Annotated in this window: 40 protein-coding genes and 1 pseudogene (1 of these 41 cut by a window edge); 20 read left to right on the forward strand and 21 right to left on the reverse strand. The window is 64.4% G+C overall.

From position 1 onward, the window contains the following. The 4 genes in view from NKI06_RS04510 to NKI06_RS04525 are tightly spaced (at most 15 nt apart) and all read left to right on the forward strand, a layout consistent with a single transcriptional unit that may run on beyond the window. Positions 1-172, forward strand: the 3' end of a protein-coding gene (locus tag NKI06_RS04510; RefSeq protein ID WP_023700086.1) for a tripartite tricarboxylate transporter TctB family protein. 365 nt of this gene lie to the left of the window's left edge; only the last 172 of its 537 coding nucleotides appear in the window; its start codon lies off the left edge, out of view; it ends in the stop codon at positions 170-172. Positions 173-176: 4 nt separating this feature from the next. Continuing rightward, entirely contained in the window at positions 177-1,700 is a 1,524-nt protein-coding gene (locus NKI06_RS04515; RefSeq protein ID WP_352675292.1) for a tripartite tricarboxylate transporter permease, read from the forward strand. Positions 1,701-1,715: 15 nt separating this feature from the next. Further along, on the forward strand, positions 1,716-2,894 hold the full coding sequence (locus NKI06_RS04520) for a CaiB/BaiF CoA transferase family protein (RefSeq protein ID WP_352984225.1): 1,179 nt from the start codon (positions 1,716-1,718) through the stop codon (positions 2,892-2,894). Continuing rightward, entirely contained in the window at positions 2,891-3,757 is an 867-nt protein-coding gene (locus NKI06_RS04525) for a citryl-CoA lyase (RefSeq protein WP_031196006.1), read from the forward strand. The genes NKI06_RS04520 and NKI06_RS04525 overlap by 4 nt, the downstream gene beginning before the upstream one ends. Positions 3,758-3,763: 6 nt before the next feature. Here the strand turns inward: NKI06_RS04525 and NKI06_RS04530 are convergent, their stop codons facing one another. Together NKI06_RS04530 and NKI06_RS04535 are read right to left on the reverse strand one after the other, a co-directional pair. Then, positions 3,764-4,240 carry an NUDIX hydrolase gene (locus tag NKI06_RS04530; RefSeq protein ID WP_023669717.1) on the reverse strand — a complete coding sequence of 159 codons (477 nt, stop codon included), beginning with the start codon at positions 4,238-4,240 and terminating at the stop codon, positions 3,764-3,766. Positions 4,241-4,360: 120 nt separating this feature from the next. Next, positions 4,361-4,663 (reverse strand): hypothetical protein, encoded by a 303-nt coding sequence (locus NKI06_RS04535; protein WP_023683090.1) that lies wholly within the window; start codon positions 4,661-4,663, stop codon positions 4,361-4,363. Between the two features lie 217 nt (positions 4,664-4,880). On the opposite strand from NKI06_RS04535, the gene NKI06_RS04540 reads away from it, so the two are divergent. Further along, entirely contained in the window at positions 4,881-5,471 is a 591-nt protein-coding gene (locus NKI06_RS04540) for an invasion associated locus B family protein (protein WP_023669715.1), read from the forward strand. Positions 5,472-5,486: 15 nt separating this feature from the next. Here the strand turns inward: NKI06_RS04540 and NKI06_RS04545 are convergent, their stop codons facing one another. The 7 genes from NKI06_RS04545 to NKI06_RS04575 all read right to left on the reverse strand — a co-directional run bounded on the left by NKI06_RS04545 (position 5,487) and on the right by NKI06_RS04575 (position 13,930). Next, the gene (locus NKI06_RS04545) at positions 5,487-6,179 is read right to left on the reverse strand and encodes a response regulator transcription factor (RefSeq protein ID WP_352984228.1); all 693 of its coding nucleotides are present in this window, start codon (positions 6,177-6,179) and stop codon (positions 5,487-5,489) included. Continuing rightward, positions 6,176-8,908, reverse strand: coding sequence for a DUF4118 domain-containing protein (locus NKI06_RS04550; RefSeq protein WP_352984229.1), 2,733 nt, complete (start codon positions 8,906-8,908; stop codon positions 6,176-6,178). Before NKI06_RS04550 ends, NKI06_RS04545 begins: the two co-directional genes overlap by 4 nt. 67 nt (positions 8,909-8,975) lie before the next feature. After that, complete coding sequence (gene kdpC, locus NKI06_RS04555) at positions 8,976-9,542, reverse strand: potassium-transporting ATPase subunit KdpC (RefSeq protein WP_023744101.1); 567 nt, start codon at positions 9,540-9,542, stop codon at positions 8,976-8,978. Between the two features lie 12 nt (positions 9,543-9,554). Then, positions 9,555-11,648, reverse strand: a complete 2,094-nt coding sequence (gene kdpB / locus NKI06_RS04560) for a potassium-transporting ATPase subunit KdpB (RefSeq protein WP_352984230.1) — start codon at positions 11,646-11,648, stop codon at positions 9,555-9,557. Positions 11,649-11,880: 232 nt separating this feature from the next. After that, entirely contained in the window at positions 11,881-13,584 is a 1,704-nt protein-coding gene (kdpA, locus tag NKI06_RS04565; RefSeq protein ID WP_352984233.1) for a potassium-transporting ATPase subunit KdpA, read from the reverse strand. Between the two features lie 18 nt (positions 13,585-13,602). After that, positions 13,603-13,692: a K(+)-transporting ATPase subunit F gene (locus tag NKI06_RS04570; protein WP_023669708.1), complete on the reverse strand. Its 90-nt coding sequence runs from the start codon at positions 13,690-13,692 to the stop codon at positions 13,603-13,605. Between the two features lie 16 nt (positions 13,693-13,708). After that, the gene (locus tag NKI06_RS04575; RefSeq protein ID WP_023820587.1) at positions 13,709-13,930 is read right to left on the reverse strand and encodes a hypothetical protein; all 222 of its coding nucleotides are present in this window, start codon (positions 13,928-13,930) and stop codon (positions 13,709-13,711) included. A 164-nt stretch (positions 13,931-14,094) separates the two neighbouring features. On the opposite strand from NKI06_RS04575, the gene NKI06_RS04580 reads away from it, so the two are divergent. Then, positions 14,095-15,885 (forward strand): NAD(P)-binding domain-containing protein, encoded by a 1,791-nt coding sequence (locus NKI06_RS04580; protein WP_352984274.1) that lies wholly within the window; start codon positions 14,095-14,097, stop codon positions 15,883-15,885. 154 nt (positions 15,886-16,039) lie between these two features. Here the strand turns inward: NKI06_RS04580 and NKI06_RS04585 are convergent, their stop codons facing one another. Both NKI06_RS04585 and NKI06_RS04590 read right to left on the reverse strand, forming a co-directional pair. Next, a complete protein-coding gene (locus NKI06_RS04585; protein ID WP_352984235.1) occupies positions 16,040-17,266 on the reverse strand; it encodes an amidohydrolase/deacetylase family metallohydrolase in 1,227 nt (408 codons plus the stop codon). 103 nt (positions 17,267-17,369) lie between these two features. Beyond that, positions 17,370-17,735: a RidA family protein gene (locus tag NKI06_RS04590; RefSeq protein WP_352984237.1), complete on the reverse strand. Its 366-nt coding sequence runs from the start codon at positions 17,733-17,735 to the stop codon at positions 17,370-17,372. A gap of 175 nt (positions 17,736-17,910) precedes the next feature. On the opposite strand from NKI06_RS04590, the gene NKI06_RS04595 reads away from it, so the two are divergent. Beyond that, on the forward strand, positions 17,911-18,396 hold the full coding sequence (locus NKI06_RS04595) for a hypothetical protein (RefSeq protein WP_352984238.1): 486 nt from the start codon (positions 17,911-17,913) through the stop codon (positions 18,394-18,396). Between the two features lie 132 nt (positions 18,397-18,528). Here the strand turns inward: NKI06_RS04595 and NKI06_RS04600 are convergent, their stop codons facing one another. Then, a complete protein-coding gene (locus NKI06_RS04600; RefSeq protein ID WP_352984240.1) occupies positions 18,529-18,759 on the reverse strand; it encodes a hypothetical protein in 231 nt (76 codons plus the stop codon). Positions 18,760-18,905: 146 nt separating this feature from the next. Here NKI06_RS04600 and NKI06_RS04605 point away from each other — a divergent pair, with 146 nt between their 5' ends. The 3 genes and pseudogenes from NKI06_RS04605 (at position 18,906) to NKI06_RS04615 (ending at position 22,279) form a co-directional block, all read left to right on the forward strand. Continuing rightward, on the forward strand, positions 18,906-19,547 hold the full coding sequence (locus tag NKI06_RS04605) for a glutathione S-transferase family protein (protein ID WP_023710834.1): 642 nt from the start codon (positions 18,906-18,908) through the stop codon (positions 19,545-19,547). 136 nt (positions 19,548-19,683) lie between these two features. Then, a complete protein-coding gene (locus tag NKI06_RS04610; RefSeq protein ID WP_023728513.1) occupies positions 19,684-21,186 on the forward strand; it encodes a helicase HerA domain-containing protein in 1,503 nt (500 codons plus the stop codon). 143 nt (positions 21,187-21,329) lie between these two features. After that, a pseudogene (locus tag NKI06_RS04615) lies at positions 21,330-22,279 on the forward strand (hypothetical protein). 70 nt (positions 22,280-22,349) lie between these two features. Here the strand turns inward: NKI06_RS04615 and NKI06_RS04620 are convergent. Then, complete coding sequence (locus NKI06_RS04620; protein WP_352984242.1) at positions 22,350-22,793, reverse strand: SRPBCC family protein; 444 nt, start codon at positions 22,791-22,793, stop codon at positions 22,350-22,352. 414 nt (positions 22,794-23,207) lie between these two features. Between NKI06_RS04620 and eglC the strand changes: the two genes are divergently transcribed. From eglC to NKI06_RS04635, 3 genes are read left to right on the forward strand one after another with little or no spacing between them, the layout of a single operon-like run. Beyond that, complete coding sequence (gene eglC, locus NKI06_RS04625; protein WP_352984244.1) at positions 23,208-24,632, forward strand: endo-1,3-1,4-beta-glycanase EglC; 1,425 nt, start codon at positions 23,208-23,210, stop codon at positions 24,630-24,632. Continuing rightward, positions 24,633-26,393: a type I secretion system permease/ATPase gene (locus tag NKI06_RS04630; protein WP_352984246.1), complete on the forward strand. Its 1,761-nt coding sequence runs from the start codon at positions 24,633-24,635 to the stop codon at positions 26,391-26,393. It abuts the gene before it with no gap. A gap of 3 nt (positions 26,394-26,396) precedes the next feature. Then, positions 26,397-27,716 carry an HlyD family type I secretion periplasmic adaptor subunit gene (locus NKI06_RS04635; protein WP_352984247.1) on the forward strand — a complete coding sequence of 440 codons (1,320 nt, stop codon included), beginning with the start codon at positions 26,397-26,399 and terminating at the stop codon, positions 27,714-27,716. Here the strand turns inward: NKI06_RS04635 and NKI06_RS04640 are convergent. The 3 genes from NKI06_RS04640 to NKI06_RS04650 form a co-directional block, all read right to left on the reverse strand. Then, complete coding sequence (locus tag NKI06_RS04640) at positions 27,703-28,017, reverse strand: type II toxin-antitoxin system RelE/ParE family toxin (protein ID WP_352984249.1); 315 nt, start codon at positions 28,015-28,017, stop codon at positions 27,703-27,705. The two genes, NKI06_RS04635 and NKI06_RS04640, sit on opposite strands and share 14 nt — an antisense overlap. Continuing rightward, positions 28,014-28,295, reverse strand: coding sequence for a type II toxin-antitoxin system ParD family antitoxin (locus NKI06_RS04645; protein ID WP_023669694.1), 282 nt, complete (start codon positions 28,293-28,295; stop codon positions 28,014-28,016). The genes NKI06_RS04640 and NKI06_RS04645 overlap by 4 nt, the downstream gene beginning before the upstream one ends. A 68-nt stretch (positions 28,296-28,363) precedes the next feature. Next, positions 28,364-29,359 carry a GlxA family transcriptional regulator gene (locus NKI06_RS04650; protein ID WP_023728507.1) on the reverse strand — a complete coding sequence of 332 codons (996 nt, stop codon included), beginning with the start codon at positions 29,357-29,359 and terminating at the stop codon, positions 28,364-28,366. Between the two features lie 51 nt (positions 29,360-29,410). Between NKI06_RS04650 and NKI06_RS04655 the strand changes: the two genes are divergently transcribed. The 5 genes from NKI06_RS04655 to NKI06_RS04675 all read left to right on the forward strand — a co-directional run bounded on the left by NKI06_RS04655 (position 29,411) and on the right by NKI06_RS04675 (position 33,634). After that, positions 29,411-29,773 (forward strand): hypothetical protein, encoded by a 363-nt coding sequence (locus NKI06_RS04655; RefSeq protein ID WP_352984250.1) that lies wholly within the window; start codon positions 29,411-29,413, stop codon positions 29,771-29,773. Between the two features lie 356 nt (positions 29,774-30,129). Further along, positions 30,130-31,278 carry an amidohydrolase gene (locus tag NKI06_RS04660; RefSeq protein ID WP_352984251.1) on the forward strand — a complete coding sequence of 383 codons (1,149 nt, stop codon included), beginning with the start codon at positions 30,130-30,132 and terminating at the stop codon, positions 31,276-31,278. 88 nt (positions 31,279-31,366) lie between these two features. Next, positions 31,367-31,726, forward strand: coding sequence for a protein kinase family protein (locus NKI06_RS04665; protein WP_352984252.1), 360 nt, complete (start codon positions 31,367-31,369; stop codon positions 31,724-31,726). 103 nt (positions 31,727-31,829) lie between these two features. Then, on the forward strand, positions 31,830-32,705 hold the full coding sequence (locus NKI06_RS04670; RefSeq protein WP_352984254.1) for an alpha-1,2-fucosyltransferase: 876 nt from the start codon (positions 31,830-31,832) through the stop codon (positions 32,703-32,705). Then, positions 32,702-33,634 (forward strand): glycosyltransferase family protein, encoded by a 933-nt coding sequence (locus NKI06_RS04675; RefSeq protein WP_352984255.1) that lies wholly within the window; start codon positions 32,702-32,704, stop codon positions 33,632-33,634. The genes NKI06_RS04670 and NKI06_RS04675 overlap by 4 nt, the downstream gene beginning before the upstream one ends. Here NKI06_RS04675 and NKI06_RS04680 read toward each other — a convergent pair. After that, positions 33,600-34,811 carry a cytochrome P450 gene (locus NKI06_RS04680; protein ID WP_023698637.1) on the reverse strand — a complete coding sequence of 404 codons (1,212 nt, stop codon included), beginning with the start codon at positions 34,809-34,811 and terminating at the stop codon, positions 33,600-33,602. The genes NKI06_RS04675 and NKI06_RS04680 overlap by 35 nt on opposite strands. Before the next feature lie 13 nt (positions 34,812-34,824). Further along, positions 34,825-35,493: a GNAT family N-acetyltransferase gene (locus NKI06_RS04685; RefSeq protein ID WP_352984258.1), complete on the reverse strand. Its 669-nt coding sequence runs from the start codon at positions 35,491-35,493 to the stop codon at positions 34,825-34,827. A 198-nt stretch (positions 35,494-35,691) separates the two neighbouring features. Here NKI06_RS04685 and NKI06_RS04690 point away from each other — a divergent pair, with 198 nt between their 5' ends. Next, a complete protein-coding gene (locus tag NKI06_RS04690) occupies positions 35,692-36,684 on the forward strand; it encodes a hypothetical protein (RefSeq protein ID WP_352984260.1) in 993 nt (330 codons plus the stop codon). Positions 36,685-36,844: 160 nt separating this feature from the next. Then, on the forward strand, positions 36,845-37,285 hold the full coding sequence (locus tag NKI06_RS04695) for a lipid-binding SYLF domain-containing protein (RefSeq protein ID WP_352984262.1): 441 nt from the start codon (positions 36,845-36,847) through the stop codon (positions 37,283-37,285). A gap of 95 nt (positions 37,286-37,380) precedes the next feature. On the opposite strand, the gene NKI06_RS04700 is transcribed toward NKI06_RS04695, so the two are convergent. The 3 genes from NKI06_RS04700 to NKI06_RS04710 all read right to left on the reverse strand — a co-directional run bounded on the left by NKI06_RS04700 (position 37,381) and on the right by NKI06_RS04710 (position 41,142). Continuing rightward, entirely contained in the window at positions 37,381-38,361 is a 981-nt protein-coding gene (locus NKI06_RS04700; protein WP_352984264.1) for an ABC transporter permease, read from the reverse strand. 262 nt (positions 38,362-38,623) lie between these two features. Next, positions 38,624-39,595 (reverse strand): ABC transporter permease, encoded by a 972-nt coding sequence (locus NKI06_RS04705; protein WP_352984266.1) that lies wholly within the window; start codon positions 39,593-39,595, stop codon positions 38,624-38,626. Then, on the reverse strand, positions 39,592-41,142 hold the full coding sequence (locus NKI06_RS04710; RefSeq protein ID WP_352984268.1) for a sugar ABC transporter ATP-binding protein: 1,551 nt from the start codon (positions 41,140-41,142) through the stop codon (positions 39,592-39,594). Before NKI06_RS04710 ends, NKI06_RS04705 begins: the two co-directional genes overlap by 4 nt. Between the last annotated feature and the right edge of the window lie 314 nt (positions 41,143-41,456).

The following is a 41,456-nucleotide window of genomic DNA, read 5'->3' on the forward strand; positions in this document are numbered from 1 at the left end:
TTACGGCTTCGGCAGCAAGCACACGCTGCGCGATGCGCTGACCGGCCTTATCCTGGCGCTTGCCGCCTATTTCGGCTTTGCCAGGGCGCTCGGCGTCAACATCGGCGCCGGCTTCATCGAAAACCAGCTGAACACGGTGATCGACGCGATCATCGCCACGGTAAGGGGCTGACGCCATGGAGACGCTCGGCCATCTCGCCCACGGATTTTCCGTCGCTTTCTCGCCGATGAACCTGCTGTGGTGCCTGGTCGGCACCACGCTCGGCACCGCGATCGGCGTGCTGCCCGGTCTCGGACCGGCGCTGACCATCGCGCTGCTGCTGCCGATCACCTACCAGGTGGCGCCGGAGGCGTCCTTCATCCTGTTTGCCGGCATCTATTACGGCGCCATGTATGGCGGCTCGACGACCTCGATCCTGCTCAACACGCCGGGCGAAAGCGCCACCATCGTCACCGCGCTGGAAGGCAACAGGATGGCCCGCTCGGGCCGCGGCGGCGCGGCACTGGCGACCTCGGCGATCGGCTCCTTCGTCGCCGGCACCATCGGCACGATGGGCGTCGCCTTCCTGGCGCCGGTGGTAGTGAAGTTCGCGCTGGCCTTCGGTCCGGCCGAATATTTCTCGCTGATGGTGCTTGCCTTCATCACGGTGTCGGCGGTGCTCGGCTCGTCCTCCGTGCGCGGCCTCACCAGCCTGTTCATCGGCTTCGTCATCGGCATGATCGGCGTCGACCTGCAGACGGGACAGCCGCGCTTCACCTTCGGCATGAACGAACTGCTCGATGGCGTCGATGTCATCATTGCCGCGGTCGGCCTGTTTGCCGTCGGCGAGACGCTCTACATGGCCTCGCGCCGCTATGCCGGCAAGGACGAGATCGTGCCGCTCAAGGGCTCGCTCTACATGACCGCGGCCGAATGGGGGCGCTCGTGGAAGCCATGGCTGCGCGGCGCTTTCATCGGCTTCCCGATCGGCGCCATGCCTGCCGGCGGCGCCGAAATCCCGACCTTCCTGTCCTACGCCATCGAAAAGAAGCTGTCGAAGCACAAGGAGGAGTTCGGCACGGTCGGCGCCATCGAGGGCGTTGCCGGACCGGAAGCCGCCAACAATGCGTCTGCCGCCGGCGTGCTGGTGCCGATGCTCACCCTTGGCCTGCCGACCTCGGCGACCGCCGCAATCATGCTGTCGGCCTTCCAGAGCTACGGCATCAATCCGGGACCGCTGCTGTTGACGACGCAGGCCGATCTGGTCTGGGGCCTGATCGCCAGCCTGTTCATCGCCAACGTCATTCTGGTCATCCTTAACCTGCCGCTGATCGGGCTGTGGGTGCGGCTGTTGAAAATCCCTGCGCCGCAGCTCTATGCCGGCATCCTGGTGTTCGCGACCGTCGGCACCTACGGCATCTCGCAATCGCCGATCGACCTCGTCATCCTCTATCTCCTAGGGGCCGCCGGCTTCCTGATGCGGCGCTTCGATTTCCCGACAGCGCCGGTCATCATCGGCATGATCCTGGGGCCGCTCGCCGAAACGCAGTTCCGCCGGGCGATGACGATCTCGAACGGCGACTGGTCGGTGTTCTACACCCACAAGCTGTCGCTGGTGCTGCTGATCCTTGCCTTCATCGGGCTCGCCGGTCCGCATATCTGGGCCTTCATCGAGCATCGGCGCCGGCGCGGGCCGGAGCATGTGCCGGGCGATGCCTGAGCAACCTGGAGCATCATGACCGATCTGCTTGCCGGCATCCGTATCCTCGACCTGACCAATGTGCTGGCGGGCCCTTATTGTGCCTACCAGCTGGCGCTGCTCGGCGCCGATGTCATCAAGGTCGAGACGCCGCAAGGCGGCGATCTGGCGCGCCAGCTCGGCGCCTCGCCGGCGCTCAACAATGCGGGCATGGGCGCGTCGTTCCTGGCGCAGAATGCCGGCAAGCGATCGGTGGTGCTGGATCTCAAGAGCGAAGCCGACCGCGAACGCTTCCTCGATCTCGTCGCCTCGGCCGACGCGCTGGTCGAGAATTTTCGACCGGGCGTGATGGGGCGGCTGGGTCTCGGCTATGAGGTGCTGAAAGCGGTCCGCCCCGGTCTCGTCTATTGCGCCATATCCGGTTTCGGCCAGAGCGGGCCGATGCGCGACAATCCGGCCTACGACCAGATCATCCAGGGGCTGTCCGGCATCATGAGCATCACCGGCACGCCGGAGACAGCACCCTTGCGGGTCGGCTATCCCGTCGCCGACACGCTGGGCGGGCTGGTCGGGGCCTTCGCCATCGCCGCGGCGCTGGTCAAGCAGAAGACCTCGGGCGAGGGCGCGTTTCTCGATGTCTCGATGCTGGAATGCACGCTGTCGGCGCTGGGCTGGCCGGTGTCCAACTATTTGACCGCCGGTGTCGAGCCGCAGCCGATGGGCAATGAGAACATGACGGCTGCGCCCTCCGGCGCGTTTCGCACCGGCGACGGCCTGCTCAACATCGCCGCCAACAAGCAGGAGCAGTTCGTCACGCTTTGCCGGCTGATCGGCCAGCCGGAACTGGCCGACGATCCGCGCTTTGCCGAGCGCGAGACGCGCAAGCAGAACCGCGCCTCCTTGAAAGGGCTGATCGAGACAGCGCTTGCGAGCGCCTCGGCCGCAGCCTGGGAGGAAAAATTCAACCGCGCCGGCGTGCCGGCGGGCCGGGTGCTGACGATCCCCCAAGTGCTTGGCGAGCGCCAGGTGGTCGAGCGCGACATGACCACGCGTTTCCAGGGTCTGCCCGGCATGGCGCAGCCGCTGACCGTGGTGCGCGGCGGCTTCATGGTCGATGGCGCGGCACCCTTGCCGGTCCTGCCGCCGCCTGTGCTGGGCGAGCATATGGACGAGGTTTTTTCCACCCTGCCGCCGCGCGCCAGGAGAAGCGCGTGAGCGAGAGAAAAACCGGCCGCGAACGCGGCGAGGAATGGTGGCAGACCGGCATCATCGAGATGAGCCCCGGCATCATTCGGCTGCGCGGCTATGAAATCCAGGAGCTGATCGGCCGCGTCAGCTTTCCGGCCACGATCTGGCTGATGCTGCGCGGCGAATTGCCGAGCGAGGAGCAGGCGGCGCTGCTCGGCATTGCGCTGGGGGCGGCCGTCGACCACGGGCCGCAGGCGCCGTCGATCGCCATTGCCCGCATGGCCATCACCTGCGGCGTCGGCATCAACAGCGCCATGGCGTCCGCCGTCAACGTGCTGGGTGACGTGCATGGCGGCGCCGGCGAACAGGCGCTGTCCTTCTATGGCGACATTGCCGTGGCACTTGACCAGGGTGTTGCGCTGGACCAAGCCGTAGCCGCACGGCTCGACCGCTTCTTCGCCGAGGAGAAAGGCTATGTGCCGGGATTTGGCCATCGCTTCCACCCGGTCGATCCGCGCGCGCCGCGCCTGATCGCAGTGACGCGCGAGTTTGCCGCGCGCGGCGTCGTCAGCGGACGCTTTGCCGACATCGCCGAGGCCGTCGAATCAGAGGTGGCACGGCGCAAGGGGAAGAAAATACCGCTCAACATCGACGGCGCCACCGCCGTCATCTATGGCGAGCTCGGCTTTCCGCCGCCGTTGACGCGCGGCCTGTTCGTGCTCTCGCGCTCGGTCGGCATCCTGGCGCATGCATGGGAACAGTCGCAGCAAAGCGAGCGCAACAAAGGGCCGCTGCCGCGCGAATGGCTGTGGGCCTATACGGGCACGCCGCTGCGGCCATTTCCCGCTGAGGGGGATGAGGGTCCCGCTGAAGGGGACGAGGGCAAGTGAGGTTGGTCAGGCCGGGTCCGGCACTGCCGGCTGAGGCGGCGCCAGGTTGGCCATCAGCGTCGAGAGATCCGGCTCATCGATGAGCAACGCCGCGTCCTGCGGCTTGAGCCATGCCCGCTGGCGGCTCTTGGCCTCCTGCCAGTTGGCCAGTTCCTCGGACACCTCCAACAGATAGACGACGACGTCGACGCGCACAAAATTGTGCTCCAGCCGTTTCCAGTAGGAATAGCTGCCGGCAGGCGCCTTGCGGGTCTTGCCGAGCACGCCGGCTTCTTCGCGCGCCTCGATGGTGGCGGCCTTGCGCCCGCTCTTTCCTTTCATCGGCCAGCCCTTGGGCACGATAAAGCGCTTCGTCGCTCGCGACGTCACCAGCATCACTTCGAAATTGCCTGAAACGTCCAGACGAAAGGGAATGGCGGCGACCTGGCGAATGCGTTCGCCTCGCCTTGCCTTGCGTACCGCCTTTTTCTTCGTCGTCGCCATGTGCTGAAATCCGGTGGGCGGGCGCACAGCCGCACGCCGCCTGCAAACCCCTGATATGCCCGCGAGGCAATGAGCATCTTTAGTAAATAAGTCGACTAAGTAAATCGCAGGCGACCGATATCAACGGCAAACACGCACAATCTGGTTGTTGACGATCTGAATCGGACAAGCTTGCCGGACGACGGGCACTTCGGGGCGCGGCTGCGGCACGATCCGACGGTCCTGCTCGCGATATTGCTGCTGCTGTTGCTGGAACTGCTGCCGCTGCAGGCTGTTGCGCAATTGCTGCAGCTGGTTCTGCTGGATCAGCCGGTTGGCGCTGGGATTGACGGACTGAGCCGCAGCAGATTGCATGATGCCGGCGAGCGTTGCTGCTGCCAGCATTGCCGACATCAGAACTGTCGATAGGCGAAGCGTCGACATCAGTTCATTCCCGTACAGATATAACCTCCTCTCTATATAGGGCGTTCGTCTCGATCTGCCATGGGCCGGTCTGCCATGGGCCGATCTGCCACGGGTTGGCGAAATCCCATGAGGAAGCGCCGGCCGCACTTGACAGAAAAGATCGATTGACCGCTCTATCGGGCGCGGATCTCGGGCTCAATCGCTGCTGACTCGAGGCACAATCGGGAGCATATCGATGAAAAGCAGGCAAGTATATTTCGCGGCGCTACTGGGCAGCATCTGTATTCTTGGCCCGGTGGCAGTCGCGGCGCAAACCAAGACCGACAAGGCGGCGCCTGCCGCCGCAGCGCCCGCCCCTGCTGCCGGCCCGACATTGCCTGGCGGCGCCTCGGCGCTGTCCGAGACACATGGCGACTGGACGGTCAATTGCCAGGTAACCGGCACGGCCAAGGTTTGCAGCCTGTCGCATCAGCAGTTCAACAAGCAGTCCAACCAGCGCCTGCTGGCGATCGAGCTGTCGAGCAAGAGCGGCGAGGATGCCGCCGGAACGCTGGCGCTGCCGTTCGGCCTGGCGCTCGCCAAAGGAGTCAGCCTGACCATCGACGACCAGAAGCTGGAAGGCAGCTTGCCGTTCAACACCTGCCAGGCCGTCGGCTGCCTGGTGCCGGTGGCGTTCGATGCCAGCGTCACGCCGCTGCTCAAGGCAGCCACCACGCTGAAGATCGACGCCTTCGCGGCCGACACCGGTCAAGCGGTGAGTTTCACCATCCCGCTCAACGGCTTCGGCGGCGCACTGGCACGGACCGCGGAACTCTCGGCGGACTGAGCGGAAAACGTCCGGTCACTCAACCTCGCGCAGCCGGTACCCCACCCCGGTTTCGGTGGTGATGTAGCGCGGCTGGTCGGGCGACTTTTCGATCTTCTGCCGGAGCTGGCGGACATAGACCCTCAGATACTGCACGTCGGTCGAATCGCCCCACACCTGCTTCAGAATGAAATGGTGGGTCAGCACCTTGCCGGCATGCTGCACCATAATGCGCAATATGTCGTACTCCTTGGGGGAGAGCTTTATCTCCTTGCCTTCGACCTTGACGATGCGCTTGACCAGGTCGACGCTGAGATCGCCGGTGTGGAACACCGGCTTTTCGCCCTGCTGCTGGAATTTGTGGCGCAGCGCGACGCGGATGCGGGCGACCAGCTCGTTCATGCCGAACGGCTTGGTGATGTAGTCGTCAGCGCCGAGTTCGAGCGCCGCGACGATGCCGGCTTCGTCGGTGCGGCTGGACAGGATGACCACGGGCACGTCGAGGCCGTCGCCGCGCCATTTCCGCAGGAGATCGAGGCCACCCATGCCGGGCAGGCCGAGGTCGAGCAGGATCAGATCCGGCTTTTGTGCATCGACGAGTTCGATCGCAGCCTTGGCGTTGGGCGCTTCGCTGACCGCATAGCCCTGGCTGCCGAGGCCGACGCGCAGCAGTTTGCGGATCGGCGGCTCGTCGTCGACGACCAGTATGCTGACGTTGGAATTTGTCATGCCGGATCACCAGAGTTTTGCCCGTCCACACCTGATACGTCCGTATCGGACGATTGTACCAACCTCGGCATGCGGATTGTGAAGACTGCGCCCGGGCGATCGCTGCGGTTCGCCGCCATGATCGTGCCGCCCATCGCCTCGATGAAGCCCCGGCAGATCGACAGGCCGAGCCCGGTGCCGGCCTGGATCTGATCGCGCTTGCGCACCCGGTAAAAGCTGTCGAAGACGCGCTCCAGGTCGGCGGGCGGAATGCCCGGTCCCTCATCCATGATCTGCAGCGCGACGGAGCCATTGTCGGCCCAGCCCTGCAGCCGGATTGTCGATCCCTGTGGCGCGTATTTCGCGGCATTGTCGAGCAGATTGAACAGCATTTGTTCGAACAGCACGGGATCAAGCTTCAGCATCGGCAGGTCGGCCGGAATATCAACCTCGGTCTTGTGCCCGGCAGTGATCTTGCGTGCCCGCTGCAAGGCCGAGCCCACGACATCGCCGACATAGTGCAGGGCGAAATTCGGTTCCATGGCGCCCGATTCAATCTTGGTCATGTCGAGCAGATTGGCGATGAAGCGGTTCAGCCGTTCGGACTCGTCGAGCACGGTGGTCAGCAGCTCGGCCCGATCGTTCTCGGGCAGTGCCGGCGCAAATTCCCTGAGCGTGCCGGCCGCGCCCATGATGGCCGCCAGCGGCGTCTTCAGATCATGCGAGATCGACGTCAGCAGTGCCGAGCGCAAGCGGTCGGCCTCGGCCGCCAGCCTGGCGCGGTCGACATCGGCGACCAGCTGGATGCGCTCGATGGCAACCGCCGCCTGGTCGGCCAGCGCGTCGAGCAGGCGCTGTTGCTCGGGCGTCAGCAGCGGGCCTTGCTTGTCATTGTCGAGGCCGACGACGCCGACGGCCGTGCGTGCGGTGCGCAAGGGGAGGTAGAGGCGTTTTGCCCCGGGCAGGGTATCGGCGCCACGGCCGGCAGCCCGGTTGTGTTCCCAAGCCCAGCGTGCAGCCGCGATGTCGGCCTCGGCCAGCGTGTCATCGGGGGGATAACCGGCCTTGACGGTGATCGTGCCTTCTTCCGGCAAAAGCAGCACCACGCGCAGCTTCAGCATCGAGGCGATCTGGAAGGCTGTGGCCCACAAAACGTCGTCGAGCGTGCCGGCGCCGGCGAGCTTCTTTGAAAAGAGGTAGATGTCCTCGGTGGCCCGGGCGCGTGAACGGGCGGCGGCTGCCTGACGCTGCACACGCGCCGTCAGATTGCTGGCGATGACGGCAACGACGAGGAAGACGGCGAAGGCAACGATGCTCTCCGGATCGCGGATCGTCATCGTGTAGCGCGGCTCGAGAAAGAAGAAGTTGAAGGCAATGGCGCTGAGGAAACAGGCGTACAGCGCCGGCCACAGGCCAAAGGTCACTGCCGATGTCAGCACCGCCAGCAGCAGCACGCTGGCAAGGTTGCGAACGTCGAGGAACTGATCGAGGACGGCGCTGACGGCAAGCGCGCCGGCGACATAGACGGTCGAGAAAAGATAAGGCCAGATTTGAAATGGCGTCTGCTCGGCCGCCGCCTTGACCCTCGACGTGGCCTCGTTGTCGCGCTCCGTTCCTGAAATGACATGGACGCTGATATCGCCGGCATTGCGGATCAGATCGTAGGTGAGCGAACCCTCGATCAGTTCGCGCCAGCGCGAGCGGGTCGGCCTGCCGACGACGATATGGGTGAAGTTGTTGGCCGTGGCGTGGCGGACGATGTCCTGGGCGACGTTCTGGCCCGGAATGGTCGTCACCTCGGCGCCGAGCTGCTCGGCCAGGCGCAAGAGCGTGGCCAGCTGGTCCTTGTCTTCCTCCGACATGGCGGCCGAACGCGGCGTGTCGACATGCAGCGCCGTCCACGGTGCGCGCAGCCGGTCGGCCAGCCGGCGCGCATAGCGGACACGAGACGCTCCGCCCGGACGCGCATCGACGCAGACGAGCACCCTTTCGCCCGCCGCCCAGGGGCCGGGAATCGCGTGCGACTGCATGTGGTTGAGCAACTGCTCGTCGACGCGCTGGGCGGTGCGGCGCAGCGCCAATTCCCGAAGCGCGGTCAGATTGCCCGGCGAGAAATAGTTTTCGACTGCGCGCTGGGCAGTGTTGGGGAAATAGACCTTTCCCTCTTTCAGCCGCTTGATCAGGTCGTCGGGCGTGAGGTCGATGATCTCGATGTCGTCGGCCTGGTCGATGATGGAGTCCGGGACCGTTTCGCGCACCCTGACGCGGGTGATCTGCGCCACGACGTCATTCAGGCTCTCGACATGCTGGATGTTGAGCGTGGTGTAGACGTCGATGCCGCGCGCAAGGATTTCCTGGACGTCGAGATAGCGCTTGGGGTGGCGGCTGCCTGGCGCATTGGTGTGGGCGAGTTCGTCGACGAGCACCAGCGCCGGCCGGCGGGCGAGAATGGCATCGATGTCCATCTCGTCCAGCACGCGGCCTCTGTAGTCGACCTTCTGGCGCGGGATCACCTCGTAGCCTTCGACCAGCGCCAGTGTTTCCTTGCGGCCGTGGGTCTCCACGACGCCGACCACTACGTCGACGCCGTCAGCCAGCCTGGCGCGGCCGGCCATCAGCATTTCATAGGTCTTGCCGACGCCGGGGGCAGCGCCGAGAAATATCCGCAGACGGCCGCGCTCTTCCCGTTCCGCATGCTCGAGCAGCGCGTCCGGAGAGGGTCTGGTATCGTTGCTTCTGGCGTCCGGCATCAGGCTCGATCATGAACGGCGCCGAGGATCGTGTCGATCCCCGGCCCCTGGCTTCAGAGATTGTCTCTCACTGCTTGGTATCGTCCAGTGCCAGGTTGAGCGCCAGCACATTGACGACCGGCTCGCCGAGGAAGCCGAGTTCGCGGCCTTCGACATGGCTGTCGACAAGCGCCTTGACCTTGGCTTCGTCGAAGCCCCTGGCCTTGGCCACCCGAGCGACCTGGAAATAGGCGGCGTCCGGGCTGATAGCGGGGTCGAGGCCGCTGCCGGACGTCGTCACCAGATCCATCGGCACCGGCTGGTTCGGGTTCTCCGCCTTCAGCTTTGCAACATCGCCCTTGATGCGGTCGATCAGCTTGGGGTTGGTTGGACCGAGATTAGAGCCGCTGGACGCTGCGGCGTTGTATCCGTCGCCGGCAGCCGAGGGGCGGCCATGGAAATACTTGTCGTCGGCAAAGCCCTGGCCGATCAGTTCGGAGCCGATGACGGTGCCGTTTTTCTCGATCAAGCTGCCATTGGCCTGGTGCGGAAACAGCGCCTGGGCGATGCCGGTCATGCCCAGGGGATAGATCAGGCCGGTCAAAACGGTGAAAAAGACGATCATGATAACAGCGGGTCTTATCTGAGTGAGCATGGACGTATTTCCTTAAGCGAGGCCGAGGCCGGTGACGATCATGTCGATCGCCTTGATGCCGACGAAGGGAACGATGATGCCGCCGAGGCCGTAGACCAGCAGGTTGCGGCTGAGCAGCGCGCCGGCGCCGATGGCGCGGTATTTGACGCCTTTAAGCGACAGCGGGATCAGAGCGATGATGATCAGCGCGTTGAAGATGATGGCCGACAGGATGGCGCTCTGCGGCGTCGCCAGATGCATGATGTTGAGCGCTTGCAGGGGGCCGATTGTATGTCCCGGCGCAACGTAGAAGACGGCAAACATGGCCGGGATGATGGCGAAGTATTTGGCGACGTCGTTGGCGATCGAGAAGGTCGTCAGCGAGCCGCGCGTCATCAGCAGCGCCTTGCCGATCTCGACGATCTCGATCAGCTTGGTCGGGTCACTATCGAGGTCGATCATGTTGCCGGCCTCGCGGGCGGCAACCGTGCCGGTGTTCATGGCGACGCCGACGTCGGCCTGCGCCAAGGCCGGCGCGTCGTTGGTGCCGTCACCGCACATGGCGACCAGCTTGCCCTTGGCCTGTTCGTCGCGGATCAGCTTCAGCTTGTCCTCGGGCGTGGCCTGGGCGAGGAAATCGTCGACGCCGGCTTCGGCTGCGATCGCCGCCGCAGTCATCGGATTGTCGCCGGTGATCATCACGGTGCGGATGCCCATTTTGCGCAGTTCGGCAAAGCGCTCGCGGATACCACCCTTGACGATGTCCTTGAGGTGGACGACGCCGAGCAGGCGGCCGTCACGCTCGACGGCCAGCGGCGTGCCGCCCGACTTGGCGATCTCGTCGGCGATCGCCTGGAGATCCTTGACGGTGTCGCTGCCGGGGCGCGTGCCGTGAGTGGCCGATGTCGACTGGCTGACATAGGCGAGAACCGAATCGACGGCGCCCTTGCGCACCGACGAGCCATCGATGTCGACGCCGCTCATCCGGGTCTGCGCGGTGAAGGGCACGAAGCTGGCATGCAAGGTTGCCATGTCACGGGCGCGGATGGCGTATTTCTCCTTGGCCAGCACGACGATCGAGCGTCCCTCAGGCGTCTCGTCGGCGAGCGAGGCGAGCTGCGCGGCATCGGCCAGTTCCTGTTCGGTGACGCCCTTGACCGGGCGGAATTCGGTGGCCTGGCGGTTGCCGAGCGTGATGGTGCCGGTCTTATCGAGCAAAAGCGTATCGACGTCGCCCGCCGCTTCGACGGCACGGCCGGACATGGCCAGCACGTTGAAGCGCACCAGGCGGTCCATGCCGGCAATGCCGATGGCCGACAGCAGGGCGCCGATGGTGGTCGGGATCAAGGTGACGAACAGCGCGACCAGCACCGTCACCGGGATATAGCCGCCGGAATAGGAGGCAAAGCTCGGGATCGTGGCGGTGGCCAGCACGAAGATCAGCGTCATGCCGAGGAGCAGGATGTTGAGCGCGATCTCGTTGGGCGTCTTCTGGCGCGAGGCACCCTCGACCAGCGAGATCATGCGGTCGAGGAAGGTGTGGCCGGAGGCGGCTGATATGCGCACGCGAATCCAGTCGGACAGAACCTGCGTGCCGCCGGTGACCGCCGAACGGTCGCCGCCGGATTCGCGAATGACGGGTGCGGACTCGCCGGTGATTGCCGCCTCGTTGACCGAGGCCACGCCTTCGATCACTTCACCGTCGGACGGGATGATGTCGCCGGCTTCGACCAGCACGATGTCGCCAACCTTCAGGCTGGTGCCGGGCACCAGCTTGAACCTGGAGCGGTCTTCGCCGGCAAGCAGCTTGGCCCGGGTTTCGGTGCGCGCCTTGCGCAGCGAATCGGCCTGCGCCTTGCCGCGGCCTTCGGCGACGGCCTCGGCGAAGTTGGCGAACAGCACGGTGAACCACAGCCAGATGATGATCTGCAGCGTAAAGCCGAAATCGCCGCCGCCGGTGGCGAGATCCTTGACGAACAGGACCGTGGTAAGAAGCGAGACGATGGCGACGACGAACATCACCGGGTTCCTGACCAGCGTGCGGGGGTCGAGTTTCCTGAAGGCGCCGCCGATGGCCGGCCACAGGATGCGGGCATCCATGATGCTCGCGGATTTGGACTGGCTCATTTGGTGGCTCCAGTATCTGAACTGTTGGCCGGCACCGACCGATCGGATGCCGAAAAGAGGGGCGGCGGACCATAGGCCAGCAGCCAGATCACGATCATGACTGCCGCGAGGCCGAGGAAGGTAGATACGCTGGGGAAGGGAGGGGGCGTTTCCTCCCCCTCATTGCCGGCTCGTGGGCCGGCTCGCGGCCGGGCCTTCATGCGTTTTGGGTAGAACCAGGACATGACAAGCCTCAGAATGTCTGGCCGTTGATGGCAGCCAGGTGCTCGACGATCGGTCCGATCGCCAGTGCCGGGAAGAAGGTCAGGCCGACGACGATCAGGATGACGCCGACGAGCAGGCCGACGAACAGCGGGCCGTCGGTCGGGAAGGTGCCGGCGGAAGCCGGAACCGTCTTCTTCGTCGCTAGCGAGCCGGCAATGGCAAGCGCTGGAATGATGACGAAGAAGCGACCCACCCACATGGAGATGCCGAGCGTGATGTTGTACCAGGGCGTGTTGCCGGAAAGGCCGCCAAAGGCCGAGCCGTTGTTGGCCGCCGCCGAAGTGTAGGCATAAAGAACCTCGGAGAAGCCATGCGGACCGCCATTGGCCATCGAGGCGACGGCGCTTGGCAGCACGACCGCTATTGCCGTGAAGACCAGCATGACCAACGGCAGAGCGAGGATGGCGAGCATTGCCATCTTGACCTCCTTGGCCTCGATCTTCTTGCCGAGATATTCGGGCGTGCGGCCAACCATCAGGCCGGCGACGAACACGGTGATGACGATGAACATGACGATGCCGTAGAAGCCGGCGCCGACGCCGCCGACGATGACTTCGCCGAGCTGCATGTTGAGCATCGGGATCAGGCCGCCAAGTGCTGTGAACGAGTCATGCATGGCGTTCACCGCACCGCAGCTCGCAGCCGTGGTGATGACGGCGAATAGTGCCGAAGCGGCAATGCCGAAGCGGCTCTCCTTGCCTTCCATGTTGGCGCCGTCGACGCCCAACGCATGGACCAGCGGATTGCCCGCGGCTTCCGCCCAGTAGCAGATAACGACGCCAGCGATGAACAGCACACCCATCGTGGCCAGGATCGCCCAGCCCTGGCGCTGGTTGCCGACCATGCGGCCGAAGACGTTGGTGAGTGCAGCACCCAGCGCGAAGATCGTCACCATCTGGATCATGTTGGAGATGGCGTCGGGGTTTTCGAAAGGATGCGCGGCATTGGCGTTGAAGAAGCCGCCGCCATTGGTGCCGAGCATCTTGATGGCGACCTGCGAGGCGACCGGCCCAAGGGCGAGCGTCTGCTTGGCGCCTTCGAGCGTGGTGGCGTCGACATAAGGCCCGAGCGTCTGCGGCATGCCGAGCCAGACATAGACAAGGGTGAGCACGATGCTGAGCGGCAGCAGGATGTAGAGCGTGCAGCGGGTCATATCCACCCAGAAATTGCCGATCGATTTGGCCGAGGCGCGGGCGAAGCCGCGGATCAGCGCCACCGCAATGGCAATGCCGACGGCGGCGGACATGAAGTTCTGAACAGTCAGGCCGGCCATCTGCACGAGGTAGGACAACGTGCTTTCGCCGCCGTAATTCTGCCAGTTGGTGTTGGTGACGAAGCTGACGGCAGTGTTGAAGGCGAGATTGGGTTCGACCGATGCCATCCCGGCCGGATTGTAAGGCAGGACGCCCTGCAGGCGTTGCAGAAAGTACAGCACCAGGAAGCTGGCAAGGCTGAAGAAGATGATTCCTGCCGCGTAGGTCGTCCAGTGCTGCTCCTCGCGCTCGCTGGTTCCCGAAATGCGGTAGAGGCCGCGCTCAACGGGCCCGAGTATGGCCGAGAGAAAGGTGCGATCGCCATTGAAGACGCGGTACATGTAGCCGCCGAGCGGCTTCACCAGCAAAACGACCATCCCGCAATAAACCAGGATCTGTATCCATCCGTTGAGTGTCATGGGTTTCCGTGCCTTGCTTCAGAAGCGTTCTGGGCGAACGAGGGCGTATGTCAGGTAGACGAGCAGGAACAAGGTCACGCCGCCACCGAGGATGTAATCGACAAGCATGGTGCGATCCTTCCGCTTAAAGAGCGTCGCAAGCTTTGATGTAGGCGAGGGAAAGACCGAAGAACAAAACCTCGATCCCGATGACGACGATGTCCATTTGTGTTGGTCCTTGCTTCTGCTTGTATTTGGCGCCAGCGACCGGCGAGCCAGAAATTCCATGAGAACGACCCGCCGTAGCTTCGATGGCTACGGCGCCCGGAGCGTTTTGCTCGAAGTGGAATATGGACCCGATCGCCATAAAGGTTCGAGACGGGCCGCGGAGGAAAGATATAAAATTCCTATAAAGATTTCCGGGAGATGGCTCGTTCCGGGCCGCTAGAAACCGACGCTATGATATCGCGACCCCTCTTGCGGCGGCTCCGTCTTTCGAAACAATGGGAACGCAAAATGAGGGAAAAACAGATGCTCGACATGGCACCATCGAAACAGGCGGCGACATGGCTTTCCGCGCTTGCACGGGCGCTGGAAACTTATGACGCCGAGGCCGCCGCCAACCTGTTCGTCGAGGATTGCTACTGGCGCGATCTGCTGGCTTTCACCTGGAACATCACCACGATGGAAGGCCGCGATGAGATCCGCGACATGCTGCAAGCGACGCTGGCGGAAGCGAAGCCCTCACACTGGACGCTGTCCGGCGAGGCGACCTCGGATGAGGGCACCGTCGAGGCCTGGTTCACGTTCGAAACGGCGGTCGCGCGGGGCGAAGGGATTGTGCGCCTTACGGACGGCCGCTGCCGGACCTTGTTCACGGCGGTGCGTGAGCTCAAGGGGTTCGAGGAACAAAAGGGACCGGCGCGGCCGCTTGGTATCCGTCACAAGGCCGATCCGAAGCGCGAAACCTGGGCGGAGGCGCGGGCGCGCGAGACGCGCGACCTCGGCGCCACCGAGCAGCCCTATTGCCTGGTGATCGGCGGCGGGCAGGGCGGCATCATGCTCGGCGCGCGGCTGAGGCAGCTCGGTGTGCCCACCATCATCATCGAGAAAAATGCGCGCCCCGGCGATTCCTGGCGCAACCGTTATCGCTCGCTCGTGCTGCACGATCCGGTCTGGTACGACCATCTGCCCTACATTCCGTTCCCGGAGAACTGGCCGGTGTTCACGCCCAAGGACAAGATGGGCGACTGGCTTGAGATGTATGTCAGGGTGATGGAGCTCAACTACTGGGTCGCCACCAAATGCCTCAGCGCCAGCTATGACGAGGCCGAGAAGGTGTGGACTGTGGTGGTCGACCGCGTCGGCCGGCAGATCACGCTGAAGCCGAAGCACATTGTCTTTGCCACCGGCGCCTATGGCCCGCCACGCCAGATCGCGCTGCCCGGCGCCGAGACCTTCAAGGGCGAACTCCTGCATTCCAGCCAGTATGCAAGCGGCGAGAAATTCCGCGGCAGACGTGTCGCTGTCATCGGCGCGGCAAGCTCGGGGCACGATGTCAGCGTCGACCTCTGGGAGAGCGGCGCAGACGTCACCATGATCCAGCGGTCGCCGACGACAGTGGTGAAATCCGACACTCTGATGGAAGTCGGCTTCGAGATCTTCTCGGAAAAGGCTTTGGCGCGCGGCATCAGCACCGACAAGGCCGACCTGATCGTCGCGTCCACGCCGTTCGCGCTTGTACCCAAGGGCCAGCGGGATCTTTACGAGGTGATCAAGGCACGCGACGCAGACTTCTACGACCAGCTACGCGCCGCCGGCTTCGCCATCGATTTCGGGGAGGACGAGACCGGGCTGTTGATGAAGGCCTACCGCACCGGCTCCGGCTACTACATCGATGTCGGCGCCTGCGAACTGATCATCAATGGCGAGATCAAAGTGAAGAGCGGCGTCGGCATCAGTTCATTGACGCCGACCGGCATCCTGTTCGACGACCGCAGCGAGCTGGCCGTCCATGCGATCGTCGCCTGTACCGGCTACCAGTCGATGAACGAGACCGTGGCGGCCATCGTCTCGCGCGAGGTCGCCGACAAGGTCGGGCCATGCTGGGGCCTCGGCTCCGGCGTCAAGGGCGATCCCGGTCCTTGGCAAGGCGAGCTGCGCAACATGTGGAAGCCGACGGCGCAGGACGCGCTGTGGTTCCACGGCGGCAATCTGGCGCTGTCGCGGTTTTACTCGAAATATGTGGCGCTGCAGATCAAGGCGCGGATGGAAGGGATTGCGACGCCGGTGTTTGGGGCGGTGAGTAACGCAGGGCGCTAGCGATCTCCTCCTCCCTCGAGGGGGAGATGTCGCCGAAGGCGACAGAGGGAGTCGCCGCGCGTGGAGCGCTGACCTCCAGCTGCCGCGAGGAGCTTGCGTCCGGTCGAACCGACCCCCTCTGGCCTGCCGGCCATCTCCCCCTCAAGGAGGGAGATTATCCATGCCCGAAATGCCGTGCGGCGACCTCGACATGCGTATGTGCCGCATGCGGCTCGAAGCGCTCGGTCTCGTTGTGGTCGGCGGCTTCGTTCGGCCACCAGACACCACCCACGACGATGCCGTCCGATGTGAGCCGCTGATCCGCGATCAGCGCCGCACCGACCGCATCGACGAAGGTAAAGCGCCCGGGGCGCAGTCTCAGCACCGCGACATCGCCGACACCGCCAACTTTCAGCGTCCCAAGCTCCGGCCTGGCGATCGCCTCGGCTGGCCTTTGCGTGGCGGCGCGAAGCACCTCGACCAGCGGCATGCCCAGCGCCATCAGCTTCGACATGCAGACGAGGATGTCGAAGGCGGGACCGTCAACGCAATAGAGATGCACGTCGCTGGAGATGACATCGGGCGCGAGGCCCTCGGCCAGCATCGCTTTCGCCACGGCGAAGTCGAACGATCCCATGCCGTGGCCAATGTCGAAGATGACACCGCGTTCGCGGGCCAGCCGCATGTCCGGCCGGACCGCGCCGGAGGCGAACACCGGCGCATTGGGGAATGGCCGAAAACAATGGGTGAGGATGTCGCCGCGGCGCAGCCGCGGCAGCACTTCGGAGCGGCCGGGCGGCGGCTCGTCAATATGCGCCATCAGCGGCAGGCCGGCCTGGTCGGCGGCTTCCAGCGCGAGATCGACCGGCGCGATGCCGCTGGCGCCGCCGGCATGCTTGCCGGAGCGCACTTTTACGCCGACGACGATGTCGGCGTGCTCGCGTACCGCCGCCACCGTCTCGCGCGGCTCGCACAGCCTCAGATCGCTGCATTCGCCGACGGAGACCGTCTGCGAAAAGCCGAATATGCCGGCAAAGGAGATGTTGACATAGGCCAGGATGCGCACCTTCGAGCGCTCGATGACATGGCGGCGAAAGCCCAGAAAATTGCCGGCGCCGGCGCTGCCGGCATCGATGAAGGTGGTGGTGCCGCTCTTGGCCGCCAGCCGGTCGGCGTCGACGCCAAGCGAGGTGCCGCCCCAGTAGACATGGCTGTGCAGGTCGATGAGGCCGGGTGTGACGATGCAATCACGAGCATCGACTATCTTGGTGGCGTGCTCGGCATCGATCGCCGCCTCGATGGCCACGATGCGTCGGCCCGCAACGGCGACATCGCGCGGCGCGTCCAGGCCCGAGGCCGGATCGATCAGGCGGCCGCCCTTGATCAGGAGATCGAACTGCATCGGCGCCCGCCTCTCTTCGTTTTGGGGCATGATCTCTGGACAAAACGGTTTCCGTTTGTCCGAGAAAACCGGTTTCCACTTTTCGAGATCATGCCCCGACTGGTCAAACCGGCCGGTAGGCGACGGCTTCGACCTCGATCTTGATATCGATCATCAGCCGCGATTCGACCGTGGTACGAGCCGGCGGGTTGCTCGGAAAATGCCTGGCGTAGACGGCGTTAAAGGCGCCGAAATCGCGCGCGTCCTCGAGCCAGACCGTGGTCTTGACGACATCGTCCATGGTGCAACCGGCCAGCGCGAGTGCCGCCTTCACATTCTGCAGCACCTGCTCGGTCTGCTCGGTGATGCCGCCCTTGACCACAATGCGGTCGCTGTCGACCGGCACCTGACCTGAGATGTAGACGAAATCCCCAGCGCGCACGGCCGGCGACAGCGGCACGTGGGATGTTCCAAAACACTCTTTAGGCAAGGGAAACTCCTGTTCAGAATGGCGGGCCGCGTCCCGTTTTCGCCGACCGCTCTACGCCTGTCCCGGTGATCCTCATAGGGGGCTTTTTCGAAAGCAGCATTTTTCCAAACGCATGTTGCTTTATCAGCGGACCGCCAGCATCTTGCGCGGCGCATTTTCCCGACAGGAGATTTCAATGACCTTCGACAAGAACCCGTTTCCAGAGGGCGATGCCGATCGTCACGCGCTCTGGGAAATGCTGATGCGGCGCGACATCGACGCCTTTATCGGTCAGGACTGGTCGATGGTCGAGGATGATTTCCTCGCCGACAGCTTCTTCGGCATGCATGCGCATTTCCTCAGCGATGCCGACGCCTGGCGTCTGCAATTCCCGAGCCTTGCCGTCTATCGCGACGAATGGCTGCGCCAGGCCAAGGAGACGGCGGCGACCGAATTCGCCGAGCCGCTGCGCGAGGCGCTGTTTCGCGTCACCAACATGCGCGACATCGACGTCGATGGCGACCGCGCCGTGCTGCACAAGAAGTTCAACGGCTCGGTGGCCAAGGCCGATGGCAGCGTCGACAAGCTGAAATGGCAGACGCTGTATTTTTGCAGGAAGGTGGCGGGCCACTGGAAGATCGGCGGCTTCGTCGGCTACATGCCACATCCCTTGGGGATCTGAGTCTTGCCGCTTATGCTACTGCCGGCCTTCGCGCACGAAGACGTGCGCCTCCCGGGCTGCAGTTGTAAAAGCTCGCCAACCGAACTCACTCGAGCTCAAGCGAGTTGAACGGGACAGGTTCGTCCAACAGGGCTAGCGGGAGCGGTGGTCGAACACGACCGCCATGGTCTTACCAATTGCCGCCATGGCCACGAGTTCGACGAGATCGTCGTCGCTGTCGACACAGGTTGGATCCATGCGGCGGATGGCGTCGAGCGCCGCTCTAGTCGAGACGGTATCGCCGGCGCGGAATCTGGAAAGCGCAGAGGAAACAAGGTTCTGGGTTGTCACGTCGATGACAGGTACGCTCGGCACTACGTTCATGGCTTCCTCCTGCCAAGAACCCTCTCCCGAAGGAAATAATACGCCGAACGACGGCGTGTGCCAGCGGAATCGTGGTCCGACCAGATTGCCTGGAGGGCACGGTTGCGTGTTTGATAGGATCGAGCCCACAGCATCCAGGACCGGACATGAAACTGTACTTCAGCCGCAATCCCAATCCGCGCCTCGCGGTTGCAACTGCACGTCATCTGCAGGCCAAGGTCGAGTGTGAGTTTGCGGCACCCATGGCGCCCGGGCAGGCTGAGCGGTTTCGTCAGCTCAATCCCAATCTTACCCTGCCGATATTGGCATGGCCGGGCGGCAGCCTGTGGGAAGCCGACGCCATAGCCTGCCTTCTGTCGCGCGAAGCGGGTTCGGATTTCTGGCGCGGCGGCGGCGACCAACCCGACATGATCCGCTGGCTAAGCTGGGGCAAGGAAAATTTCGTGCGGGCCTGCGACACCGTGCATTTCGAGCGCGGAACCAAGCAGCGCTACGGGATTGGGCCCGTCGACCAGGGCAAGGTCGAGGAGGGGCTGGCGGAGTTCCGCATCGCGGCAGCGATTCTCGAGGCGGAGCTCGCCAAGCGGCCATGGCTTGTGGGCAAGTCGCTCTCCTATGCCGATTTCCGCATGGCGACGTTTTTGCCGTTCAACGATGCAGCCGGCCTGCCGCTGGCGGACTATCCCTCTGTTCTGGGTTGGTATCGCCGGCTCGAAGCCATCGATGCCTGGCGCGATCCCTTCGACGGGCTGGAAGCGCCGCTTCTGCCGCCGGTCAACTCCGCTTGATGTGCTTCCCTTTGGGCAGATGGGCTGATGTGTGGCGCTTTGGCGGCATAGGTGTGGAACAGCGGGCGAGTTGCCATGGCGCGCTCGACGGCTCGCGGCCGGGTTGATAAGCCCTGTCCGCAAGGAGAGTCGTGACATGACCGTAGCCATCGAGATGGGACAGACGACGGCGGGTGCGCCGGCGGCGCTCGACCTTGAGGAGCTGCTGGCGACCCGGCTTCTGGTGCAAGGCAATTCCGGCTCCGGCAAATCGCACCTTTTGCGCCGGCTCCTGGAGCAGAGCGCGCCCTGGGTGCAGCAGACCATCATCGACCCGGAAGGCGATTTCGTCTCGCTGGGCGACCATTACGGCCATCTGGTCATCGATGCCGAGGAGCATACGGAGCGTGGCCTGCAAGCAGCCGGCGAGCGGGCGCGCATCCACCGCGTCTCCACGGTGCTCAATCTCGAAGGGCTCGATGCCGAGAACCAGATGCGGCGCGCCGCTGCCTTTCTCGGCGGGTTGTTCGAGGTTGCCCGCGAGCATTGGTATCCGATGCTGGTGGTGGTCGACGAAGCGCAGCTGTTCGCGCCCGCCGTGGCCGGCGAAGTGTCCGACGAGGCGCGAAAGCTCTCGCTCGGCGCCATGACCAATTTGATGTGCCGCGGCCGCAAGCGCGGCCTTGCCGGCATCATCGCCACGCAGCGGCTGGCAAAGCTCGCCAAGAATGTCGCGGCGGAGGCGTCCAATTTCCTCATGGGCCGTACCTTCCTCGATATCGACATGGCGCGCGCCGCCGACCTTCTGGGCATGGAACGGCGTCAGGCGGAGGCGTTTCGCGATCTGGAGCGCGGGCACTTCATGGCGCTGGGACCGGCGCTGTCGCGCCGCCCGCTCGGCGTGCGCATCGGCCAGACCGAGACCAGCCCGCGCAACGGTACGCCGCGGCTGATGGCAATGCCGGAAACAGCGCTCGAGGACGCACGGGCCATCATCCTGGCAGCGCCGCCGCCCGAGACGATGCGCGCGCCGCGCCGGATGGCGTCGCCCGATTTGCTCGACCAGCTGATGGCGGCGAAGTCTGCGGCGATGGAGATCCGCCCGGAACCTGCGGAACCGGCGGTAAGCGCCGAGGATATGGCCGAGCGGCGAGAGCGGGTGGACCGTGTCCTGCGCGCCATCCTGGCGCAGCCCGATGCGGGTTTCCGCGTCATCGGCGTGCTTTATCAGGAGTTCGTCGTCCGCTGCCGCATCGAAGGCCTCGCTTCGGTGGTGCCGGACCTCTCAGAATTCCGTCGCATGCTGACGCGTGCCCGCGCCGGGCTCGGCGCCGACATGGCAGGCGATGACGCCTGGCAGGACGTTTCCGTGCGCGCCTCGCTGCTTCCCGAGGACATGCAGGGCGTGTTCATGATGATCGCCCGCGCCGCCAAGGAGGGCTGGCCGTGCCCGAGCGACGCGGCGATCGCGCGCGCCTACGGCTCGCATTCGCTGCGGCGCGCCCGGCGGCTGCTCACCTATATCGAGGAGCAGGGCCTCATCGTCTGCCAGCTCGACGGCACCGGCCGCCGCACGGTGACGCTGGTCGAGCTCGCCTGGGCGACGGCGCCGGGCGACCCCAATGCCGCGGAGGCGGAACAGGGCAGCCTGGCGCTGTGAAAGGCGAACAGGCAGCTACCTGACTTGCTTGCGCGGTTCTGAACAAGAAGTGTTTCGCCGATCGGCGCGCGACGATTTATGATGGGTCTCCGAGAATCGCAGAACGGTTCGGGCGGGAGGGTTGTCCGGTGCGGTTGAAATCTCTGGCTGTCTTTGTCTTTGGCCTCCTCGCCATCGCCGGCATCGGCTTGGCGGTGTCTGCCCGGTCTTTTGCCGCGTCCTCCGATATACCGGCCTGGCTGCAGGCCCATGTCGGCAATGACGACGGCGAGATTTCGCAAGTGGTGCTGGAGCGGGCGCGCGCGCTTTACCTGAAGAAGGTCGCGCAAGGCGCGGTCCACAATGGCTGCTATTTCGCCATGGATGCGACGCGCCCCGGCGATCTCGGCAATGGCGTGCTAGGGCGGCGCTACTACGTCATTTGCGAGGCCAAGCAGTCGTTCAGGGCGATCTCGTCGGGCCATGGCGGCGGCCGCAATTTGAAAGGCGTGGTCGATTTCTCCAACGGCAAACGCTGCGCGAAAAACTTCGGCAATGCCCTGGACTCGTCCTGACGACCGGTGGCGCCTATATGACCGGCGAGGCAAAGACCTCATTCAAGGGTTTTTACCGCATCGGCGCAAAAAAGGACCAGGCGCTGCTGCGCACCTTCATCCAGTTCGACGGTGAGGGGGAGACGGCGAATGCCAGGCAGCGGGTGATCGGTGGCCACGCGGCGCGGCTGTTGCGCGGCATGTGCCTGCGCAAGAACCCGAACAGCTCCTATGCCGACCATGACGGCTTCGTGCCATACGGCAAGCTGGTGGATTATGCCGGCGGCCGCAGCAATGGCTGCACCAGCTGGTCGCCGGCCGACGCCGACCAGATCATTTCGACGGTGAAGGGCAATCCGACGACGCTCTATATCTACCCGGAATCGCGCGACATCACCGCCGTTGGTAAATCGGGCGCCTATTGGAATGCGTCCTGCCTGAGGGAGATCGGCAAGCCGAAATTCTGGCCGCGAAAGAGCCTTGAGTCGATCATCGCGCAATACGCCAAGGACAACCCGCCACCGCCGCCACAACCGTTGCCGATCTGCACCGGGCCGTGAGGGATGAGTCCTCGGCTCGGCATTGTCGGCGGCGCGGACTGGCTGGGCGGCGCCGCCGATCCGATGGGCTCTACTGATTGATCTCGGGTTCGACGAGCTTTGCCAGATTGCGCAGCGACTCCTGCCAGCCGAGATAGCAGGCTTCGGCCGGAATAACGTCCGGAATGCCGGCCTGCGTGATGTCGAGTTCCGTGCCGACCGACACTTTCTTCAGGAGCACGGTCACTTCGATCTGGCCGGGCAAATTGGGGTCGTCGAACCTGTCGGTGTAGCGCAGGCGCTCGCCGGGAACGAGTTCGAGATATTCGCCGCCGAAGGAATGGCTGCCGCCCGTCGTGAAGTTTCGGAACGACATCTTGAAGACGCCACCGACTTTCGCGTCGAAGCTGTGTACCGTGCAAGTGAAGCCGTTCGGCGGAAGCCATTTCGCCAGCGCGTCGGCTTCTGTGAATGCGCGGTAGACCTTCTCCGGGCTGGTCGTCAGAACGCGGTGCAAACGTACGGTGCTTGGCATCTCTTCGGTATCCTTTGTGGTTTCGTTGTTCGATGCCCCAAGGACGGGTGAACCTCACCCGGTCCGACATAGCCTGTCAAATTTTGTTGAGCCCTTTGCCGGCAGCCATCTGCCCGCGACTTCGAGTCGCCGCCTCAGGCAGGCGGTCGTGTCGCGTCAATTGCATGCTCATTGACAGGTTGCCTAACCTTTCGGCGCGGATCTCACAATTTATTAAAATTGTAAGTCTCTCCTACAAAGTTGTATTAGGATCAGCTTAACGCCTTCGGCATTATTTATTAAATGATGGGCGACGATCTTCTTCGTGTACTATAGGATGATTCCCTGGAACGATGGATCAATTTAAAAGTTGATCCGAAATGGTTGCTCGAAGGTTGTCGAACGATCAAGACAGCACGCACAAGGAGTGTCGGAATGACCACAGTCCTCAACGCCAAAGGCATTCCACTTCCCTATACCGGCGCTTCCACCCACTGGTTCTCGGCGACTGGAGGCGCGCCTTACCGCTACGGCACCTCGGGCAACGATTCCTTCTGGGGCGACACCAACGTCAGGGTCACCATGTATGGCGGCGCGGGCGACGACTATTACCATCTCTATTCGACGATCAACAAAGCGGTCGAGAACTACGGCGCGGGCGTCGACACGATCGACACCTGGATGAGCTACAAGCTGCCCGCCAATTTCGAGAACCTCGTCGTCACCGGCGACGGCCACTATGCCTTCGGCAATGCTCAGGACAACATCATAACGGGCGGCGCTGGCAGCCAGACGCTGGACGGCGGCAAGGGCAATGACGTGCTGATCGGCGGCGCCGGCGCCGACACCTTCATCATCGCCAAGGGCAATGGCAGCGACCTGATCTCCGATTTCGGCGCGACCGACACGGTGCGCCTCAACGGCTATGCCTTCACCTCGTTCGAGGCCGTCCACGCCAGTATGGTCCAGGTGGGATCGAACGTGCAGCTGAACCTCGGCTCGAGCGAGGTGCTGGTGTTCCACAACACCACGATCGACAAGTTTCAGCCCGGCCAGTTCGAGCTGCCGATCGACAAGACCGGCATGACGCTGTCCTTCAACGACGATTTCAACACGCTGAGGCTGTGGAACGGCCAGAGCGGCATCTGGGATTCCAATTTCTGGTGGGGGGCGCAGAACGGCAGCTCGCAGCCCCAGAACGGCGAGCTGCAATGGTATATCGACGCCAATTATGCGCCGACCAGCTCGGTCCATCCGTTCAGCGTCGCAAGCGGCGTGCTCACCATAACCGCGGCGCATGCGCCCGACGACATCAAGCCGCTGATCAACAATTACGAATACACTTCCGGCATACTGACGACGCACGACACCTTCTCGCAGACCTATGGCTATTTCGAAATGCGGGCCGATCTCCCGGAAAACGCCGGCGCGTGGCCGGCCTTCTGGCTTCTGCCCGAAGACGGTTCATGGCCCCCGGAACTCGACGTGATCGAAATGTATGGGCAGAACCCGAATGCGCTTCTCATGACCGCGCACACAAATGAGACGGGAACCCACACCACGGTCGGGTCGACGGTGAATGTCTCCAACACCGACGGCTATCACACCTATGGCCTGTTGTGGACGCCGGACAAGCTGGTCTGGACCTATGATGGCGTCCAGGTCGCGGAAGCGGCGACGCCGTCCGATATGAACAAGCCCATGTATATGCTGGTCGACCTTGCGGTCGGCGGTCAAGCCGGCGCGCCGCCCGACCATCTGGCGACGCCCGCGCAAATGAAGATCGACTATATCCACGCCTATACGCTGAACGATTTGCAGCAGAGCCATCTGAGCACGACAGCCGAGCACGCGGTCTAGATGTCACGGGACCGCGCGCCACTCAGGGATGCGGCCATCGGCCTGCGCCCGGTTTTCCTGCGCGGCATCGCCGATATCGGCATCTTTTCGTTGCTGATCAACATCCTGCTCCTGGTGATCCCGCTCTATCTGCTGCAGGTCTATGACCGGGTGTTGCCGTCCTCCAGCGTCGAGACGCTGCTTTATCTCTCGGTCATGGCGGTCGTCGCGCTCGCATTCCTCGGCCTGCTGGACGCGATCCGCGCCATTTACGCGCAGCGTGTAGCGGCCACCGTCGATCAGAAACTGGGCGCGCGGACATTCGCCGCCTCGCTTGGCGCCAGACATGCCGGCAGCGGGCTGTCGCCGCTGAACGACCTTGCCACGGCTTGCGCCTTCATCAGGTCGCGCGGCGTGGCGGTGCTGTTCGACCTGCCTTTTGCGCCCGTCTTCCTGGCCTTGCTCTATTTCATCCATCCCGTCCTGTTCTGGCTGACGCTCGCCGGCGCCGTGCTGCTGTTTCTCCTGGTCGTGGCCAACCAGCTTGCCATCGGCAGGAACGATGCCATGTCGGCGGAACGCTCGGCGGTGGCCAGCCAGGCGGAGCAGGCCTTCGCCCGCAACACCGACACGCTGCGCGCCATGGGCATGGTGCAAAATGCCGCCGCGGTCTGGGGACAGCACGTTGCTGAGGCGCTGACCCTGCATGACCGTTCCGAAAGCGCCAATGCGATCTTCAGCGCGACGTCGCGGGCGCTGCGCATGATGCTGCAACTGGCGATCCTCGGCGCCGGCGCGTGGCTGGTGCTGCAAGGGCAGATGACCGCCGGCATGATCTTCGCGTCGTCGCTCGTGTCGTCGCGCGCGCTGCAGCCACTCGACCAGCTGATCGGGTCCTGGCGGCAGATCGTCGACGCCAAGCGATGCTGGAAGCGGCTGGACACAGCACTTGCGGCGCAACCAGCGCAGGGGCGCAAGCTCGTGCTGCCCGATCCGTCCGGTGCGATTTCGGTGCAGGATCTTTTCTTCATCGCGCCGAATGCTTCTTTCGGCACGGAGCCGATCCTCAAGCGGCTGAGTTTTGCCATCGGCGCCGGCGAAGCGGTGGCGATCGTCGGCCCGAGCGGGGCCGGCAAATCGACGCTGGCGAAATTGCTTGTGGGCGCACTGCAGCCGACCGGCGGCGCGGTCAGGATCGACGGCGCGGATCTGAGGAGCTGGGACGAAGCCCAGCTCGGCAGGCATATCGGCTATCTCGCGCAGGAGGTGGAGCTTTTCCCCGGATCGATCTCGCAAAATGTCGCCCGCTTCGAACCCGACGCCGATGACGCCGCGATCGTCGAAGCGGCCAGGCGCGCCGAGGCGCATGGGCTGATCCTTACGCTGGGCGACGGCTATCAGACTGTGATCGGGCAGTCGCAAACCGTGCTGTCGGGCGGCGAGCGCCAGCGGATCGGGCTGGCGCGCGCCTTCTACGGCAAGCCACGCATGCTGGTGCTGGACGAGCCCAACGCCCATCTCGACGGCAGTGGGGAGGCGGCGCTCGAAGCTATGCTTTCGGCCGCGCGAAGTGCAAGCGTCACCACAGTCGTCATCACGCATCGCCCTTCGATCGCCGCGGCCTGCGACCGCGTCATGGTCCTGCGCAACGGCATGGTCGAAGCTTTCGGCCCCGCCAGCGAGGTGCTGAGGCAACCGGCGGCCGGCAAGGCCGGGAGCGCGGTGGTGACAGGCTCGTTCGTGCCGACCGTGCGCCCGCACAGCGTCCGCTTCGGGTCATAGACGATGATGCAGCAGAGCCTCGCCTTCGAAGGTCGACCGCGCACCGACTTCCGCCGCATGGCCGTCGTCGGCTACGTGGCCATAGTGCTCTTCGTCGGCTGCTTCGGCTATTGGGCGGCGAACGCGCCGCTCTCCGGCGCGGTGATCACCTCCGGCACGATCTCGGCGACGGGCGGCAACATCCTCATCCAGCACCCCGAGGGCGGCATCATCGCGCAGTTGCTGGTGCATGAAGGCGACCGCGTGCAACAAGGCGAACCGCTGGTCCTGCTCGACCGCAGGGCGGCCGAGACCGACCTCAACCGGCTGACCAGACAGACGATCGCGCTCAGGGCAAGTGCCGCGCGACTTGAGGCCGAGCGCGACGGATCGGACAGGCTGGCGCCGATCGCCGAAGCAGCACCCGCGCCGTTCCAGCGCGATTTCGACAATCTGGTGCACGAACAGCAGAAGGAGTTCGAGGCCAGGCTCGCCCGGTTCCGGTCCGAGCAGTCGATCCTGGCGCAGCGCGTCGCCATGCATCGTGAGTCGGCGCTGGGACTGGAGGCGCAGAAACTGGCCATTCAGCAACAGGCCGAGATCGTAAAGAAGGAACTCGGCATCAAGACCGGCCTGCTCGACAAGGGTCTCACCAACCGCAGCGAATATTCGCAGCTTCTGCGCAGCGAGGCCGATCTGGTCGGCCAGGCCGGCGCGCTGGAGGCGGATATCGCAGCGACCAAGACGCAGATCGTCGAAGCCCAGGCGCAGGTCGAGCGCGCGACCACGCAGCGCGTCGAGGACGCGCTGACCAAGCTCGACGAGGTCCGCACCAGCCTGGCCGACATCGGCGAACAGATCACCGCAGCCGAGGCGGTGCTGGGGCGCACGACGATCAAGGCGCCGGCAGCCGGCATCGTGGTATCCTCGATCTACAACTTCAAAGGCAGCGTGATTGCGCCGGGGCAGAAGATCATGGAGATCCTGCCGACCGCGTCGGGCCTCATCGTCGACGCGAAGCTGCGGCCGAAAGACGTGGACCTGGTTCGCGTCGGCCAGCCGGCGAAGCTCAGGCTGTCCGCCCTGAACGCGCGCCTCACCCCTGAGGTCCCGGCTACGGTGACGCAAATTTCCGCCGACCGGCTGATCGATGAAACCACGCATGAGGCGTATTTCCGCGCCAGGCTGAAGATCACCGACACGCTGCCGCAGGGCGTGAAAGCCGAGCAGCTTTACCCGGGAACGCCGGTCGAGGCGTTTATCAGCACCGGCGACCGAACCTTCCTCGAATATCTGGCGCGGCCGATGCTGGACTCGTTCGCGCGGGCGTTCACGGAGCGATAGGCGCCAACTCGTCCTCCCAGTTGACGCCGCCGTAGAACACCCTGAGAATCACCACCTGGTCGCCTTCTACGGTGGAGGCCACAGTCAGGCGGCGCTCGAAGCCAACGATGCGAAGCCCCAGCCGCACATCATCCCTTAGGGTTCCGCGTTCCGAGGCATAGTCGAGACCCAGGCAAAATCGCTCGATCCGCTCGATGTAGCGAAGGGCGGTGAGGTTGCCGGATGCGTGAGCGACCGTATCGTATATCCATAACAGGTCCGTCTGGGCTTCCGGCAAAAGGACAACATGCCGGCGCTTCACACGTTCCCCTTGAGGCGAGCTGCGTGATGTGCGCGGATGCTGTCAAAAGACTTGTCGGCCGGGATGGCCTGGGAGGGGTCTGCCTTCCACCTATCATAGGTCGGCGCGACCTCCTCACGCAGCCAGCGCTCCACGGCGGCGTCGCGTTCCTGCAATGCGCGAAGACCGGCGCGGATCACTTCACTGCTGGTCGCGTATGTGCCGGACCGAACGAGCTGGTCGATGAAAGCAGCCTGCTCGGCCGGCAGGCTGAAGGTGCGTTTTTCGGTGGCGGACATGGATCCCTCCTATCAGGTTGGTATGATATTATCATACCAACGGCGAGATCGCACGCCCCAATATAGGCTTAGGGACCGCTCCCCTTGCCGTCGGCAAAGACACCGGACATTCGGTTCGGATGCCTGAGATGGGTCGGCGTGATACCGGTCTGATGGCGGAAGACACGGCTGAAATGGCCGGCATTGGGAAAACCGCAGCGGTAGGCGATGTCGCCGATTGCCAAGTCGCTCCCCTCCAGCAGCGACTTGGCCTGATGTACGCGCAGCGCAAGATAGGCGGCCATCGGGCCGATGCCGAGCTCGGCGCCGAACAGCCGCTCAAGCTGGCGCCGGGATAAATGCAACCGGCCCGCGATCTCGGCGACCGACAGCGTCTCCTGGAGATTGCTTTCCATCAGAAGCAGCGCCCGTTTCACCGCTCGGCTCGACGCGGCCGGAAAGAGATCGCCGACGGGCTGCACATCCAGGCTCGAGCGGATGCGGTCGAGCACGAGGATCTTGGCGGCTTTTTCCGCAGCCTTGCGGCCGATGAACTGCGACACGAAATGGCCGGCAAGGTCGGCCGCACCCGTGCCTCCGGCGCAGGTCGAGCGGCCCCTATCGACGGAAAACAGGCTGTCGGCATGGGCGTTCACATCAGGGAATTGGCTGCGGAAGTCCTTGATGTGAAACCAGCTGACGGCAGCACTGTAGCCATCGAGCAGACCGTAGCGCGCGAGCACGAAGCTGCCGGTGCAGAGTGCCGTCAGCGGCACGCCCTTTTCGGCCGCCCGCAACAGAAAGGCCTCCTTTTCGGAGCTGAGGCTGCGGTTGGTGTCGAGCAGGCCACCGACCACGACGACATTGTCGAACTCCTGCGGATTGCCGATCGCCTTGGTCGGCAGCAACTCGACACCGCAACTCGCCCGGATCGGCAGGCCACGCTCGCCGACGATCTCCCAGTCGAACTCGATCCGGCGGCTGCGGTCGCCTTCATCGCCGGCGAGCCGCAGCGTGTCGATGAACAGCGACAGCGGCGACAGCGTGAAGTCGCGAACCAAGAGAAACGCAAACCGCCTAGCCATTGTTGCTCCGAAACCGTTCCTTCGGGTGGATGGAAGCAATTATCGCGAAAGATGTCGCACAGGCGAGCACGCGGCGCTTTTCAGGAGAAGCCACCGGATGTCGGAGATGAGATTGACGACTTTCTGATGCGCCGTCACGGTATCGCCTTTGGCTTCAACAGGCCGAGACCGCTCGCATCCATAACAATTTGCCGCTATATTGGGTTCATGACAAAAGCACGGACCAAACAGGAGCTGACCGGCAAGTGGGTGGTGCGCGATTCCCGCAGCGGCCGCTACGTTGAAGTGCGCGGTGCTGATTCGATGAAGTCGTCGCAGTTGCCCCTGAAAAAGGGTGTGGACCTTACGAAGCCGATTGCTAATCAAGCCCTCAAAGGCGGCTCTCACCAGGTGCGCAAACCCAGGGATAGTTGATCCTTGCCAGGGGCGCTTCTCGACACGCATACGTTTTATTCGCTGGTAACGGCCGCAGGCACGCTTTCGGAAGAAGCTCTCATCGCAATCGCCGAGAGCCAAACTGCGGGCAAGCTTTATGTTTCCCCAATCACTGCGTGGGAATTGGCGATCGCGTCCCATAAGCCGACGCACAAGAACCCGCCCTATCTCGGCATAGGAGGATCCCGGCGACTGCTACCTGATCGCGACGGCGCGAGTAAGAAAAATTCCGATCATCACCCGCGACACAATCATGCAGGGGCTTGCCTCGCCGGACTATCTGCAGGTCATTGTATGTTGAGTTTGCAGCCACAGCACTAAGCGGAGCCCCAACCATGACCCTGACCAATCGCGATATCATCGAGCTGACGGCATGGCGCCGCAAGCTGCACCAGCGGCCTGAAATCTCCAACGAGGAAGAACAGACCGCCAAGGAAGTCGTCAGCTTCCTCGCCGATACAGGGCCGGACAAGGTACTGACCGGCCTCGGCGGTCATGGCGTGGCGGCGGTCTATGACAGCGGCCAGGCGGGACCGACAGTGCTGTTCCGCTCGGAGATCGATGCGCTGCCGATCGAGGAGCTTTCGGGCGTCGAGCATGCCTCGCAGGTGCCGGGAAAATCGCATATGTGCGGCCATGACGGCCACATCGCGATCCTGGCCGCACTTGGCCGCCAGCTCGGGCGTGAGCGGCCGGCCCGCGGCCGCGTCGTCTTGATGTTCCAGCCGGCGGAGGAGACCGGCAATGGTGCGGCCGGCGTCGTCGCCGATCCGCGCTTTGGCGAGATCGCGCCGGACTTCGCCTTCTCGCTGCACAATCTGCCGGGCGTGCCGTTGGGCGAGGTGCGGCTCAAGCCCGGCGTCGTCAATTGCGCCTCGCGCGGCATCCGTATCGTGCTGGAAGGCAAGACCGCGCATTCCTCCATGCCCGAAACCGGCGTGTCGCCGATGCCGGCGATCAGCCAGCTGATGCCGGCGCTTCCGGCACTGGGGCGCGGCACTTTCGCCGATGACGATTTCAGCATGGTGACCGTCACCCATGCGACCATGGGCGAGGCCGTGTTCGGCATCGCGCCCGGACATGCGGAGGTGTGGGCGACGCTGCGCACAAGGCGCGACGAGCGCATGGCGGAGCTGGTCGCAGCTGCGGAAGCCCTGGCTGCCAGGATCGCGGGCGAGCACCGCCTGTCCGTGCGCTGCGACTATCACGAGATCTTCGTCGCCAGCGTCAATGCGCCGGATGCGGTGGAGCATCTCAACCGCGCACTCGACGAGGAAGGTGTCGCGCGCAGCGAAGAGGCCCTGCCGATGCGCGCCTCGGAAGATTTCGGCATCTTCGGCCACAAGGCGAGCTCAGCGATGTTCTTTCTCGGCGCCGGCGAGCGCCATCCTTCGCTGCACAATCCCGATTATGATTTTCCCGACGATCTGATCCCGATCGGCTCGAAAATCTTCATGCGCACGGCGCGCAACCTGCTGGGGTGAGCGGCCATGCAAGATCCGCATCCTGAAGCCGCCTTTTTCCCGCTGGAATCGTCTTGTAGTCGCCTCCTACATTAGGAGGGGCTTGCGGATGAGAATTGCAATGGTCGTCGCGTTGACTGCGACAGTGGCAGGGTGCGTATCGTCTCCGGTCCAGTATGGAGCCTCGCTCTCGACCCAAGACCCGAAATGGGCGACGCCGGAATGCCAGCAGGCCCGCACGGATGCCTTGAACTACGACCGGCGCGAGATGGAGCATCCGGGATGGGCCGCCGGCGTTGTGCTGGGGCCTTACAGCATGGGTCTCGTGGCGGCTATCAAGGAGCATGAGCAGCAGCAGCGAAGGCTGCTCGCACGCGAGGTGCATTTGCAGTGCTCAAGCCTGCCCTTGCCGAGGGATCTGGACTTCGATCCAAAGATCTACGCGCCAAAGCCGACGCATTATCCCTGAGGGTGGCTTGACGGCGGCGATCATGATGCGCCCTTGGCCAGAGGCCAGTCGACCGGCCCGCGCAACTCGGGTAACAATGACCGTCTTTGGCGAAAGGGGTCCAATGCGGCAAGTGCCCATCGTGATGCAGCCGTTTGGCGGCATGGCGAACAAGATGTTCCAGTACATGTTTTGCCATGTGCTGGCGAAGCGTATCCCCGGTGGCTATGTCTGCGACGCCGACCTGCCGGAATGGTCCATTGCCAGGGTGCGGCCGCCTTTGTTGTGGAAATACCGGCTGCTTCGGGTCGACGGCTATCACCGCTACGACCTCGACGGGATCATAGCTGCGTTCCGCGACAGGCGGGCGCGGAGCATCCGCTTCAAGGGCTTCGCGCAGCGGCTGGGTTATTATGACCGGGACGAGGTCTCCGGGCTTTTCGACGGGCGTGCCGTCGCCGCGCCGACCCATGGCGACGATTTCCTCGTCATCCATGTCCGGGCCGGCGACATCCTCGACGGCTTCCACCGCAACTATTGCCCGATGCCATTCGGCTTCTTCGAGACGCTCATCAAGGATAGCGGCCGCAAGCCGGTCTTCGTCGGCCAGACCCATGAGGACAACGATTATTGCCGGCGCCTGCGTCAGCGTTTTCCCGATGCTGTCTTCGCGCCGAAGGCGTCGCCATTGACCGATTTCGAGACGCTGCGCCGGGCGAGCCATCTCGTCACGGGGGTGAGCAGCTTCTCCTGGCTGGCCGGTTGGTTGTCTTGGGCGCGGACGATCCATCTGCCGGTGGCCGGCATATTCGACCGGTGCATCAGGCCGGATATCGACCTGCTGCCCCTTGACGACCCACGCTATCGGTTCCACCAGTTCGACATGGGCGACTGGACGGGCTCTTCGGAGCAGCTTGCGGCATTTTATGGCGATGCGATCCCGTTCCGGCAGGTCGAGCCTCAAGCAGCAGCGGGTGGCGCGGGGAAAGCGTTGCGATGAGAATTCCGTTTTCCGTCAACAGGCCGGTGATCTGCGCGATCATGAAGCTGGAGCAGCCCTATCTGATCGAGTGGGTCGCCTGGCACAAGCTGCATGGCTTCGACCTGATGATCGCCGACAACTGCAGCGCCGGCCCGCAGTCGGCGGTGCTCCAGGCGTTGCGCGATGCCGGCTGGATCCGGCTCGTCGACTGGCGGCACGACACGGTGCTGCCGCAGCGGCGGGCCTATTCCTATCTTTACTGGCAGGCATTGCTCCACGGCTATCGCTATCTGGGCTTCATGGACGCCGACGAGTTCCTCGAGCCGCTCGACGGGCCGCCCTGGAGCGGAGCCGAACTGGTCCGCTCGCTTTTGAGCCGCCCGGGCGTGCGCAGCGTCGCCTTTCGCTGGGTGAATTTCGGCAGCGACGGCAAAGAGGCCTATGACGACGAACTGGTGACGGTGCGGTTTCAAAGGCGCGGCACGCATGACGCCCCGACCGCGCGCTGGAAGAAGTCGTTTGCCCGCGTGTCCTCGGTGCTGCGCAAGGCGCTGCGGGATCCCGGGCAGTTCATGCCGCACCCGCACGGTTTCCGCATCTCGCTGCGCAGGACGCTGGTCGACGGCATGACGCTCGACAAGCACCCGGCGGCCATGCCGATGGAATGGAAGATCGGCTGGATCCGCCACTATGCCGTGAAATCGAGGCAGGAACTGGCCGACAAGCATGCCCGCGGCGGCGGCTTCACGCCGTCGAGCGAGGCGCCGTCGCTGGACGAGTACCGGGTATCGAGAGATCAGAACGATATTCTCGATCCGCTCGACGATGCGACGGTGGGCGCCTTGCGGGCAAAGGTTTCGGAAATCGTCAGGTCGCTCGACCCGGCGGTCATCGCTCAGACGCGGCCGCTTTTCACGCAGCGGGGTCGAGGATCAGCGGCGCGGTAGCCATGCCGTGAAACGACATCGTGGCGCGGCGCTCGGCATTTGCGGCATCGAGCCGCCATCCGGGCGCACGGGTGAACAGGGCTTCTATCATCGCCGCGATCTCGATACGGGCGACATGTTGCCCGAGGCAGACATGCAGGCCGGTGCCGAAGGTCATCGACATGGCTGGCGGGCGCGTGAGGTCCAGCCGGTCGCCATCGGCGAAGACGGCATGGTCGCGATTGCCGCTGCCGAGCACCGGCACGACCGCTTCGCCAGCCGCAATCCTGACGTCGCCGAGGTCGATGTCCTGCGCCGCGATGCGGGCGACGGCGTATTGCACCGAGGCGCCATAGCGCAGCAGTTCGGCCGCCGCGCTGCTCCAGTCGACAGCGCCGCGCTCGAGCAGCGCGCGCTGTTCGGGAAAGCGATCCAACGCAACAATTGCGTTACCGAGAGCGTCGACGACAGTCTCCTGTCCGGCAAACAGCATGAAGACGATGTTGGCCACCATGTCCCCGCGCGACCAGCGGCCTTGCGCAACCTCCCGCACCATGCCGGCAACCATTCCGTCCGGCCGGTAGGCCTGTCGAGCCAGCCGCTCCTCGACAAAAGCCTGGCATTCGCGATAGGCCTCGGCGCTTGCTGCCGGCGGCTGCGCTCTTCGCAGGTCGAATGCGCTGGCCATGCGGCGGGTCACCGATTTCAACGCCCAAGGGTCCTCGATCTCGATGCCGAGGATTTCCTGCAGCAGCCAGAAGGACACCGGCACGGCGAGCCCGGCGACGGCGTCGACGCGGCCATCCGCCAGCGCACGCTCGACCAGCTCGTGGCTCAGCGCGCGAAGACCTTGCGTCAGCGCTTCGATGGCCGGCCGTGAGAAAAAGCCAGCGACCGGCCGGCGCAAGGCGCCATGCTGAGGCGGATCGGCGAGCAGCACCGAGCGGCTGAGCAGAGCCATGGGCGCATGGTCGACGAGCTTGCGGCGGACCTCTTCATATGTACCCGGCGGCGCCTGAAGAAGAGCGGGATGCTTCAGCGCGCCCGACACCAGCTCATGGCTGAACACATAATGCGCGTCGGCCAGCTCGGGATAGGGCGCGACGCCGCGCGCAATGCCGCCGGCGGCGCGCATGCGGGCGAAATGCGGAAACGGGTCGTCGCCGAGCGCGAACGGATCGAAATGCGGAGCTGTCATGACGGCTCGAATCTCATGCCTTGAGATTCTTGGCTGAAATGACCCTGAAGCCGCCTGACGTGGCGTCCTGCGGGAAGAAGTCCGGCATGACGTAGAGGAACTCGCATCCGTAGACGCGGTAGTGCATGCGCAGCAGCGGATCGCGGATGATCTCTTCCAGCGGCGGTCTTGTGCCGGTCTGGTTCCAGCGGTCGATGGTGGCGCGGAACCGCGCATCGGCCTTGACATGATCATACTCTTCGCCCGAGGAGCCGGCATAGGACGAGCAGCGGCCATCGCCGATCAGCCAGCTGGCGCCCAGGCGGCGGCCGTGGCTCTCCATCTCCTTCAAGAGCCGCACCGCCGTGTTGGAGCCGCGATGGCTCGGCCGGACGCAGAGATTGTAGGCGTAAAGTGCGTAAACCGGCTCGCTGCGCGGCAGCGATGCATAGGCATCGAAATTCCTGGGGAAATCGGCGCGCACCAGCGGATCCTGGCTGGTCTCGGTAAAGCAGATGGTGCCAGCAAGCAGATCGCCATCGATCGCGCCGAACATGGTGTGTCCGAGTGCCAGCCGGTGGCGGATGGCCGTTTCGCTCGCCTGCAGCGGTGCGGCCCAGGCGGCAGCCTCAAGCTCCATCAGCAAAGGGATGTCTTCCAGGTCTAACCGGCGGATGGGTATCGCAACATCGTCTAAATTCATGTGTCGGCTGCCTCGACTTCTAACGCGTTGATGGCGCATGGCAGTTTCTTGCCAATGCGGTTTGCAGCTTCACGGAAACGTCAACCTGTTCTATCTCCTGTTTGACGCATGCCGGATCGAGAACCATTTCACGGCTTTCACAAGCCTGTCTAATCATCATGGTTCCCCTTTGCAATTACATACGGACAACGGAAACGCATGATATTTTACGTCGCGCACCGGGAGCACGCCTACACGCAGGCGGTGGTGCTTCTGTATCACCGGACTGACCTGGAGGCGTGGTTCCGGCTGGTGCGCTACGAGGATGCCGGGCTGCTGCGCGGCGTTCGCGCCGGGGTGGTCATCTGGTCCGACATGGACCGGCTGACATCGGACGAATTGAGCCGCGCGGCCGGCATCAGCGCCGAACTGGCTGACAACACCGGCCTGACGCAGCTCAATCACCCGACCGCCAGCCTGCAGCGCTTCGACCTGCTGCGGCTGCTTCACGCCGACGGCAGCAACGCTTTTCGTGTGTTCAGGCCGGACGAGCTGGAAGAGGCGATACGCTATCCCGTTTTCATCCGCGACGAGACGGGCGCACTCTACAGGGAGCCGCCGCTGCTGCACGACCGGCCGGCGCTGGACGCCGCGATCGCCCGGCTGGACGGTAGCGATCTGGTGCGGCCGATGGTGGTGGAGATGATCGGCACCCCCGGAATGGACGGTTATTTCAGGAAGTACGCGGCGTTTCGGGTCGGCGATACGATCTACGGCCAGCATTGCGCGATGTCGAAATCGTGGTTCGTCAAGAATTCGCCCGAGCAATTGCTGCCGGCGCATATCGAAGAAATCAGGACCTATATCGATACGAATCCTGACGCCAATGCGGTCATGCAGGTCTTCGAAAGAGCCCGCATGCAGTATGGCCGCATCGACTACACTTTCGTGGACGGCAGGCTTGTAGTGTTCGAAATCAACAGCAACCCCACCGTGCTCAGCGACCCGCCGACGCCGTTCGCCAGCTATGACCCCAAGCCCTTTGCCGATCTTCAGGCCGACGCGCTGCTCGCGCTGCCGCAGGCTACCGAGGCGGACTCGCTGGCTGCAATCGACACCGCCCACCAGTCGGCGCTGGCCAAGTTGCGGCGCCATTACCAGATGAGGCGGCTGAAGTTAATGCTGCGAAAAGTGCTCAGGAAGAGAAAATAGGCGCCGCCTCCTCCGCAACCCGAAAGTACACCACGTCACGTTTCGTCGGATCTTGTCACAGCCTGCCTGGAACCAAATCACGGGCTAGATTGTTCAAGTTGGTTACGAATTCGACGCCGCCTGCCGGCTGGGCAAGCGGCGCACTTGAGGAGCTCCCACCATGACCATCTCGTCCAGCTTTCGTTCGCTTGCGGTTGCGGCCATCACAACTGTGTCCGTCAGCGCTGCCAGCGCCGCGCATGCCGATAGCGGCACGATCCGCTTTGCCGTTTACAAGGCGGCCTTCTTCGTCGGCGGTTCCGGTGGCGAGGGCACGCTGACCTTCCATGGCCGCAGTTACCCCATCACGATCGGCGGCGTCTCGGGCGGCTTCGCTTTCGGCGTTTCCAAGACCTACTTCAAGGGCACCGTGCGGCACATCCGCAGGGTCCGTGATGCGACCGGGGTTTATGGCGCGGCCGGCGGTGGCGGCGCGCTCGGCAAGGGCGCGCAGGTGATCGTCATGACCAATGACAAGGGCGCCACGCTCGAGCTTACGGGCCGGCAGGTGGGGCTGCAGGTGAATGCGGATTTGAGCGGGTTGGCGATTTCGTTGAAGTAAGGGGCGTTGCGTCTGGGTGGGCAAGGTCGTCCAGGATGATGGCAATCGCGTAGGGCGGTCCCCACTCCGTCTCGGCTGGCGCTGGCCTCGGCCCCCTACCTCTCCTCCACAATCCGCAGATACGCCGCCGTCACGAACAGCACGATCAGCCCGAACAAGATCCGCCGTGCCCCCTCCGGCATCTGCAGGATGGTCAGCAGTGTTGTCAGCACGGTCAGGATCAGGGCGCCGATGATGGTGCCGGTGTAGCCGCCGCGGCCGCCGAAGATGGAGGTGCCGCCGATGACGGCGGCGGCGACCGAGGGCAGCACCAGCGGTTCGGCGAGCGACAGCGACGGCGCCTTGATCAGGCCGATATAGAGCAGGCCGGTGATGCCGGCGAGCACGCTGGAGGTGACGTAGAGCGCGGTGATGACCTGCCAGTATTGCACGCCCGACAGGCGGGTCGCGCGCTCATTGTCGCCGACGGCGTAGAGCAGGCGGCCGAAGCCGGTGCGGGCGAGCGTGAAGACGATGAGGGCGGCGAGCGGCACGAACAAAAGCAGCGCGTTGGGGAAGCCCCATGTCACGCCGGTGCCGAGCCAAGCCAAGAAGTCGGGGATTTTTGCGCCCGACGCGATCACCGTGCGCTGGTAGACCTGCAGGCAGCCGGTGCCGATCAGGCTGGTGCCCAGCGTCATGATCAGCGGGTGGACGCGGAAGACGCCGACGCCAATGCCATTGACGAGGCCGATCAGCACCGCCGGCATCATCGCCAGGAGGAACGCCACCGCCGGGTCCTGGTTGACCACTTGCGTGGCCATGATGAAGGCGCTCATCGTCGCCACCGTGCCGACCGACAGGTCGATGCCGCCGGTCAGCATGGTCATGGTCTGGCATCCCGCCAGGATCGCCAGCGGTATGGCGAATTTAATAGTGTTGGCGATCCAGCGCTCGTTGACGATGCCGGGGCGCAGGACCTGCAGGAATATAACCAGGAAGGCGAGCAGGATGACCAGCGGGATGAGCGGGCGGTCGGCCATGAAGCGCTTGATGCGGCGGCCCAGGGGGACGGGGGTGATGGCGGTGGTGCTCATGGGGCGGCTCTTGCTCGCGATGAGGTTTGCAAGGTGCGGCAAGTTGGCGAGGACAGTGCTCTACGGCGCCCCCCTCTGGCCTGCCGGCCATCTCCCCCACTGGTGGGGAGATTGGCAGCTTCAGCGCCTCGCTCATTCTTGCAAGGTTGGAGATTGGCGAAAGTCGTCGCGACATCCAATCTCCCCCCTTGTGGGGGAGATGTCCGGCAGGACAGAGGGGGGCGCGAAGGAACGCCGACGTCTCTCTGCGACAGCCCTCCCATCATTGCCGCCCCCGCATCGTGATAAACGCGCCGAACATCACCACCGCCACCATGATCAGCCCCTCGATAATAGCCGTGACATTCGGGTCGATAGCGAGCAGCGTCAAATCCGTGCGCACCAGGCGCAACACGAAGACGGCGACGATCGGGCCGAGCAGGCCGCCTTTGCCGCCGCCGAGCGCGACGCCGCCCAGCACCACGGCGGCGACGCTGGCGAGCAGATAGGGGCCGGGGATGGGGGCGCCGATGCCGGTGCTCATGGTCAGCGCCAGCCCGCCCATGGCGGCGAACAGGCCCGACAGCGCATAGGCGATGAGGCGGGTGCGCTTGACCGGCACGCCGGAGCGGAACGCCGCCAGTTCGCTCGAGCCGATGGCGTAGATGGAGAGGCCCAGGCGCGAGCGCCTGAGCGGTATCCAGATGACGCAGAGGCAGACGATCAGCACCAGCAGGGCCTTGGGCAGCCAGGCGTCTATGGCGTCGGGCAGGCCGGGGATCGGTACCGTGCCGGAGATCAGCGCCTTCAGCCATTCGGCGATGCCGCCGCCCGGCGCGTCGAGCACCAACAGCGCTGCTCCCTGCAGCACGAACAGCATGGCCAGCGTCACGACAATGTCGGGCACGCGGGTGACGACGATGAGCAGGCCGTTGAGCGCGCCGAGCGCAAAACCCATGGCGAGCACGAAGGGCACCACGAACAGCGCGTATTCCTCGCTCGCGCCATTCATCATCGACGCCGCGGTGACGCTGGTCAGCGCCATCATGGCGGCGACCGACAGATCGATGCCGCCGGCGATGACGACCACCGTCTGCGCGGCGACTGCGAAGGCATAGGGCAGAACGGCGCGGGCGAGCGAGCCGAAATCATTGCTGCCATAGGCCGGCTGGATGATCCTGGTGGCGATGAACAGGACGATGAGCAGGGCGAACAGGCCGACGACCCAGCCCTGGCGGCGCAGGAAATGGCTCATGGCGCGGCCTCCGGCGAAGCCGAAGTGTTCGCGGTCGGATCAGCCAATATGCCGATATCGGCCTTGGCGCCGCGCGGCAGGCCGTAGGCGGCGCGCATCAGCGCCGGCTCGTCGGCCTCCTCGACGGGGAAGATGTCGACGAGGCGGCCGCCGAAGATGACGATGACGCGGTCGCAGACGCGCTGCACCTCTTCGAGTTCCGAGGTGTAGAACAGCACCGACTTACCGTTGCCGGCGAGTTCGCGCAGCAGCTTGTAGATCTCCTGCTTGGTGCCGACATCGATGCCGCGCGTCGGGTCGAAGCACAGGATGGTGCGGGCATCCGCCGCGATCCAGCGGGCGATGGTCACCTTCTGCTGATTGCCGCCGGACAGGCGCTGCACCTCGCCTTGCGCGCGGGTGTCGATCTGCAGCCGCTCGATCGCGCTGAGCACGGTCGCGCGTTCGCGGCGCATGTTGATCGGACCCCAGTTGCGCAAGGCAGCGCTGAAAGGCAGCGCAATGTTTTCGCGCACCGAGCGCTGCATGGCGAGCGCTTCCGAGCGGTCGCCCGGCACATAGGCAATGCCGGCGCGGATGGCGTCGATCGGATGCGAGAATTTCACCGGCTGGCCATCGACTTCGATCGTGCCGCCGGAGGGCCGGATCGAGCCGGCAAGGGCGGCGAACAATTCGTCCTGGCCCTGGCCTTCGAGCGCCACGACGCCGGCGACTTCGCCGTCGGCGAGATCGAAGGAGACGTCGCTGAGCTTGGCGCCGACGCGGAGATTGCGCACGGAGATGCGCGGCCGGGCAGCTGCGGGCGCGGCCTTCTCGGCGGCGCTGCGGGCGGCGACATGAGTTTTCACGATGCGGGTGCCGAGCATCAGCTCGACGATCTTTTCCTCGACTCCGGGTACGATGTCGACGACACCGACGGTCTCGCCGTCGCGCAGCACGGTGGCGCGGTCGCACAGTGCGGAGATTTCGACGAAGCGGTGCGAGATGAAGATCACGGCGCGACCGGCATCGCCCTGGCGGCGCACCACTTCCAGCACTTTTTCGGCGAGGTTGGCGGGCAGGGCCGCCGTCATCTCGTCGAGCAGCAGCACGTCCGGCTCGACGGCGAGCGCCCGCGCCAGGTCGAGCACGCGCAGCACGGCCAGCGGGATGTCGCGCGCGGTGTCGCGCAGATCGAGGTCGGCAATGCCGAGCTCGCGCACCCAGGCGCGGAACGGCTCGACCGGCGTGCCGGTGAGCCTGAGGTTGGAGAGAACGTCGAGATCGGGGATCAGCGACGGTTCCTGGTAGACGGGCAGCAGCCCGGCGCGGCGCGCGGCGGCCGGCGAGCGAATGTCGCGCGCCTCACCGCGAATCAGGATGCGCCCGGAGTTCGCTGGAATGGCGCCGGTCAGGATTTTCACCAGCGTCGACTTGCCGGCGCCGTTGGCGCCCATCAGCGCGTGGACCTCGCCCGGCAGCACGGAGAGCGACGCGTTGCGAAGTGCTGCAACCGCGCCGTAGTTCTTGGCGACGCCGGTGGCGTCGAGGAGGGGGCTGGTGGTCAAATCGATGTCCGCATCAGAAATTCTCTTGCTGGCGCTCTACGGCGCCCCCCTCTGTCCTGCCGGACATCTCCCCCAAAAGGGGGGAGATTGGCAGTTCCGGCGCCGCCCCTCGTCTTGCGACGTAGAAAATTAGCGAAAGCCGAGATGACAGCCAATCTCCCCACCTGTGGGGGAGATGTCCGGCAGGACAGAGGGGGGCGCCGCAGAGCGCTAGTCTGTGTGGGGGGGGGGGGGGGCGCGGCGGGCGCCCCCCGCGCGATAAAACACACGCCGCACCCCCCCCCCCCCCCCCCCCCCCGCCCGCGCGGCGGGTG

Source organism: Mesorhizobium sp. M0772 (assembly GCF_040320135.1).
In the GTDB taxonomy this organism is placed as follows: Bacteria; Pseudomonadota; Alphaproteobacteria; order Rhizobiales; family Rhizobiaceae; genus Mesorhizobium.

Bases quoted from the DNA above. Each gene is read 5' to 3' on its own strand.
- NKI06_RS04675 (WP_352984255.1), top strand. From the start codon at position 32,702: ATGAGAATTCCGTTTTCCGTCAACAGGCCGGTGATCTGCGCGATCATG.
- NKI06_RS04690 (WP_352984260.1), top strand. From the start codon at position 35,692: ATGATATTTTACGTCGCGCACCGGGAGCACGCCTACACGCAGGCGGTG.
- NKI06_RS04605 (WP_023710834.1), top strand. From the start codon at position 18,906: ATGAAACTGTACTTCAGCCGCAATCCCAATCCGCGCCTCGCGGTTGCA.
- NKI06_RS04660 (WP_352984251.1), top strand. From the start codon at position 30,130: ATGACCCTGACCAATCGCGATATCATCGAGCTGACGGCATGGCGCCGC.
- NKI06_RS04600 (WP_352984240.1), bottom strand. From the start codon at position 18,759: ATGAACGTAGTGCCGAGCGTACCTGTCATCGACGTGACAACCCAGAAC.
- NKI06_RS04520 (WP_352984225.1), top strand. From the start codon at position 1,716: ATGACCGATCTGCTTGCCGGCATCCGTATCCTCGACCTGACCAATGTG.
- NKI06_RS04700 (WP_352984264.1), bottom strand. From the start codon at position 38,361: ATGAGCACCACCGCCATCACCCCCGTCCCCCTGGGCCGCCGCATCAAG.
- NKI06_RS04680 (WP_023698637.1), bottom strand. From the start codon at position 34,811: ATGACAGCTCCGCATTTCGATCCGTTCGCGCTCGGCGACGACCCGTTT.
- NKI06_RS04705 (WP_352984266.1), bottom strand. From the start codon at position 39,595: ATGAGCCATTTCCTGCGCCGCCAGGGCTGGGTCGTCGGCCTGTTCGCC.
- NKI06_RS04515 (WP_352675292.1), top strand. From the start codon at position 177: ATGGAGACGCTCGGCCATCTCGCCCACGGATTTTCCGTCGCTTTCTCG.
- kdpB (WP_352984230.1), bottom strand. From the start codon at position 11,648: ATGAGCCAGTCCAAATCCGCGAGCATCATGGATGCCCGCATCCTGTGG.
- NKI06_RS04575 (WP_023820587.1), bottom strand. From the start codon at position 13,930: ATGGCGATCGGGTCCATATTCCACTTCGAGCAAAACGCTCCGGGCGCC.
- NKI06_RS04580 (WP_352984274.1), top strand. From the start codon at position 14,095: ATGCTCGACATGGCACCATCGAAACAGGCGGCGACATGGCTTTCCGCG.
- NKI06_RS04635 (WP_352984247.1), top strand. From the start codon at position 26,397: ATGATGCAGCAGAGCCTCGCCTTCGAAGGTCGACCGCGCACCGACTTC.
- NKI06_RS04540 (WP_023669715.1), top strand. From the start codon at position 4,881: ATGAAAAGCAGGCAAGTATATTTCGCGGCGCTACTGGGCAGCATCTGT.
- NKI06_RS04545 (WP_352984228.1), bottom strand. From the start codon at position 6,179: ATGACAAATTCCAACGTCAGCATACTGGTCGTCGACGACGAGCCGCCG.
- NKI06_RS04670 (WP_352984254.1), top strand. From the start codon at position 31,830: ATGCGGCAAGTGCCCATCGTGATGCAGCCGTTTGGCGGCATGGCGAAC.
- NKI06_RS04630 (WP_352984246.1), top strand. From the start codon at position 24,633: ATGTCACGGGACCGCGCGCCACTCAGGGATGCGGCCATCGGCCTGCGC.
- NKI06_RS04530 (WP_023669717.1), bottom strand. From the start codon at position 4,240: ATGGCGACGACGAAGAAAAAGGCGGTACGCAAGGCAAGGCGAGGCGAA.
- NKI06_RS04610 (WP_023728513.1), top strand. From the start codon at position 19,684: ATGACCGTAGCCATCGAGATGGGACAGACGACGGCGGGTGCGCCGGCG.
- NKI06_RS04655 (WP_352984250.1), top strand. From the start codon at position 29,411: ATGTCGCACAGGCGAGCACGCGGCGCTTTTCAGGAGAAGCCACCGGAT.
- NKI06_RS04585 (WP_352984235.1), bottom strand. From the start codon at position 17,266: ATGCAGTTCGATCTCCTGATCAAGGGCGGCCGCCTGATCGATCCGGCC.
- NKI06_RS04650 (WP_023728507.1), bottom strand. From the start codon at position 29,359: ATGGCTAGGCGGTTTGCGTTTCTCTTGGTTCGCGACTTCACGCTGTCG.
- NKI06_RS04595 (WP_352984238.1), top strand. From the start codon at position 17,911: ATGACCTTCGACAAGAACCCGTTTCCAGAGGGCGATGCCGATCGTCAC.
- eglC (WP_352984244.1), top strand. From the start codon at position 23,208: ATGACCACAGTCCTCAACGCCAAAGGCATTCCACTTCCCTATACCGGC.
- NKI06_RS04570 (WP_023669708.1), bottom strand. From the start codon at position 13,692: ATGCTTGTCGATTACATCCTCGGTGGCGGCGTGACCTTGTTCCTGCTC.
- NKI06_RS04620 (WP_352984242.1), bottom strand. From the start codon at position 22,793: ATGCCAAGCACCGTACGTTTGCACCGCGTTCTGACGACCAGCCCGGAG.
- NKI06_RS04550 (WP_352984229.1), bottom strand. From the start codon at position 8,908: ATGCCGGACGCCAGAAGCAACGATACCAGACCCTCTCCGGACGCGCTG.
- kdpC (WP_023744101.1), bottom strand. From the start codon at position 9,542: ATGCTCACTCAGATAAGACCCGCTGTTATCATGATCGTCTTTTTCACC.
- NKI06_RS04535 (WP_023683090.1), bottom strand. From the start codon at position 4,663: ATGTCGACGCTTCGCCTATCGACAGTTCTGATGTCGGCAATGCTGGCA.
- NKI06_RS04665 (WP_352984252.1), top strand. From the start codon at position 31,367: ATGAGAATTGCAATGGTCGTCGCGTTGACTGCGACAGTGGCAGGGTGC.
- kdpA (WP_352984233.1), bottom strand. From the start codon at position 13,584: ATGACACTCAACGGATGGATACAGATCCTGGTTTATTGCGGGATGGTC.
- NKI06_RS04695 (WP_352984262.1), top strand. From the start codon at position 36,845: ATGACCATCTCGTCCAGCTTTCGTTCGCTTGCGGTTGCGGCCATCACA.
- NKI06_RS04685 (WP_352984258.1), bottom strand. From the start codon at position 35,493: ATGAATTTAGACGATGTTGCGATACCCATCCGCCGGTTAGACCTGGAA.
- NKI06_RS04645 (WP_023669694.1), bottom strand. From the start codon at position 28,295: ATGTCCGCCACCGAAAAACGCACCTTCAGCCTGCCGGCCGAGCAGGCT.